The organism is Streptomyces sp. NPDC006879 (genome assembly GCF_042869595.1).
Taxonomy (GTDB): domain Bacteria; phylum Actinomycetota; class Actinomycetes; order Streptomycetales; family Streptomycetaceae; genus Streptomyces.
In genome coordinates this window covers 1-56,571 of record NZ_JBIAGC010000009.1, presented here as the reverse complement: position 1 = coordinate 56,571, position 56,571 = coordinate 1, and the positions used below count along the sequence as shown (strand labels likewise).

At 70.4% G+C, this 56,571-nt stretch carries 52 protein-coding genes and 1 pseudogene (1 of these 53 only partly in view); 32 read left to right on the top strand and 21 right to left on the bottom strand.

Going from position 1 to position 56,571, the window contains the following annotated elements:
* Positions 1-110, bottom strand: a pseudogene (gene sodX, locus ACFYMC_RS09880) (nickel-type superoxide dismutase maturation protease); its annotated part reaches 169 nt to the left of the window's first position; the annotation flags it as partial.
* A 195-nt stretch (positions 111-305) separates the two neighbouring features.
* Between sodX and sodN the strand changes: the two are divergent.
* On the top strand, positions 306-701 hold the full coding sequence (gene sodN / locus ACFYMC_RS09875; RefSeq protein WP_388521543.1) for a superoxide dismutase, Ni: 396 nt from the start codon (positions 306-308) through the stop codon (positions 699-701).
* A gap of 146 nt (positions 702-847) precedes the next feature.
* Here the strand turns inward: sodN and ACFYMC_RS09870 are convergent, their stop codons facing one another.
* From ACFYMC_RS09870 to ACFYMC_RS09860, 3 genes are all read right to left on the bottom strand, one after another.
* A complete protein-coding gene (locus ACFYMC_RS09870) occupies positions 848-1,825 on the bottom strand; it encodes a helix-turn-helix transcriptional regulator (protein WP_388521541.1) in 978 nt (325 codons plus the stop codon).
* A 1-nt stretch (position 1,826) separates the two neighbouring features.
* Entirely contained in the window at positions 1,827-2,717 is an 891-nt protein-coding gene (locus ACFYMC_RS09865; RefSeq protein ID WP_388521538.1) for a DUF4097 domain-containing protein, read from the bottom strand.
* Between the two features lie 462 nt (positions 2,718-3,179).
* Positions 3,180-3,362, bottom strand: coding sequence for a DUF6104 family protein (locus tag ACFYMC_RS09860; protein WP_018892073.1), 183 nt, complete (start codon positions 3,360-3,362; stop codon positions 3,180-3,182).
* Between the two features lie 285 nt (positions 3,363-3,647).
* Here ACFYMC_RS09860 and ACFYMC_RS09855 point away from each other — a divergent pair, with 285 nt between their 5' ends.
* Positions 3,648-4,853, top strand: coding sequence for an aKG-HExxH-type peptide beta-hydroxylase (locus ACFYMC_RS09855; protein WP_388521534.1), 1,206 nt, complete (start codon positions 3,648-3,650; stop codon positions 4,851-4,853).
* A 101-nt stretch (positions 4,854-4,954) separates the two neighbouring features.
* On the opposite strand, the gene ACFYMC_RS09850 is transcribed toward ACFYMC_RS09855, so the two are convergent.
* The 5 genes from ACFYMC_RS09850 to ACFYMC_RS09830 all read right to left on the bottom strand — a co-directional run bounded on the left by ACFYMC_RS09850 (position 4,955) and on the right by ACFYMC_RS09830 (position 12,094).
* Entirely contained in the window at positions 4,955-8,806 is a 3,852-nt protein-coding gene (locus tag ACFYMC_RS09850; RefSeq protein ID WP_388521531.1) for a multifunctional oxoglutarate decarboxylase/oxoglutarate dehydrogenase thiamine pyrophosphate-binding subunit/dihydrolipoyllysine-residue succinyltransferase subunit, read from the bottom strand.
* A gap of 281 nt (positions 8,807-9,087) precedes the next feature.
* Entirely contained in the window at positions 9,088-10,158 is a 1,071-nt protein-coding gene (locus ACFYMC_RS09845; protein WP_388521528.1) for an ATP-binding protein, read from the bottom strand.
* A complete protein-coding gene (locus tag ACFYMC_RS09840) occupies positions 10,155-10,892 on the bottom strand; it encodes a response regulator transcription factor (protein ID WP_388521525.1) in 738 nt (245 codons plus the stop codon). Before ACFYMC_RS09840 ends, ACFYMC_RS09845 begins: the two co-directional genes overlap by 4 nt.
* Before the next feature lie 120 nt (positions 10,893-11,012).
* A complete protein-coding gene (locus ACFYMC_RS09835; protein WP_388521522.1) occupies positions 11,013-11,690 on the bottom strand; it encodes a spermidine synthase in 678 nt (225 codons plus the stop codon).
* Between the two features lie 83 nt (positions 11,691-11,773).
* A complete protein-coding gene (locus ACFYMC_RS09830; protein ID WP_388521519.1) occupies positions 11,774-12,094 on the bottom strand; it encodes a hypothetical protein in 321 nt (106 codons plus the stop codon).
* Between the two features lies 1 nt (position 12,095).
* On the opposite strand from ACFYMC_RS09830, the gene ACFYMC_RS09825 reads away from it, so the two are divergent.
* Positions 12,096-13,727: a hypothetical protein gene (locus ACFYMC_RS09825; protein WP_388521516.1), complete on the top strand. Its 1,632-nt coding sequence runs from the start codon at positions 12,096-12,098 to the stop codon at positions 13,725-13,727.
* Between the two features lie 164 nt (positions 13,728-13,891).
* Here ACFYMC_RS09825 and ACFYMC_RS09820 read toward each other — a convergent pair whose 3' ends face one another.
* Complete coding sequence (locus ACFYMC_RS09820) at positions 13,892-14,461, bottom strand: hypothetical protein (protein WP_388521513.1); 570 nt, start codon at positions 14,459-14,461, stop codon at positions 13,892-13,894.
* Positions 14,462-14,698: 237 nt separating this feature from the next.
* Here ACFYMC_RS09820 and lon point away from each other — a divergent pair, with 237 nt between their 5' ends.
* Together lon and ACFYMC_RS09810 are read left to right on the top strand one after the other, a co-directional pair.
* Positions 14,699-17,101 (top strand): endopeptidase La, encoded by a 2,403-nt coding sequence (lon, locus tag ACFYMC_RS09815; RefSeq protein ID WP_388521510.1) that lies wholly within the window; start codon positions 14,699-14,701, stop codon positions 17,099-17,101.
* A 134-nt stretch (positions 17,102-17,235) separates the two neighbouring features.
* A complete protein-coding gene (locus ACFYMC_RS09810) occupies positions 17,236-17,691 on the top strand; it encodes a MarR family winged helix-turn-helix transcriptional regulator (protein WP_388521508.1) in 456 nt (151 codons plus the stop codon).
* A gap of 106 nt (positions 17,692-17,797) precedes the next feature.
* Here the strand turns inward: ACFYMC_RS09810 and ACFYMC_RS09805 are convergent, their stop codons facing one another.
* Entirely contained in the window at positions 17,798-18,577 is a 780-nt protein-coding gene (locus tag ACFYMC_RS09805; RefSeq protein ID WP_388521505.1) for a hypothetical protein, read from the bottom strand.
* Positions 18,578-18,953: 376 nt separating this feature from the next.
* Here ACFYMC_RS09805 and ACFYMC_RS09800 point away from each other — a divergent pair, with 376 nt between their 5' ends.
* From ACFYMC_RS09800 to ACFYMC_RS09780, 5 genes are all read left to right on the top strand, one after another.
* The gene (locus ACFYMC_RS09800; RefSeq protein ID WP_388521502.1) at positions 18,954-21,917 is read left to right on the top strand and encodes a nitrate- and nitrite sensing domain-containing protein; all 2,964 of its coding nucleotides are present in this window, start codon (positions 18,954-18,956) and stop codon (positions 21,915-21,917) included.
* Complete coding sequence (locus ACFYMC_RS09795) at positions 21,914-22,405, top strand: roadblock/LC7 domain-containing protein (RefSeq protein WP_388521499.1); 492 nt, start codon at positions 21,914-21,916, stop codon at positions 22,403-22,405. The genes ACFYMC_RS09800 and ACFYMC_RS09795 overlap by 4 nt, the downstream gene beginning before the upstream one ends.
* A gap of 95 nt (positions 22,406-22,500) precedes the next feature.
* Positions 22,501-22,851, top strand: coding sequence for a DUF742 domain-containing protein (locus ACFYMC_RS09790; RefSeq protein ID WP_388521830.1), 351 nt, complete (start codon positions 22,501-22,503; stop codon positions 22,849-22,851).
* Positions 22,832-23,476 (top strand): ATP/GTP-binding protein, encoded by a 645-nt coding sequence (locus ACFYMC_RS09785; protein WP_388521496.1) that lies wholly within the window; start codon positions 22,832-22,834, stop codon positions 23,474-23,476. Before ACFYMC_RS09790 ends, ACFYMC_RS09785 begins: the two co-directional genes overlap by 20 nt.
* Before the next feature lie 38 nt (positions 23,477-23,514).
* A complete protein-coding gene (locus ACFYMC_RS09780) occupies positions 23,515-24,774 on the top strand; it encodes a styrene monooxygenase/indole monooxygenase family protein (RefSeq protein WP_388521493.1) in 1,260 nt (419 codons plus the stop codon).
* Here ACFYMC_RS09780 and ACFYMC_RS09775 read toward each other — a convergent pair.
* The 4 genes from ACFYMC_RS09775 to ACFYMC_RS09760 all read right to left on the bottom strand — a co-directional run bounded on the left by ACFYMC_RS09775 (position 24,726) and on the right by ACFYMC_RS09760 (position 28,195).
* Positions 24,726-25,967, bottom strand: coding sequence for an NlpC/P60 family protein (locus ACFYMC_RS09775; protein ID WP_388521491.1), 1,242 nt, complete (start codon positions 25,965-25,967; stop codon positions 24,726-24,728). The genes ACFYMC_RS09780 and ACFYMC_RS09775 overlap by 49 nt on opposite strands.
* A gap of 220 nt (positions 25,968-26,187) precedes the next feature.
* On the bottom strand, positions 26,188-26,472 hold the full coding sequence (locus ACFYMC_RS09770; protein ID WP_388521488.1) for a hypothetical protein: 285 nt from the start codon (positions 26,470-26,472) through the stop codon (positions 26,188-26,190).
* 10 nt (positions 26,473-26,482) lie between these two features.
* A complete protein-coding gene (locus tag ACFYMC_RS09765; RefSeq protein ID WP_388521485.1) occupies positions 26,483-27,217 on the bottom strand; it encodes a TetR/AcrR family transcriptional regulator in 735 nt (244 codons plus the stop codon).
* A 42-nt stretch (positions 27,218-27,259) separates the two neighbouring features.
* Positions 27,260-28,195 carry a diiron oxygenase gene (locus tag ACFYMC_RS09760; protein ID WP_388521482.1) on the bottom strand — a complete coding sequence of 312 codons (936 nt, stop codon included), beginning with the start codon at positions 28,193-28,195 and terminating at the stop codon, positions 27,260-27,262.
* A gap of 141 nt (positions 28,196-28,336) precedes the next feature.
* Between ACFYMC_RS09760 and ACFYMC_RS09755 the strand changes: the two genes are divergently transcribed.
* The gene (locus ACFYMC_RS09755) at positions 28,337-29,461 is read left to right on the top strand and encodes a ferritin-like domain-containing protein (protein WP_388521479.1); all 1,125 of its coding nucleotides are present in this window, start codon (positions 28,337-28,339) and stop codon (positions 29,459-29,461) included.
* A 13-nt stretch (positions 29,462-29,474) separates the two neighbouring features.
* Here the strand turns inward: ACFYMC_RS09755 and ACFYMC_RS09750 are convergent, their stop codons facing one another.
* Both ACFYMC_RS09750 and ACFYMC_RS09745 read right to left on the bottom strand, forming a co-directional pair.
* Positions 29,475-30,932: a penicillin-binding transpeptidase domain-containing protein gene (locus ACFYMC_RS09750; RefSeq protein ID WP_388521477.1), complete on the bottom strand. Its 1,458-nt coding sequence runs from the start codon at positions 30,930-30,932 to the stop codon at positions 29,475-29,477.
* Positions 30,929-32,305, bottom strand: coding sequence for an FtsW/RodA/SpoVE family cell cycle protein (locus ACFYMC_RS09745; RefSeq protein ID WP_388521827.1), 1,377 nt, complete (start codon positions 32,303-32,305; stop codon positions 30,929-30,931). Before ACFYMC_RS09745 ends, ACFYMC_RS09750 begins: the two co-directional genes overlap by 4 nt.
* Positions 32,306-32,433: 128 nt before the next feature.
* Here ACFYMC_RS09745 and ACFYMC_RS09740 point away from each other — a divergent pair, with 128 nt between their 5' ends.
* The 5 genes from ACFYMC_RS09740 to ACFYMC_RS09720 all read left to right on the top strand — a co-directional run bounded on the left by ACFYMC_RS09740 (position 32,434) and on the right by ACFYMC_RS09720 (position 36,571).
* On the top strand, positions 32,434-32,940 hold the full coding sequence (locus ACFYMC_RS09740) for a DUF6325 family protein (RefSeq protein ID WP_388521474.1): 507 nt from the start codon (positions 32,434-32,436) through the stop codon (positions 32,938-32,940).
* Between the two features lie 3 nt (positions 32,941-32,943).
* Positions 32,944-33,372 (top strand): hypothetical protein, encoded by a 429-nt coding sequence (locus ACFYMC_RS09735; protein WP_388521471.1) that lies wholly within the window; start codon positions 32,944-32,946, stop codon positions 33,370-33,372.
* A gap of 260 nt (positions 33,373-33,632) precedes the next feature.
* Positions 33,633-34,340: a hypothetical protein gene (locus ACFYMC_RS09730; protein ID WP_388521468.1), complete on the top strand. Its 708-nt coding sequence runs from the start codon at positions 33,633-33,635 to the stop codon at positions 34,338-34,340.
* Complete coding sequence (locus tag ACFYMC_RS09725) at positions 34,340-35,632, top strand: ATP-binding protein (RefSeq protein ID WP_388521465.1); 1,293 nt, start codon at positions 34,340-34,342, stop codon at positions 35,630-35,632. Before ACFYMC_RS09730 ends, ACFYMC_RS09725 begins: the two co-directional genes overlap by 1 nt.
* Positions 35,633-35,758: 126 nt before the next feature.
* The gene (locus ACFYMC_RS09720; protein WP_388521462.1) at positions 35,759-36,571 is read left to right on the top strand and encodes a nuclease-related domain-containing protein; all 813 of its coding nucleotides are present in this window, start codon (positions 35,759-35,761) and stop codon (positions 36,569-36,571) included.
* 21 nt (positions 36,572-36,592) lie between these two features.
* Here ACFYMC_RS09720 and ACFYMC_RS09715 read toward each other — a convergent pair whose 3' ends face one another.
* Both ACFYMC_RS09715 and ligD read right to left on the bottom strand, forming a co-directional pair.
* Positions 36,593-37,504 carry an ATP-dependent DNA ligase gene (locus tag ACFYMC_RS09715; RefSeq protein WP_388521459.1) on the bottom strand — a complete coding sequence of 304 codons (912 nt, stop codon included), beginning with the start codon at positions 37,502-37,504 and terminating at the stop codon, positions 36,593-36,595.
* The gene (ligD, locus tag ACFYMC_RS09710) at positions 37,501-38,400 is read right to left on the bottom strand and encodes a non-homologous end-joining DNA ligase (RefSeq protein WP_388521456.1); all 900 of its coding nucleotides are present in this window, start codon (positions 38,398-38,400) and stop codon (positions 37,501-37,503) included. The genes ACFYMC_RS09715 and ligD overlap by 4 nt, the downstream gene beginning before the upstream one ends.
* Before the next feature lie 38 nt (positions 38,401-38,438).
* On the opposite strand from ligD, the gene ACFYMC_RS09705 reads away from it, so the two are divergent.
* Positions 38,439-39,593: a Ku protein gene (locus tag ACFYMC_RS09705; RefSeq protein ID WP_388521452.1), complete on the top strand. Its 1,155-nt coding sequence runs from the start codon at positions 38,439-38,441 to the stop codon at positions 39,591-39,593.
* 182 nt (positions 39,594-39,775) lie between these two features.
* Here the strand turns inward: ACFYMC_RS09705 and ACFYMC_RS09700 are convergent, their stop codons facing one another.
* Positions 39,776-40,360, bottom strand: a complete 585-nt coding sequence (locus ACFYMC_RS09700) for a TetR/AcrR family transcriptional regulator (protein ID WP_388521449.1) — start codon at positions 40,358-40,360, stop codon at positions 39,776-39,778.
* Positions 40,361-40,586: 226 nt separating this feature from the next.
* Here ACFYMC_RS09700 and ACFYMC_RS09695 point away from each other — a divergent pair, with 226 nt between their 5' ends.
* Both ACFYMC_RS09695 and ACFYMC_RS09690 read left to right on the top strand, forming a co-directional pair.
* Complete coding sequence (locus ACFYMC_RS09695; RefSeq protein WP_388521446.1) at positions 40,587-42,071, top strand: MFS transporter; 1,485 nt, start codon at positions 40,587-40,589, stop codon at positions 42,069-42,071.
* 58 nt (positions 42,072-42,129) lie between these two features.
* Positions 42,130-42,546 (top strand): pyridoxamine 5'-phosphate oxidase family protein, encoded by a 417-nt coding sequence (locus ACFYMC_RS09690; RefSeq protein WP_388521443.1) that lies wholly within the window; start codon positions 42,130-42,132, stop codon positions 42,544-42,546.
* Between the two features lie 86 nt (positions 42,547-42,632).
* Here the strand turns inward: ACFYMC_RS09690 and ACFYMC_RS09685 are convergent, their stop codons facing one another.
* A complete protein-coding gene (locus tag ACFYMC_RS09685; RefSeq protein ID WP_388521440.1) occupies positions 42,633-43,088 on the bottom strand; it encodes a nuclear transport factor 2 family protein in 456 nt (151 codons plus the stop codon).
* A 144-nt stretch (positions 43,089-43,232) separates the two neighbouring features.
* Between ACFYMC_RS09685 and ACFYMC_RS09680 the strand changes: the two genes are divergently transcribed.
* The 13 genes from ACFYMC_RS09680 to ACFYMC_RS09620 form a co-directional block, all read left to right on the top strand.
* The gene (locus tag ACFYMC_RS09680; RefSeq protein WP_388521437.1) at positions 43,233-44,702 is read left to right on the top strand and encodes an FAD-dependent monooxygenase; all 1,470 of its coding nucleotides are present in this window, start codon (positions 43,233-43,235) and stop codon (positions 44,700-44,702) included.
* A gap of 47 nt (positions 44,703-44,749) precedes the next feature.
* Complete coding sequence (locus ACFYMC_RS09675) at positions 44,750-45,448, top strand: antibiotic biosynthesis monooxygenase family protein (RefSeq protein ID WP_388521435.1); 699 nt, start codon at positions 44,750-44,752, stop codon at positions 45,446-45,448.
* A gap of 368 nt (positions 45,449-45,816) precedes the next feature.
* The gene (locus ACFYMC_RS09670; protein WP_388521432.1) at positions 45,817-46,146 is read left to right on the top strand and encodes a TcmI family type II polyketide cyclase; all 330 of its coding nucleotides are present in this window, start codon (positions 45,817-45,819) and stop codon (positions 46,144-46,146) included.
* Positions 46,143-47,414, top strand: a complete 1,272-nt coding sequence (locus ACFYMC_RS09665; protein WP_388521429.1) for a beta-ketoacyl-[acyl-carrier-protein] synthase family protein — start codon at positions 46,143-46,145, stop codon at positions 47,412-47,414. The genes ACFYMC_RS09670 and ACFYMC_RS09665 overlap by 4 nt, the downstream gene beginning before the upstream one ends.
* Positions 47,411-48,634, top strand: coding sequence for a ketosynthase chain-length factor (locus ACFYMC_RS09660; RefSeq protein WP_388521426.1), 1,224 nt, complete (start codon positions 47,411-47,413; stop codon positions 48,632-48,634). Before ACFYMC_RS09665 ends, ACFYMC_RS09660 begins: the two co-directional genes overlap by 4 nt.
* 101 nt (positions 48,635-48,735) lie before the next feature.
* On the top strand, positions 48,736-49,005 hold the full coding sequence (locus ACFYMC_RS09655; protein WP_388521423.1) for an acyl carrier protein: 270 nt from the start codon (positions 48,736-48,738) through the stop codon (positions 49,003-49,005).
* A gap of 14 nt (positions 49,006-49,019) precedes the next feature.
* Entirely contained in the window at positions 49,020-49,811 is a 792-nt protein-coding gene (fabG, locus tag ACFYMC_RS09650) for a 3-oxoacyl-ACP reductase FabG (RefSeq protein ID WP_388521420.1), read from the top strand.
* 18 nt (positions 49,812-49,829) lie between these two features.
* Positions 49,830-50,771, top strand: coding sequence for an aromatase/cyclase (locus ACFYMC_RS09645; protein WP_388521417.1), 942 nt, complete (start codon positions 49,830-49,832; stop codon positions 50,769-50,771).
* A gap of 3 nt (positions 50,772-50,774) precedes the next feature.
* Positions 50,775-52,256: an FAD-dependent monooxygenase gene (locus ACFYMC_RS09640; RefSeq protein ID WP_388521415.1), complete on the top strand. Its 1,482-nt coding sequence runs from the start codon at positions 50,775-50,777 to the stop codon at positions 52,254-52,256.
* Between the two features lie 77 nt (positions 52,257-52,333).
* Positions 52,334-53,872: an FAD-dependent monooxygenase gene (locus ACFYMC_RS09635; protein WP_388521413.1), complete on the top strand. Its 1,539-nt coding sequence runs from the start codon at positions 52,334-52,336 to the stop codon at positions 53,870-53,872.
* A gap of 157 nt (positions 53,873-54,029) precedes the next feature.
* The gene (locus ACFYMC_RS09630; RefSeq protein ID WP_388521824.1) at positions 54,030-54,893 is read left to right on the top strand and encodes an alpha/beta hydrolase; all 864 of its coding nucleotides are present in this window, start codon (positions 54,030-54,032) and stop codon (positions 54,891-54,893) included.
* Positions 54,890-56,191: an MFS transporter gene (locus tag ACFYMC_RS09625; protein WP_388521410.1), complete on the top strand. Its 1,302-nt coding sequence runs from the start codon at positions 54,890-54,892 to the stop codon at positions 56,189-56,191. The genes ACFYMC_RS09630 and ACFYMC_RS09625 overlap by 4 nt, the downstream gene beginning before the upstream one ends.
* Before the next feature lie 30 nt (positions 56,192-56,221).
* Positions 56,222-56,571 (top strand): carboxyl transferase domain-containing protein (locus ACFYMC_RS09620; protein ID WP_388521408.1); only part of this gene is annotated, 350 nt, incomplete at its 3' end.

Sequence of the window (56,571 nt, the reverse complement as noted above, 5' to 3'; positions counted from 1 at the left end):
GCCCCGTACTGCACCAACAGGCGGTCCCCGTGGTAGAGCGTGGGCACCATCGACGGCCCGGTCACCTCCACCACACTCAGCGGCACCCTGACCGCCCAACGCCCGCGCATTCCCGGCATCCTGGGCACCTCCTCATCGCCGTCCAGCCGCCACGCCGTGCAGACCCGAACGGTCCGTACGTTCGGTCGTTCGACCCATGGTCGCCCTGGACTTTTGTCCTAAGCCCCCGGGGGCACTCGCGAATTGCGCTTTCCCAGGGAGTAATCTCCCACCTGAGAAGACGATCACGAGGAGGACAAGCTCACATGCTTTCCCGGATTTTCGCGCCGAAGACCAAGGTCAGTGCGCACTGCGACCTTCCCTGTGGCGTGTACGACCCCGCCCAGGCCCGCATCGAGGCGGAGTCCGTCAAGGCCGTCCAGGAGAAGTACCAGGCCAATGAGGACCCGCACTTCCGTGCGCGCGCCGTGGCGATCAAGGAGCAGCGCGCGGAGCTCGCCAAGCACCACATCTCGGTGCTGTGGAGCGACTACTTCAAGCCCCCGCACTTCGAGAAGTACCCCGAACTGCACACCCTGGTCAACGACACCCTGAAGGCCCTGTCGGCCGCCAAGGCGTCCACCGACCCGGCGACCGGTCAGAAGGCCCTGGACCTCATCGCCGAGGTCGACCGGATCTTCTGGGAGACCAAGCAGGCTTGATCTCCTTCCGCTCCCCACGTCGAGTTCCGGCGTGCGCAGGGCGGGTGGTTCGCGTCCGGTGCCCGGCCGTCGCTGACGGCCGGGCACCGGTTCTTGGGTGCACCCCCGGCCGGTGCGCCTCGTGGGGCCGGCCTTCCCGGAAGGGCTCAGTCGGACTTGCCCAAGAGGGCTTTGAGCTCCTGGGCGGCCCGCGCGAGTCCGTGACGGGCCTCGGTCAGCTGCTCGGAACTGACGCCGTGGTCCCGGGCCGCGTCGCGGATCTCGTCGCGGAAGCGGTCGAGGAGCCGGTCCAGGTCCCGGGCCGCGTCGCCCGTCTCGGGGGTGTCGGCGGCCCAGCCGGAGGTGTTCGGCGCGCCGGCCTCGGGTCCGCGGGCGCGCTGCTCGCCGGAGGCGCCCGCGGGCTCTGCCTTGATGGACCAGGCGGCCCCGGCCTCCTTGGCGAAGGCGCTGAGCTGACTGGTGAGCTCCGTCAGCCCCTCGCGGACACTGCCCGGGCGTTCGCCCCGTCCGAACTGCGCCTGCACCTGTTCCTGTACCTGATGGGCGATGCGCTGCATCTCCTCCCGCGCGCGTTCTTGGGTCTCCTGGGCCTGGCGCCTGGCGTGCTGGGCGTCGGCGCGCGCCCGCCGGCTCTCGTCCTTGGCCCGCCGAGCCTGTTCCTTCCACTCCTGTGTGGCCCGGCGCAGTTCCTCCTTGGCCGTCTGCCAGGCCTGGTTCTCGGGCCCGGGTTCCTGTTGCTGGTTCGCGGAGACCGCGGCCCGCATCTCGCGTCGGAGGTCGCCGGCCGCGCCCCGTACGTCGGCGCGGATCTCCGCCGCCAACTCGGCGACCGAATCGCGGATCTCCACTTCCAGGTCTGCGAGTTCGGCGCTGCGGGAAGCGAGTTCGGCGCGGCCCGCGTCGGTGATCGAGTAGACCTTCCGGCCGCCCTCGGTGGTGTGGGTGACGAGCCCCTCGGCCTCCAGTTTGGACAGGCGGGGGTAGACGGTGCCGGCGGAGGGCGCGTAGAGGCCCTGGAAGCGCTCTTCCAGGAGGCGGATCACCTCGTACCCGTGGCGCGGGGCCTCGTCGAGCAGCTTCAGGAGGTAGAGGCGCAGGCGGCCGTGGGCGAAGACGGGCGGCATTTCAGAGCACCTTCTTGAAGTCGGTGGCGGGAGCGTTGGGGGCGGGGGGTGTGGTGAAGGGGTCCTCGGCCGCGGCGGGGCGCCGGAGCAGGGCGACCGAGCCGGAGAGCGTGCCGGCCCGGAGCCGGCCGGTGCCCGTGCCCAGGCTGCCGGCGAGGCGCTTGGCCCCCCACTGCCCGGTGACCTTCAAGTCGTCGAAGTCGTTGGCGATGCGCCCACTTGCGGTGCTCGCCTCCACGTGGGCGTCGGCGTCCGGTGCCAGCCGGACGGCCAGCTCACCCGAGACCGAGGTCAGGGAGATGTCGGCGGGACGGTCGGCCGGATCGGGGCCGAGGTCGAGCAACATGTCGCCGCTGACTGATTCGGCTCGTACGCGGGCCGTGCCGTCGATCACGGTCAGATCTCCGGAGACGGAGTGGAAGCGCAACTGACCGGTGAGGGACTGGGCTTCCAGATTGCCGGAGACGGTGTCGGCGCGGACCGTGCCGGTCAGGCCGACCAGGGTGAGGTCGCCGGTGACCGCACGTACCTCGGTGCTGCCGTCGATGCCGGAGACCACCGCGCCGGCCCCCACCACGCCCACTTCGACGCGGGTGCCGGCCGGTACGGCCAGGGAGACGGTGGCCGAGCGCCTGGCGCCCTTGCTCTTGCCTTCGAGCCAGTTCAGGAAGCCCTGCCAGGGCAGGTCCTCATAGGCGACCGTGAGAGTTCCGTTGCGTTGGGTGACGATCAGTGGCGGGCCGTCCAGATCACTCACTTCCAGACGGGCGGGCCCTTCGTGGACGCCGACCACGTTGACAGCGCCTTGGACGATCCGGACGCTCAGCGCCGTCACGGGCTCTTCGAAGGTGAGTGCGTGCGGTTCGGCGACCGTCCAGGTGGACTCGGTCATGGATCCAGGCCTCCCTCGCTCGGACGCAACACAACATATCGCGTCTCTGGGAAGACACGATATATCGTGGATGGTCTCGGTCAAGGAGCGGATGTCTCCCAGGGGAGTCCCTCCACGGCGAAGCATCCAGGCGCGTGCGACCGATGCCCTTCGCAGTGTGGTGCGGTGGGCGAGCTGCCGCACCCGCCCCCGCTCGGGAGCCCGCGGGGATCCTCGAAGACCGGTGGCGGTTCGCGGGCGCACCAGCGGGCGACTCCGCGAGGCGCGGCGGCTTCGCCGCCGCTCGACGGGTCGCTGGGGCGGGCCGACGACCGCTTGCGCACCGCCCGGGCCCGGCCCCCCTCCGGGACCAGGGCGCCTCCCGGCGCCCAGCGGGGGAAGGCCGGATGCGGGCCGGGACCCCGCTCCAGCCGTACTCGCACACAAAGGCCCCGCGGGGCCCCCGTGGAGCCGCGGTGGTGGCTACTCCTCGTCGTCCTCGTCGTCCAGCCGGGCCAGCCAGGTCGCCAGACGCTCGACCGGCACTTCGAAGTCCGGGTTCAGATCGACGAAGGTGCGCAACTGCTCGGCGAGCCACTCGAAGGTGATCTCCTCCTCGCCGCGCCGCTTCTCCAGCTCCTCGATACCGCGATCGGTGAAGTACAAGACCGACTCCGTGCTCGTGTGTGGGGACGTTCCACGCCAGGATATGCCGCCCCGCCAAGCCCCCGTCGGCAGCCGCCCGCCCCACGAGCACGGGCTCCGCAGGTCGGCCGATGCCTCACTCAACACCATCGCACTCCAAGTCCTTTGACCGCTTTCCGCCGTTAGTCGGCTGCTTCCGGCGGGCAGGGATGGGAACGTCCGTAGCGGGGAGGAACAGCTGATGGACGCGAGAGGCATACCCGCCGCGCCGGCAGCGATGCCGGGCACCGGCGGAGGCGGGCGATCGTGACTCCCTGGCCACAGCCCCCCGGCCACGAGCTGTTGCGAGCCATCGCCGGCGGTGAACCGGACGCGGCCGGTACCCGGTTGCTCCGGGCGACCCGGCACGCCAAACGCCGCAGACAGTTGGCAGCCCTCGCCGAGGCCTCTGACGGCGGCGAGCACGCCGACCACTGGGCACTCCTGGCGGAGGCCGAGGACCATCACCCCGAGGCCGTCCACGACGTGCTGCACTATCCGGCCGTCGGGGGATGGGCCGAAGAGACCCTGCGGCGTCTGCGCTCTCGTGACAACGGCCCCCCACCGGACTTCGACCGCCTCGGTGCGCTGGCCGTCGCCGCGGCCGTGCGCGGCGGGCTCTCCTTCAAGGCCGTGCTGCGACACGGGGGGCCCCTGTCGCTGCCCACTCTCGGGTCGCTGCGCGCCCCCCGCCCCGGTCCCACCACCCTCACCGAGCGCTCCTGGGACCCGGACGACCCGGAAACGCGGGTGCTCCACGAGTTGCCCGGTCGCCACGTCGCCCTCGACGACCTCGACCCGTACCGCGCTCCCGGCGCACCCGAGGGAGTCAACGCCGCCCGGCGCCTGACCCCGCGCGGGCACCGACGCTGGGACGCGCAGTGGTCCGCGGCCCGCAGCCTGCTGGAACGCTACGATCCCGAGCGCGCCGTGGAGAGTGCCCTCCTGTTACGCAGCCTGGTGCCGCTCGCCAGCACCTCCAGCGTGTCCGCGGCCACTTTGCCCACCGTCCCCGGGGCACTGTTCGCCCGCGGCCAGCAGCCGCTCGCCCTGGCGGCGACGGTGGTCCACGAGGTGCAGTACGGCAAGCTGGCCGCCCTCAAGGACACCGTCGCCCTGTACACCGTCGAACCCGCCGACCTCTACGTGCTGCCCTGGCGCGGCGCACAGCCGCGCCCGCTCGCAGAGCTCCTGCACGGCGCGTACGCGAGGCTGGCGCTCGCCGGGTTCTGGCAGCGCGCCGCGCTGTGCGGTGCCCGGGCAGCCTGGGCTCGGCACGCCCGCTGCCGGGCCCAGGTCTCCATCGCGCTCGGTGACCTGCTGGCAGCACCCCAGCTGACCGAAGACGGGCGGGAGTTCGTCACGTCCATGGCGGTGGCGGAAGCTGCCATGGACGCCCAGGCGCCGCCCGGAGACCAGGTCGCCCGGGCTCGCCGGACGCTGGAGCAGCAGCGACGGGACTGCCTGGGGTAAGGCGGCTCGCCGTATGCGCGGGACGCCGGAAGGCCCGGTCCCCTCAGCGTTCGCTGGGAACCGGGCCTTCCCGATCGTGCTTCGGATCCTCTTGACCGCCGTCAGGCGTCGAAGACCTCGCTGACGAGCTGCTGCTGCTCCGCCTGGTGGCGCTTGGCGGAGCCGACGGCCGGCGAGGAGGAGTGCGGGCGGGAGATGCGGCGCAGCCGCTCGCCCGCCGGGATGTCCGCACCCACCGCGAGGTCGAGGTGGTCGATCAGGTTGAGCGCGATGAACGGCCAGGCGCCCTGGTTGGCCGGCTCCTCCTGTGCCCACAGGTACTTCTCGGCGTTCGGGTACTTGGCGATCTCGGCCTGGAGCTCCGCACCCGGCAGCGGGTACAGACGCTCAAGGCGGATGATCGCGGTGTCCGAGGCGCCGCGCTTATCCCGCTCGGCGGCCAGGTCGTAGTAGACCTTGCCGGCCGTGAAGACGACCTTGCGGACGGCGCTCGGCTCCACCGAGTCGTCGCCGATCACCGGGCGGAAGCCGCCGGTGGTGAACTCCTCCGCCTTGGAAGCCGCGGCCTTCAGACGCAGCATCGACTTCGGGGTGAAGACGACCAGCGGCTTGTGGTGCGGGTTGTGGACCTGCCAGCGCAGCAGGTGGAAGTAGTTCGACGGCAGGGTCGGCATCGCGACCGTCATGTTGTTCTGCGCGCACAGCTGGAGGAACCGCTCCGGGCGGGCGGAGGAGTGGTCCGGGCCCTGGCCCTCGTAGCCGTGCGGCAGCAGCAGGGTGACACCGGAGGTCTGGCCCCACTTCTGCTCGGCCGAGGAGATGAACTCGTCCACGACGGTCTGGGCGCCGTTGACGAAGTCACCGAACTGAGCCTCCCAGAGCACCAGGGCGTCCGGGCGGGCCAGCGAGTAGCCGTACTCGAAGCCCATGGCCGCGTACTCGGAGAGCAGCGAGTCGTAGACGTTGTACCGGGCCTGGTCCTCGGAGAGGTACAGCAGCGGGGTGTAGTCCTCGCCGGTCTCCCGGTCGATGAGGACCGCGTGGCGCTGGCCGAAGGTGCCGCGGCGGGAGTCCTGGCCGGACAGCCGGACGGGCGTGCCCTCCATCAGCAGCGAACCGAAGGCGAGGGTCTCGCCCATACCCCAGTCGATGGTGCCCTCGTCGATCATCGACGCGCGGCGCTGGAGCTGCGGCAGAAGCCGCGGGTGGACCGTGACGTGGTCCGGGACGTTGACCTGGGACTCGGCGATCCGCTTGACGACCTCGGCCGACACCGCGGTGTCGATCGAGACGGGGAACTGTGCCTGCGCCTCGGGGACGTGGGTGGGCGCCGGCTGCGAGGACGCCTCGCGGACTTCCGCGAAGACCTTCTCCAGCTGCCCCTGGAAGTCCTGCAGGGCCTGCTCGGCTTCCTCCAGGGTGATGTCGCCGCGGCCGATGAGGGACTCGGTGTAGAGCTTGCGCACCGAGCGCTTCTTGTCGATCAGGTCGTACATCAGCGGCTGGGTGAAGGCCGGGTTGTCCGATTCGTTGTGGCCGCGGCGGCGGTAGCAGATGAGGTCGATGACCACGTCCTTGTTGAACGCCTGACGGAACTCGAAGGCGAGGCGCGCCACGCGGACCACGGCCTCCGGGTCGTCGCCGTTCACGTGGAAGATGGGCGCCTCGATCATGCGGGCCACGTCGGTGGAGTACATCGAGGACCGCGAGGACTCCGGGGCGGCCGTGAAGCCGACCTGGTTGTTGATCACGATGTGAACGGTGCCGCCGGTGCGGTAGCCGCGCAGCTGCGACATGTTCAACGTCTCGGCGACCACACCCTGACCGGCGAAGGCCGCGTCACCGTGCAGGGCCACCGGCAGCACCGTGAAGTCGGTGCCGGCCTTGTTGATGATGTCCTGCTTGGCGCGGGCGATGCCCTCCAGAACCGGGTCAACCGCCTCCAGGTGCGAGGGGTTCGCGGCCAGCGAGACCTTGATCTGCTCGCCGTCCAGACCGGTGAAGGTGCCCTCGGCGCCCAGGTGGTACTTGACGTCACCGGAGCCGTGCATGGACTTCGGGTCCAGGTTGCCCTCGAACTCGCGGAAGATCTGCGCGTACGACTTGCCGACGATGTTGGCGAGGACGTTCAGTCGGCCGCGGTGGGCCATTCCGATGACGACCTCGTCGAGGCGGGCCTCGGCGGCCGAGTCGATGACGGCGTCCAGCATCGGGATGACCGACTCGCCGCCCTCCAGGGAGAACCGCTTCTGGCCGACGTACTTCGTCTGCAGGAAGGTTTCGAAGGCCTCGGCGGCGTTCAGGCGGCGCAGGATCCGCAGCTGCTCCTCGCGCTCGGGCTTGGAGTGCGGACGCTCGATGCGGTCCTGGATCCACTTGCGCTGCTTGGGGTCCTGGATGTGCATGAACTCGATGCCGGTGGTGCGGCAGTACGAGTCGCGCAGCACTCCGAGGATGTCACGCAGTCGCATCATCGACTTGCCGGAGAAGCCGCCGACCGCGAACTCGCGCTCCAGGTCCCACAGGGTGAGCCCGTGCTCGGTGATGTCGAGGTCCGGGTGCTTGCGCTGCTTGTACTCCAGCGGGTCGGTGTCGGCCATCACGTGGCCGCGGACCCGGTAGGAGTGGATCAGCTCGAAGACCCGGGCGGCCTTGGTCACGTCGTCGTCGTGCGAGGCGTCGATGTCCCGGAGCCAGCGGACCGGCTCGTACGGGATGCGCAGCGACTCGAAGACGTCGTCGTAGAAGCCGCTCTCGCCGAGCAGCAGGTTCGCGACGATGCGCAGGAATTCGCCGGAGGCCGCGCCCTGGATGACCCGGTGGTCATAGGTCGAGGTCAGCGTCATCACCTTGGAGATGCCCAGCTTGTTCAGGGTGTCCTGGGAGGTGCCCTGGAACTCGGCCGGGTAGTCCATGGAGCCGACGCCCATGATGACGGACTGTCCGGGCATCAGCCGCGGCACGGAGTGGACGGTGCCGAGGCCGCCGGGGTTGGTCAGCGAGACCGTGACGCCCGTGAAGTCATCCATCGTCAGCTTGTTGTTGCGGGCCCGGCGGACGATGTCCTCGTAGGCCTGCCAGAAGCCGAAGAAGTCGAGGGTCTCGGCCTTCTTGATGGCGGCCACCACCAGCTGGCGGTCGCCGTTGGGCTTGACCAGGTCGATGGCCAGGCCGAAGTTGACGTGCTCCGGCTTGACCAGGGTCGGCTTGCCGTCCTTCTCCGCGAAGGAGTAGTTCATCGAGGGCATGGCCTTGAGGGCCTGCACCATCGCGTAGCCGATGAGGTGGGTGAAGGAGACCTTCCCGCCCCGGGCGCGCTTGAGGTGGTTGTTGATGACGATGCGGTTGTCGAAGAGCAGCTTCACCGGGACGGCGCGCACGGACGTGGCCGTGGGGACGTCGAGGGAGGCGTTCATGTTCTTCGCGACCGCGGCGGCCGGGCCGCGCAGGGTGACGAGCTCGGGCCCCGCGGGCGCCGTCGTGGCGGCGGGCTGGGCGGGGGCAGCGGGCTTCACAGGCGCGGCGGGGGCCTGGGAGGTGACAGTCACAGCAGAGGCACCAGACAGCGTGGCAGGAGCAGAGGCAGGAACAGCAACAGGGGGCTCGGTGCCCTCGACGGGCACGGCGGGGGCCGGGGCGGTACCGGCCTCACGGGTGACGGGCCGGAGCGCGGTGGGGCCGGCTGCCCCCGCGGCGGCCGACTCCGGGGCCGTGACGGCCGAGGTGGCTGCGGGCGTCTCCGGCTTCGGGTCCGCCTTCACCGCGCCTGCGGCGCCGGACTTGTAGTCGGCGAAGAAGTCCCACCAGGCACGATCGACGGAGTTCGGATCCTGGAGGTACTGCTGGTAGATCTCATCGACGAGCCACTCATTGGCGCCGAACCCGGCGGCGGGGTTCTTCCCGCCGTCTCGTTCGGGCGTGGTGCTCGGGTTACTCGGGGACTGTGGCGACACGGCGGCAACCGCCCTCTTCCGCTTCACAAGGTGATGGACAGCGGGAATAAAGGCTACGCCTCTATGGCCGGGAGATGCAGACCGGGCGGGACTTACGTCGTGCAAGTCACATTGAACCGCGGGTTTCGTCACATGAAATGGCGGGAAACAAGCGTGGTTCCTCGGCTGTGCGGGTAGGCGGTACCGCGGCGCGGCCCGCTCGGCCCGCACCCCCCGTGGGATCCCTGGCACGTGTGGCCGAGATCATGTTCCCTCCACTCGAACCCTACGCGATCCGAGCGTCAACCGAGAGCCTCTGGCCTGCCCGGAAGGGTGACCTGGATCCGGCAACCACGTGCTGATTCGGCCACTCCGATGCGGCCCCCGTGAAGATCCACCGCCCAGCGGGCGATCGCCAACCCCAATCCGGTGCCACCGTCACCCGAGGAGGCGCTGCCACGGTTGAAGCGTTCGAACACACGATGCCACTCCGACTGGGGGATACCCACGCCCTCGTCCAGCACTTCCAAGGACAGGCTCTCCGGTTCCGCGCCGCGCCGCGCCCGCACCGTGACACGACCGTGCGGCGGGCTGTGCTTGACCGCGTTGTCGATGAGGTTGGCCACCACCTGGTGCAGCCGTTCCGCGTCCGCGTAGGCGGTCAGCGTGGCCGGGAACACGTCCAGGTGCAGGTGGACGTCCTTGCGGGCGCGGTTGCCGGCGTCGGAGACCAGCCCCCGGCGGCCGGCCGCCAGCCCCGCCTCCTTCAGCACCTCCGACAGGTACGGCCAGACCTCGAAGGGCGCCGCGCGTAGCGACACCACGCCGTTGTCCAGCCGGGACAGGTCCAACAAGGTCTCCACCAGGCGGCCCAGCCGCTCCGTCTGCTTCAGCGCTATGCCCATCGTCTCCGGATCAGCCGCCGAAACCCCGTCCACCACGTTCTCCAGGACCGCCCGCAAGCCGGCGATGGGGGTGCGCAACTCGTGCGAGACGTTGGCCACCAGTTCGCGACGGTGCCGGTCAACGGCCTCCAGGTCCTCTGCCATGCGGTTGATCGTCACCGCGAGGTCACCCAGCTCATCCCGCCGATCGGCGCCACGCACCCGGCGCGTGTAGTCACCGTGTGAGATCGCCCGGGCGACCGTGGTCATCTCGTCCAGCGGCGAGGTCATGCTGTGCGCCACGAACTGGGTGATCAACATCGAGGCGATGATCGAGAAGACCGTGATGAACCGAAGCTCGGTCTCCGTGCGCAGGGCGACCATCAGCAGCCCGGTGGTGATGAACACCGAGACCACGACGAGCCCGCCCAGCTTCGTTTTGATCGAGAAGGAGAAGGGGCGCAGCCGCGCCCGCGGCGGCCGGTTCACGGCGTCGGCGTCTCCAGGGCGTAGCCCACTCCGTGCACGGTCCGGATCCACCCGGCCCCGATCTTCCTGCGCAGCGCCTTGATATGGCTGTCCACCGTCCTGGTCCCCGAGGCGTCGGCCCAGTCCCACACCTCCGCGAGCAGCGTCTCCCGGGACAGCACCGCCCTGGGGGTGCCCGCCAGGCAGAGCAACAGGTCGAACTCGGTGGGCGTCAGGTGCACGTCCTGCGCCCGCACCCGCACCCGGCGTTGGGCGTGGTCGATCTCCAACTCCCCCAGCCGCAGGGTGCCGCCGGCCGGGGCAGTGGCGGCCTGCGTGGCGCGCTCCACCCGGCGCAGCAGCACGTGCACCCGCGCGGCCAACTCCCGCATGGAGAACGGTTTGGTCATGTAGTCGTCCGCGCCGACGCCGAGTCCCACGAGCATGTCCGTCTCGTCGTCACGCGCCGTGAGCATCAGCACCGGAACCGGGCGGCGAGCCTGGGCCCGGCGACACACCTCCAGTCCGTCGAAGCCCGGCAGCATCACGTCCAGGACCAGCAGGTCCGGCAACCAGGACTCGGCCGCGGCCACCCCGGCCGGGCCGTCGGGGGCGGTCTGCACCAAGAACCCCTCGGCGCGTAGCCGCGCGGCGATGGCGTCCACGATGGTCGGATCGTCCTCGACGATCAGCACCCGACGCTGGGTGCCGGGGAGCCCCGGACCGCCGTTCCGCGTGGTGTGTGTCTGCTCCATCGCCCGCCCCTGGGAGTCGCCTGCAGCTACGCCCGCGGCGCAAACAAACGCCGTGCCGCGTCTTCGTGGAGCAGAGTAGAGGAGCGGCAGGCCGGCGGCCATGAGGGGGCGACGCTCCGCTCAGCCGGGCCGACGAGCCAGGTGGACCACGTCCGCAACCCCGCGCTCGACCGGCACCTCGATGCTGCGCACCGCACTGAAACCGGCGTCGCGCAACGCCTGCTCGAACCGGGGCGAGGGCTGCGCTGACCAGACGGCGAGCACCCCGCCGGGTGTCAGGCGCTCCAGGCAGCGGCCGAGGCCGGCGGGGGAGTACAGCGAACCGTTGCCTTCGGTGACCGTCCAGTCCGGGCCGTTGTCGATGTCCAAGCAGAGCGCGTCGTACTCCGTGGGCGAGTTCCACAGGTGGTCCACCAGGTCCGTGACGAGGACGTCCGAACGAGGATCGGCGAGGGCCGCACCGGTGATCGAGGCCAGCGGGCCGTGACGGTGCCAGTCCACGACGGCTTGCTCCCGCTCGACGACCACGATGCGGCCCCAACGGGCGCAGGCCGCGGCGCGGACCAGAGAGAAGCCCACGCCGAGGCCTCCGATGAGGAGCGCTGGTGCCGCCGCATGCGGGCCGAGCGCGGCGAGTGCGGCGTCGATCAGGAGCCGCTCGGAACGGCCGTCGGAGGTGTCCATCAGGAAGCAGCCGTTGGCGATGATCTCGTACTGCTCCCCGCGTTGCCGCAGCACCACTTCACCGAACGGCCCCTGGCGCCGCTCCACGGTGACCGAGCTGACCGATGCGGACATGCGCGCTCCCTCCCGTGCACCCGTCTTCGAGGTACCACACGCACCAACGAAGGCGGGGCGCCCGGGGTTCCGGCGAGCCGGCCTCAGCGACCGTCCCGATGGGGCACCGCCGCGATGATCCGCCGCAGCGCGGGCGCCGGCAGGGGGTCGGAGGTGACCACTCGGTGCCCCTCGTAGGTGATGGTGTAGGTGATGGCGTCGAAGACCGAGCTGCCCCCTCCGGTGCGCTGCGGCGGCAGCGACCGGAAGTCGGACTCCTCCAGCGCGGCCCGTAGTTCGGCAAGCCGGGCTGGTGAAAGGCGACCCGCCCCGGCGGGCTTTCCACCGGAACGCAGCGTGTAACTGCCGTCCTCGTTGACCACCACGCTCTCCTGAAGCCCCGCGAACCCCCCGCTCGTCGCCACGGTGACCAGGCTGCGGCCGGCCGGCACCGGGGAACCGGTGGCCGAGGGTGCCGGGGCGGCGGAAGTCGAGGGAAGAGGAGACGGATCGTGCGGTGCGGCTGTCGAGCCGTCTCCCGAGCACCCCGCGGTGATCACCGCCAGCACCAGGATCCCGGCGCCCCGCCTGCTCCTGACCACACCCCACCCCCGTCGTCGCCGGGCCGAACAACGAGTATGGAGCCACCGCCCCGCTCGCGTCACGACCCCGGAGGCCGTCATCAGAGGGATCCCGTCAGCACCCCTGCGGCTGCTGCCCGCCGCCCTCGCCCTCGCCCTCGGTCTGTGGGGCATAGACCGGGACCACAGCCTGTGGCGCGACGAATCCGTCACCTATCAGGTGGCGCACCGTCCCCTGGGCGCGATCTTGGAACTCCTCGGCAACGTGGACGCCGTCCACGGCCTCTACTACCTGCTGATGCATGCGGTCTTCGCCTTCGCCGACGGCCCCGCCGACTCCACCGGTGGGCTGCTCCTGCTGAGACTGCCGTCCGTCCTGGCCGTCGCGCTGGCAGCGACCGGTGTCAGCGAGATCGGTCGTCTCCTGGCCGGGCCGGCGACCGGAGGATGGGCCGGCGGGCTGTTCGCCGCGCTCCCACCGGTGCAGATGTACGCGCAGGATGGCCGCTCCTACGCCCTGGTGGCCGCGGCCGTGGTGTGGGCGACGTACCTGATGCTCCGACAGGCCTGGGCGGGATACACCCTCGTGCTCGGCCTCGCGTGCTGGCTTCACGAGTTCGCCGCGCTGGTGTTGCTCGCCCACGCAGTCACCCTGCGCCGCCCGCCCCCCGGGTGGTGGCGGGCAGCCGCTGGGGTGATGGCCCTGATCCTCCCGCTGGCCTACGTCAGTGCCCGGCAGGCCGGGCAGCAGTTGGGCTGGCTCGGTCGGCCCAGTTGGACCGACTGGCTGACCTACCTGGTGGTCGCGGCGCTCGGCCTGGTCCTGACCCATCTGGTCGAGGCGCCGCAGCTCGTCCGGCTCGCGCTTCCCCTGCTGCTGGTGCCCGCCGGTCTGCTGCTTCCCCTCTCCTTGCTCCACCCCTGGTATGTGGACCGGTATGTCCTGTACTCCCTGTCCGGGATCGCGTTGCTGGGGGGAGCGGCAGCGGCGCGGCTGCGCCATCGACGGGTGTCGGCCTCGCTGGCGGCCTGCTTGGCGTTCGCGGCGCTGCCCTGGTCCTTGTGGCTGCGCACCCCCGACAGCCGCAAGGACGACGTTGCGGCGGTGGCCGCCGCGGTCCGCGCCCAGGCCCGTCCCGGGGACGCCGTGCTGTACCTGCCCGCCCGTCGCCGAGAATGGCTGCTGTCCTTCCCGGACGTCAGGCAGGGGCTGGTCGACCCGGTCCTGGACCGCTCTCCCGCCGGCTCGAACTCCCTCCAGGGGGCAGAACTGGACGCCGAGGCGATTTCCGAGCGGTTGCGCTCCGTACCGCGGGTGCTGGCGCTGACCGACCCGCCCGACCAACCCCTGGACCCGTTCCCCTTCGAGGCGGCCAAACGGCAGGTCCTGGCAGCCGACTTCCGCGTGTGTTCCTCCACCGAGGTGCGCGGGGCCCAGGTGGTGCTCTACGCCCGCCCGGGCCGCTGCGCCGGGTGACCACCGAACGGTCTCCGCGAGCCGGGGGCGGCGTTTGTCCAGTTCGGCTGGAGGCTGCATCGTCGGCGGTCGTGACCCGAGAGGTGCAAGGTCCCTGTGCGACCGACGCTACGGTCATACAGGGTGACCTTGCACCTTCGATGCCGTGCCCCGTGGCCCGGTACTCAGTGGCCGCCGCGCGGCTCGAAGCAGCCGGTTTCCAGGAATCGGCCGTTGACCTTGACCTGGTAGTTGGTCGATTGCACGAAAGCGGTTACACAGGCGTCACGACCGACGTTGAGGGCGACGCTGGCACCTGGGTTGCTGCCGGGGTCGTGGGCCCGCACGAAGAGCGTTCCGCGCCCCTCTTCGCTGTCCGGTCCCTCATCGCGGTAGCCGAGCTTGAGTAGCTCCGTACGCACCCGCTCGGTATCCCAGGTCTTGGCCTTCCAGAGCCGCTTGAGGACGGGCTCGATGCGGGCGGCTGCCGCGCGGGCGGCCTCCTCGGAGGCGGGGGACATCTTCTTGGGGATCTTGAAGCCGTTGTTCTCCCGGTAGTGCGGGGCTCCGTCGTGCCCGTCGGGCTCCACGTTGCCTCGTGCGGGGCCGGTGGGCGAGGGCGACAGGGAGCCGCTGCGGCTCGGGGCGGAGTCGGCCGCTGTCGCCCCTGTGTGCTGCTGGCCGCAGGCGGTCAGCGACAGGGCGGTGCCCAGGAAGAGGCACGCGGCAACGTAGTTGGGTCTCGATATCCGCATGAGGAGGAGCCTGCCACTGAGTCGACGTGGGCAGCACCCGCTTACGAAACCGCAGCCGCACGCAGGATCCAACAGGAATGTGCAGCGTCAGGTGCAAGGCGAACTTGGAACGTGCAGGGTCCAGCCTCACACGACAGTGTTCACTGCTTCGCTCAGAGCGAAAGGCCCAGGGGGAACAATCCTCGACGCAGGTGCATTGAGCCGGTGTAGCTCAACTTGACTGCCGGAGGGAAGATCATGGCTTCGACGTCCGAAACGCTCACCCTGCCCGTCCTGCCGCTGGACGACGAGGTCGTCCTGCCCGGCATGGTGGTCCCCCTGGAGCTGTCCGATGCGGAAGTGCGGGCAGCGGTGGAGGCGGCACAGGCGGCGGTGACCGGGGCCGGCGGGAAACCGCAGGTGCTGCTGGTGCCCAGAGTGGACGGGACGTACGCGGCGACCGGCGTGCTCGCCGTCGTCGAGCAGGTCGGACGGCTGTCCGACGGCGACCCGGGTGCACTGGTGCGGGGCCGGGGGCGGGTGCGGATCGGAGCCGGCACCACCGGACCGGGCGCGGCGCTCTGGGTCGAGGGGGAGCGCGTCGACGAGGGGCTGCCGGGGGGTACCGCGCCGGGTGCCGTCGCCGAACTCGTCAAGGAGTACAAGGCGCTCGCCACCACCTGGCTCAAGAAGCGCGGAGCCTGGCAGGTGGTGGACCGGGTGCAGCAGATCGAGGACGTTTCGGCGCTCGCCGACAACTCCGGCTACTCACCCTTCCTGACCCTGGACCAGAAGATCGAACTGCTGGAGACCGCCGACCCGGTGGCCCGGCTGCGCCTGGCCATTCGGCTGCTCGGCGAGCATCTCGCCGAGCAGGACGTGGCCGAGTCCATCGCCAAGGACGTGCAGGAGGGTGTGGACAAGCAGCAGCGCGAGTTCCTGCTCCGCCGTCAGCTGGAGGCGGTGCGCAAGGAACTGCGTGAGTTGAACGGCGATGCCGAGGGCGAGGAGTCCGATGACTACCGGGCCCGGGTGGAAGCCGCCGACCTGCCGGAGAAGGTCCGGGAGGCCGCCCTGAAGGAAGTCGAGAAGCTGGAGCGTTCCAGCGACCAGTCCCCCGAGGGGTCCTGGATCCGCACCTGGCTCGACACGGTGCTGGAGCTGCCCTGGCGCGAGCACACCGAGGACCGCTACGACATCAGGGGGGCCCGGGCGGTGCTGGACGCCGAGCACGCGGGGCTGGACGACGTGAAGGACCGGATCACCGAGTACTTGGCGGTCCGCAAGCGCCGCGCCGACCGCGGGCTCGGGGTGGTCGGTGGCCGGCGCGGGGGTGCTGTGCTCGCGCTGATCGGCCCGCCAGGAGTCGGAAAGACTTCCCTGGGTGAATCCGTGGCGCACGCGATGGGGCGCAAGTTCGTACGGGTGGCCCTCGGCGGCGTGCGCGACGAGGCGGAGATCCGCGGCCACCGGCGCACCTACGTGGGCGCCCTGCCGGGCCGCATCGTGCGGGCCGTCAAGGAGGCCGGGTCGATGAACCCGGTGGTGCTGCTGGACGAGATCGACAAGGTTGGCTCCGATTTCCGCGGAGACCCGGCCGCAGCCCTGCTGGAAGTGCTCGACCCGGCTCAGAACCACACCTTCCGCGACCACTACCTGGAGGTCGAGCTGGACCTCAGCGATGTGGTCTTCCTCGCCACCGCCAACGTCCTGGAGGCCATCCCGGAGGCCCTGCTGGACCGCATGGAGCTCGTCCGGCTGGACGGTTACACCGAGGACGAGAAGGTGGTCATCGCCCGGGACCACCTGCTGCCCCGGCAGTTGGAGCGCTCGGGGCTGGCCTCGCAGGAGGTGCGGATCGAGGAGGGTGCGCTGCGCAGGCTGGCGGGCGAGTACACCCGTGAGGCGGGCGTGCGGACCCTGGAGCGGACGCTGGCGCGGCTGCTGCGCAAGATCGCCGCGCAACACGAACTGGGCGAGCGCAAGCTGCCGTTCACGGTCGGTCCCGAGGATCTGCGGGCACTGATCGGTCGCCCCCACCATGTTCCGGAGTCCGCGCAGGATCCGGCGGAACGCCGCACCGCGGTACCGGGCGTGGCCACCGGTCTGGCGGTGACGGGTGCCGGCGGTGACGTCCTGTTCGTGGAGGCTTCGCTAGCCGACCCGGAGACGGGCGCCGCGGGTCTGACCCTCACCGGTCAGCTCGGCGACGTGATGAAGGAGTCCGCGCAGATCGCCCTGAGCTTCCTGCGCTCGCACGGCGCCGAGCTGGAACTGCCGGTGGCCGACCTGAAGGACCGGGGTGTGCACATCCACTTCCCGGCGGGCGCGGTGCCCAAGGACGGGCCGAGTGCGGGGATCACCATGACCACCGCGCTGGCCTCCCTGCTCTCCGGGCGTCAGGTACGCACGGACGTGGCGATGACCGGCGAGGTCTCGTTGACCGGCCGGGTGCTGCCGATCGGCGGGGTCAAGCAGAAGCTGCTGGCCGCTCACCGGGCGGGCATCAGCACTGTGGTCATCCCGAAACGGAACGAGGCCGACCTCGACGATGTCCCGGCCGAGGTGCTGGAGAAGCTCCAGGTGCACCCGGTCACGGACGTCCGCCAGGTGCTGGAGCTGGCGTTGTCCCCGGCCGAGGCGCCGGCCATCGCTGCCTGAGGCCGCGGGCCCGCGTACCGCATCCGGCGTACGCGGGCCGGTCGGCCCCCGTCCCGGCAGTCCCGGTGCCGAGCACCCCGGCTGCGAAATACTGATTCCGTCACAGCGGTCGCCGACGGAAGAAGGCGCAGGGGATGGGAGTAGTCGTGCACGGGAGCGGAGACCAGGAGTTCCTCGCGCTGGAGCGGGAGCTGTCCGTCTTCCTCCGCCGGGCCCGCGCCTCCTCCGGGGAGATGGCCCGTGAGGTGCATCCGGATCTGGAAGCAGCCGCCTACAGTCTGTTGGCCCGGCTGGAGGAGGCGGGCCGGCAGCGGGCCACCGACCTCGCGGGCTACTTCGGAGTCGGCAAGGCCACCATGAGTCGTCAGCTGCACGCGCTGGAAGACCTGGGCCTGATCGCTCGGGAGCCTGATCCCGCCGACGGGCGGGCGTACCTGGTCGGACTCACCGAGGAGGGGCGGGAGCGGTTCTTGCGGGTGCGCAGCGCCCGCCGATCCCAGTACATGCGCAAGCTCGCCGACTGGGACCGGGTCGAGGTGGCGGAGCTCGCCAGGTTGCTCAACCAACTGAACCAGCACTACGTCGACTGACCGCCGCGCACTGGTCGCCCCGGTCCGCTTCAGTTCGGCGGTCGGCGCCGTGCGATCCACCGCGGCGACCCCCGCCCACCGCTCCTTCACGGCCGTCAAGGCGGTCTCACAGCTCCGCGTAGGCCGCCGTCGCGTCGTCGTGCACCTTCCCGCGCCGGGTGCGCCCGCACGGTTCGGCCCGCTCCAGCTCGCGGACCCGGGCCAGTAGGCCTTGGGGGCCCTCCGTCCGTAGTACGTCCATGCAGTCGACCCAGTCGCCGGCTGCGAAGGCGTCCCTCCAGCGGCTCGCGCCGTCCGTGAGTGCGGCCAGGGCCTGGACCTCGGCGCGGGGAACCTCGCCGGTCACGGCGCGCTCGGACACCGCCGGGTCCGCGGCTGCGGTGAAGAACCCGCCGTCCGCGTTGCGCAACGCGTCGGTGGCGGCGACGGAGCTGCGCACCCCGGGCGGCAGTCGGTCCAGACTGTCGTCCCGTACCGCGCGTACACCTCCCGCGGGGGTGCGCAGGAGGAGGACCGAATCGGACAGGACGAGGTACTCGACACGGCTGCGGTCCCACCGCGCCAGGACCACGGTCGCCTGTGGCGTGCGCACGTGAGAAAGGTCACAGGTTTGACGGTGGGAATCGGCCGTGTCGGAAATCGAGTCCGAAAGGATCTCGCCAAGCGTCAGATCCCGTCTCGAAGCCGACAGTTCGACCAATCTTCCGCCAAGTCGTGCCACGAACCAGGGCACGCCGTGGGAGCAGCCGGTGCCCGAGCGCGGTGGGGTCACACCGTCCAGGGCGACCAGTGCGCCACCGGACCCCGAGGCCGGCAGGCAGGCGCCGAGCCAGTCCTCATTGGGGTGTTCGGGATCGCCGGGGATCGTTGCGAGCGCCAGGTTCATGCGTCCATCCTGCGACCAGCGGGAGCTCGCGGCCCTCGACCCGCCCACCGTCCGGTGGCCCGCCCGCCCGCCGCCAGCGCCCGTCGGCAACGGCGGAATTCCATGGTCCGCCAGGATGCGGGCGGGCATCCTGCCAAAGCCCCCGGCGATGTTTCAACCGCTCGTCCAAGCGGTGGGCTCGCCGGAGCTACCGCCGAGTTGTTCGCCAACTCCTCCGTGATGTTCACTCGTTCGGGTGGCCAGGCGGGCCGATGCGCGTCGCCCTCCCAAACGCAGCTGGAATGGTCTGGAGCCATACGAGGGGTGGGGGCGTTTACTTGTTGACCGGCCGTCACCTCGGCCTCATGCGTAGACGAGTACAAGATTGCGAGCACCGGTGCGAAACAAGCGGTCTCGGGACAACGGCCACGGCACGGCAGCAGGAACAAGCGCGGGCTCGGTCGCGGCAGGGGCCGACACCGAGGGGCGCAGGGTCCGGGTGCGCAGCCGGCTGATCATCGCTGTCGCCGTCGTCGGACTCACTGTCATCGGCGCGGGTACCCCCGCCGTTCTCTCCGCCTCCGCGGACCTGCACGAGTCCCAGCGGCTGGTCACCCTTGCCGACCAGGGTCGCCAGACCGTCACGCTCGCGCACGCACTCGCCGACGAGCGTGACCAGGTGACGGCGTTCGTCGCCGCAGGTCGCCGGGCCAAGGAGAAGTCCGCCGTCCGGGAGCTCGGAGCCCGGGTGGATCGTCAGATCAGCGAGATCGCCTCGGAAGCCGGCCCCGACCTCAGGCGCGACCTCGACCGCGTGCCGGCCGTGCGCACCGCTGCCGTCGGGGGCAAGGAGTCAGCGCTCGCCGCCCACCGCGCCTACTCCGAGGTCATCGCGGCACTCCTCAGCCTCGCTGACGACCTCGCCGCCAAAACTCCCCCCCGGGCCGATGCCGCACTAGGTGTGAGCCGCGCTCTCGATCCGCTGGGCCAGGCCTCCGAACAGGCCTCGGCCACCCGTGGACTGCTGCTCGCCGCCCTGGCCGTCCCCAGCGGCGAGCAGCTCCCCGACGTCTACAACCCGGTCACCGGTCGCTACGAGGAAGCGGGGCCGAACCGTGAGGACCGTACCCGCGGCGAACTGACCGCGGCCGGGCAGCGCTCCCGGGTCCGGGAGCAGGCCGCCCTCGCCGACTTCGAGCAGTCCGCGCCCCCCGAGTTGCAGGAGAACCTGGACGCCACCGTCACCGGTCCGGAGGTGAAGGCGGCCGAGGGATTCCTCGGCAAGCTCACCGACTCCGCCGAACTGTCGGACTCCGACCGGGAACTCGACGTGGAAGCGGTGGCCGCGGCCTTGACGGCACGCATCGACCGGCTGCGTTCCGTGGAGTCCAGCCTCAGCGCGGAGCGGGCCACCGCCCTGTCCCAGCTGCGTGACGAGGACGTCACGGCGCTGGAGATCCTGGTCGTCCTCATCGGTGTCTGCCTGCTCCTGGCGGTGGGCGTCGCCACCGCGGTGGCGCGCACGCTGACCCGGCCGCTGGCGGTCCTGCGACTTGGGGCGGGCCGACTGGCCCAGGATCCTGGCGCCGAGCCGGTGCGGTTCACCGGACGCAACGACGAGTTCGCTGACGTCGTACGGCACCTCAACACCCTCAACGCCCATGCCGGCCAGATGCACGGCCGGATCGACGGGCTGGACGCCGACCGTCGCGCACTGGTCGAGCGCAACGAGGAGCTGATGGTTCAGCTCGCTCAGCGCGCCGAGGAACTGGACGCCCTCCGAAGCAGCCTGGACGCGCACCGCAAGGTGCTGGGCACCACCTCCGTCAGCCTGTCGCTGCGCACCCTGGGGCTCGTCGAGCGCCAACTTGCGGTCATCGAGCAGATGGAGGCCAAGGAGCAGGACCCGGACCGACTGGCGACCCTCTTCAAGCTCGACCACCTGGCGACGGTCATGCGTCGCCACAACGAGAACCTGCTCGTGCTCTCCGGCACCGAACACGGCTCCGGCCATGCCGGGCCCGTGCCGCTCGTCGACGTGATGCGGGCCGCGATCAGCGAGATCGAACGCTATGAGCGGGTGGAGTTGCAGTCCCTGCCCCCGCACAGCCAGGTCGCCGGCCACGCCGCCGATGACGTCTCCCACATCGTGGCCGAGCTCCTGGAGAACGCCACCACGTTCTCGCCACCGGATGCCCGGGTCCGACTGTCCGGATGGATGCTCGACGGCGGGGAGATCGTCCTGTCGGTGACCGACGAGGGCATCGGCGTCACCCCCGACCGCCTGCAGGAGCTCAACGAACGGCTCGCCGACCCGGACTCCTTCGAACACGAGGAAGACGCCGGGCAGCAGGCACGCGGCCTCGGCCTGTACGTCGCCGCCCGCCTCGCCGCCCGGCACGGTGCGCGCGCCGAGCTGCGCGCCCACCACCCGAGCGGCATCGCCGCCTCGGTGGTCGTACCGGCGGCCCTGCTGCCGACCGTGCCGCCGGCCGTGCCGGAGCATGCCGTCGCTGCCCCCGGGGCCCCGGAGCTGCACCTGCCGGGCTCGATAGCGGAGGCCAACTCCAATGCGCTGCCGCCCCGGCAGCGGCCCGATGCCGATCCCGTCATCGAGCTCGCAGAGCGGGCGCTGGCCGAGGCGGGGGCGACCGCGGACCCTCGGACCGCGCCGACCGAGGCCCCCCAGGTGCAGCCGGTCGCGCACTCATCCGAGCCGCCGGCCGCGGCCGGGGACGCCGCCGGGGCCACGGATTCGGTGCCCGTCGGGTACGGGCCGTCGGACCACGCACCGACGGCGGCCAGTGCCGCGGACGTGGTGGTCGAGCCCCGGGACGGCGCGGGAATCGAGCCCGACGCCTGGTTGATTGCCGCGCCCGAAGCAGTGCCCGAACCCGCATCACAGGCCCCGTCCGAGGTGCCCGCGACGGACGCAGACGTGCCGACCTGGCACAGCGCCGAGCACACCCACTCGGCCGCGCAGGACATGGTCGAGGCGGCTCCGGCCCACGGTGAGCAGGAGAACGACGAGCGCACGCTGGATCTGCCCCGACCCGTCGTGACCGAAAAGGGCCTGCCCAAGCGGACCCCCCGGGTGGTCGCCCAGGCTGCCGAGCCGGTCCACTCCGGCGGCTCGCGGGTGGACGCGGAGGAACTCCGGCGCCGCCTGGGCGGTTTCTACCAGGGGTCCCGCGACGGGCGCCGGGTCGTGGACGCGGAACTCGCTGACCGCGCCGCCGACACCAACGCCGGACCTCAGGCGGCGGAGCACGCCCGCGCCGCCGGTACGCACACACACGGACACGCCCCCGCCCGGGCGTGGGGGGACGAGGGGGACACCGTCGAGGAGGCACGCACGTGACCGCGCCCAGTACGTACGGACTGAGCACCCAGGCCCGCAACTTGCAGTGGCTGCTGACCGACCTGGTGGGGGAGGTGCCCGGCCTGCTGTCCGTCGCCGTCGTTTCGTCCGACGGGCTGCTGCTGCTCTCCTCCGACCCGGCGCGGCAGCGCGAGCAGGCCGAACCCAGAACCCAGAAGGGCCCCCGCGGAGCCAGCGCGGACCTCGCCACCATCGTGTCCGGCCTCGGCAGCCTGACCATCGGCGCGGCCCAGCTGATGGACGCCGGTTCGGTGAAGCAGACCATGGTGTCCATGGAGAACGGCAGCGTGTTCGTCACCTCGATCAGTGACGGCTCCCTGTTGGGCGTACACGCCACTGCGGACTGCGACATGAGCGTGGTCGCCTACCACATGGCCTTGTTCGTGGGACGGGCCGGACATGTCCTGACCCCGGAAGTCCGCAGCGAGCTGCGCCAGTCACGTCAGTCGATGGAGAGAGCCACGTGAGGACCGGTACGCCGGGGAGCACGTCCCCCGGAAGCAAGGCACCCGGCAGTACCAGCCCCGGTAGTTCCCTCGCCGCAGCCGGTCCGGTCGGCAGGTTGCCGGTCCGCGGAGCGGACCGCCGTCCCGCGCGGGTCCGCCCGTACTCACTCACCGGCGGTCGCACCCGCTTCGGCCACGTCCTTCTCGTCGAGAGCTTCGTCGCCGCCCTCGACGCCGCACCGGCACCCTCCGGACCCGAGATGCGGGCCATCGTTGAGGTGTGCCGCCGGATGCGCACGGTCGCCGAGATAGCAGCGCTGCTGAAGCTGCCGCTCGGCGTGGTTCGGGTACTCCTCAGCGACCTCGCCGACCAGGGAAAGATCCGCGTGTACGGGACGGGACACGGCACCGGCCGCCCCGATCGCGCGCTGCTCGAAAGGGTGCTGAATGGACTCCGCCGTCTCTGACGCCACGGACATGCTCGTGACGGACCGCCCTGCCGAAACGGAGGAGAACCTACAGGCCTGGCAGACCGACCGCACCCGTGCGCCCATAGCCGTCAAGGTCTTGGTGGCGGGCGGCTTCGGGGTGGGCAAGTCCACCTTCGTCGGTTCGGTTTCGGAGATCACGCCCTTGCGTACCGAGGCGTTGATGACCGAGGCCAGCGAGTCGACGGACGATCTGACCGCGACCCCGCAGAAGAACACCACCACCGTGGCCATGGACTTCGGGCGGATCACCCTTGAGGACGACCTGGTCCTCTACGTCTACGGCACCCCCGGTCAAAAGCGCTTCTGGTTCATGTGGGACGACCTGGTGCGGGGGGCGCTCGGTGGCGTCGTCATGGCCGACACCCGGCGCTTGCCCGACTGTTTTCCGGCCCTGGACTACTTCGAGAGCTGCGGTCTGCCCTATCTGGTCGCGGTCAACCACTTCGAGGGCACGCCGTCCTACGAACCCGACGACGTCCGTGAGGCGTTGACGATACCGCCGCACGTGCCGGTCGTGATCATGGATGCCCGCCGGCGGGTCACGGTGGTGGAATCGCTGCTCGGGCTCGTGCGCCACGCCCTCGACGAGACACCTGAATAGCCCCTCGTTACCCCCACTCGCGTGAAACGGATGTCGCCATGCGGAAGATACTCATCGTTGGGGCCGGCCAGTCCGGACTCCAACTCGCCCTCGGACTCCAGTCGAAGGGGTACGAGGTCACCTTGATGTCCAACCGCACGGCAGACGAGATCCGCTCGGGCCGGGTCATGTCCACCCAGTGCATGTTCCACACCGCCCTCCAGCACGAGCGTGACCTCGAACTCGCCTTCTGGGAGGGCCAGGCGCCGCGCATCGAAGGCCTCGGCGTCTCCGTCGCCGCCCCCGACTCCTCCCGCGCCGTCGACTGGGTGGGCAAGCTCAAGGGGTACGCGCAGTCCGTGGACCAGCGGATGAAGATGTCCGGTTGGCTCGACACCTTCGTCCAGCGCGGCGGGCAGTTGGTCATCCACGGCGCCAGCGTCTCCGACCTGGACTTCTTCGCCCGCACCTATGACCTGGTGCTGGTCGCGGCCGGCAAGGGCGAGCTGGTCTCCATGTTCGGCCGGGACGCCTCACGCTCCCCGTACGACACCCCCCAGCGTTCGCTGGCGGTCTCCTACGTCCACGGGCTGGGGCCGCGCCCGGAGCACCCCGACTTCGACGCGGTCCGCTGCAACCTGGTCCCGGGCGTGGGCGAACTCTTCGTGATGCCGACCCTGACCCTTTCGGGGCGTGCCGACATCCTGTTCTGGGAGGGCGTTCCCGGCGGACCGCTGGATGTGTTCCAGGGGGTCAAGGACCCCGCCGAGCATCTGGCACTGACCCTGGAACTGATGGAGAAGTTCACGCCCTGGGAGTACGCGCGCGCCACCAAGGTCGAGCTGACCGACGCCGGCGGCACCCTGGCGGGCCGTTACCCGCCGGTGGTGCGCAATCCCATCGGACGGCTCCCCGGCGGCGGCCTCGTCCTCGGTGTGGCGGACGTGGTGGTGGCCAACGACCCGATCACCGGGCAGGGTTCCAACACGGCCGCCAAGTGCGCCGCCTCCTACCTGTCCTCCATCCTCCTGCACGGTGACAAGCCGTTCGACGAGGCATGGATGCGGGCCACCTTCGACCGCTTCTGGTTCGCCACCGGCAAGCCGGTCACCCAGTGGACCAACGCGATGCTGGGTGTCCCTCCCGAGCACGTCCTGAACCTGATCGGCGCGGCCGGTCAGCTCCAGCCGGTAGCCGACCGGTTCGCCGGAGGCTTCGACGACCCCGCCGACTTCGAGGACTACTTCTACGACCCGCAGGAGGCCGAGGCCTATCTGGCCGAGGTCACTGCCTCGCTCGGCGCCGAAGCCGAGGCGTAGCCGGAATCGCTCCCCGCCGTCGCCGCCTCGGTTAGTGACGGCGGGGCGTATCTGGTCAGTGGGGCGCCGGTGGGATCCGGCCGGACCGCTCCGAGCAGTGGGTTCGCGGCGATGGGGGAGACCTTGACCCGCGCGCCCGGACGCGGGGCGTGCACGACCATACCGCCGCCGAGGTAGAGCGCCACGTGGGTGGCTTCGGGGAAGTACAGCACCAGGTCCCCGGGGCGCAGTTCCTCCAACGGGACCCGTTCCAGCCTCGCCCACTGCTCCTGGCTGGTGCGCGGGATGGCCCGCCCGGCATGTGCCCAGGCCTGAGAGGTGAGCCCCGAGCAGTCGAAGGAGCCGGGCCCTTCCGCGCCCCAGACGTAGGGCTTGCCGAGCTGTTCCACCGCGTAGTCGACTGCCTCCCCACCGGCCGCGCTGGGGGTCCTGGTGGCCGCGGCGCCCGGGGCGCCGAGCCGCCCGGAGTCGAGGAGGGCGCGCTGGGCCTGATCGGCGTCGGCTTCCTCGCGGGTGGCGAGCCGGGCGAGTTGGTCGGCGGTCAGCGAGGCCAACAACTCCTCCACCCGACGCAGCCGGGCCTGGGCTTCGTCCCGGCGTCGTTGTCGTTCCTCGGTGAGCTGCTGACGCGTGTCGAGCGCCTTTCGGGCTTCGGTGGCCAGATGGTCCGCCCGCTTCTCGGCAGCGGTGAGTCTGGCCAAGGCCGCCGCTCGGCGGCTTGCCTCACGCCGCATCATCTGGCGCTCTTCCCCGGCCCTTTGCAGGTCCCCGGTCAGCAGGAAGCGCACGTAGGGGGAGAAGGCGCTGGTGCCGCCCTGGTACTGGGCGCGGGCCAACCGGCCGGCGGTGTCCCGGCCGGCGCTGAGTGCGTTGCGGGCGGTCACCAGATCGGTGCTGAGCCGCTCTTCCTCTTCTTGGCGCGCGCGTAGCTCCGTTTCGGCCGCGTTGAACGCCTCTGCGGCCTCCTCGGCTTGCCGGTAGCGCGTCTTCAGCTCGCCGAGCAGCTCCGTCACCGAGGAGTCGGCGGGAGCGGCCTGGGCCCCCGTGGCGGGTTCCGCCGCGGGGTCGGCGGGCACCGGACTGCGTGCGGTTTTGTTGGGGTCGGCCGCCGCGAGCGGAAGCGGGGTCGCTGCCAGCAGGGCGAGGCTCGCCGTCGCGGCCACGCAGGCCGATCGGAGTGTCCTTCCTGACATGTGCTCACCTCCAGAACCGGGATGGTGGCATGCGAAGTATGACAATTGGGCCACGCCGGGTCGGGAGGGGCGTCGCTCTCACCCGGGTGGGGGAGGCCTCCGGGGCCGTCCCGTCGTCTCCACCGGCCACGCGTCGCCACCGCGGCTCCCGGCCGCAGCGCTGGCGACGCGCCCCGACCGGGGGTCGTGTGTGGATCCGCCGGAGTCTTCGGGACGGCACTCAGGAAGCGGGGGACGTCGGCCCTGGTTTGTTCCAGGGCCACTTCGGGCCGCTGCGGGGCGCGCCTTGCGGGTCGTAGGTGTAAACCCAGCCCTTGGGTAGGCGTAGCCGTTTGGAGAACCCGGCTGGAACGCGGCGGTAGACGTGGCGGACGGGGGCGCCTCCGTCAGGCTCGGGCACCGGCACCACGTACACCTTCGGCGGGTGCCCGGTGGGGCCGAGGAGGACCGAAAGGACCTCCCCGTCCAGGGGGCCGCCGATGAACTGCATGTTCTCGCTTCTCACCCGGACAGTGTCACAGCAGGTGGGTCGCGTCGGACAGGACGGGCCCCAGCCGGCGCGCCAGTGTCCCCACCGGCCCCCGATCGCTCTCCAGTGCCAGCGCCCTACGGGCCGCTTCGGCTGTTTGGGGGTCGGTCGCCGCGGTGGCGGCGAGGAGCGCGAGGAAGTGGTCAACGAGCCAGTCCCGGAGTTCTTCCACTGCGGGCTGCTTGCCTTCGTCCAGCCAGATCAGTGAGGCCGCCTCGACTGCGGCGATCCAGGTGCGGACCATCATCCGCAGGCGCGCGCGGGGTTGCTCCACCTGGAGGTGCATCAGGACCTGACCGGCCGCCCGGCGCCGGACCTCGTCCACGGTCGCGGTGGTCCGGGAGGTCTCCGCCACGCTGCCCCCCTGGAGCAGGGCGCTGAAGCCGGTGCCGTGTCCGTCGACGAAGGCCAGGTAGCGGTCCAGTGCGCGGGAAAGTCGCCTCGTCAGCGGTCCCTGCTGGGGTTCGGCGAAGCACAGCAGTAGTTCGTCGGCCGCCGAGCGCAGGGCGGCTTCGTAGAGCTGCTGCTTCCCGCCGGGGAAGTAGCGGTAGACCAGCGGCCGGGAGACCCCGGCCGCTTCGGCCACGTCGTCCAGGGAGACGTCCTTGGGTGCACGGACCGCGAAGAGCGCGAGGGCCGCGTCGAGCAGCTGGGTGCGGCGTTCCTCCACGCTCATGCGGCGGTACGCGCGGGCGGTGGCCGCCGCTTCGGTGCGGGTCATACCGGCAGCGTATCGGCCGGCGGTCGGGTGTGGGCCGGGCGCTCAGGCCAGCAGGCCCGAGCTCTTCCACAGTCGTCGGCCGACTCCGCGCAGCACCCCGATGTCGTCGAGGAAGTCGGTGAGACGCTTGGCGCCGCTCTGCATCACCTCGCGCCGGTGCCCGCTCGCCCTGACCTGTGCCACGGCCTCGCGCCGGTCCAGGCCGACGTTCTCGTACACCTGGGGGTTGACGAAGGCGACGGAGAAGACCCGGGCGGCTTCACCGCAGCTGATCCGGGTGAGTTCCTGTTCCCAGCGCGGCGCCGTCACCATCTGGCGGCGCAGTTCCTCGCGGGCGTAGCGGACGTGGCGCGCCTCCTCGATCACGTGGATGCGGGTGACTCCGCGGACCAGCGGCTGGACCCGCTCGTCGGGGAAGGTGAGGCGTTGCATCCAGTCGAGGATCTCCTCGCCCAGCAGGGTGCACGCGAAGGAGCCCGGAGTGGTGGAGACGGTCTTCAGTATGCGGGCGAGGTTGTGGTTGAGCTTGGAGACCGGGTAGGCGGGGGCGCCGCCGTGTTCGATCATCCGGGCGAACATCATCGAGTGCCGGCACTCGTCGGCTATCTCGGTGAGTGCGTAGCGCACGTGCTGACTGGTCAACGACTTGTCGTAGATGTGACGGACCAGCAACTGCATCAGGATGATCTCGAACCAGATGCCGAGGGAGGCCAGGGAGGCCGCCTCGTGACGGGCCAGCTGCATCTGCTGCTCTTCGGACATCTTCCGCCAGAGCGGGGTGTCGTAGAGGGAGACCAGCTCCGGCGGCCAATACCATTTCCCGTCCTCGGCGGGGGCTGCCCAGTCGAGCTCCTGATCGGGGTCGAAGGAGTGTTTGGCGGAGGACTCCAACAGCCGCTCGGCGACCTGTTCGCGGTCCTTGAGCAGGCCGAGCGCGTCCCTGAGCATCGCGTCGCGATGGGTCGTCACGGTGGTCATGGCTCTTATAAGACTCCTTGTCAGTAAGGTCGTCAATCCCCTGCGCGTGACTTGTTGACCCGATGTCTACCAACGTGTGAACCTGCCGACAGTCCGCGAACTCTCCACATCCGTAAGGAAATCCACTGCGAGGGGGCGTCAATGTCGACGCACGAGCTCTACACCGGTGATCCGGAAGACAGTCACTGGAGCGTGCCCGCCTCGGGCGCGGCCCGCTTCAGCTGGGAGTACGACGACGGCCGCGAGAGGCTCCTTGCCCTCTACCAGAAGGGCAAGGACAAGCAGTGGGACGGAGCCAAGCGCATCGACTGGGACCTCCAGGTGGACCCCTATGACGCGCTCGGCACGCCGGACGAGGCCATGACCCTCTACGGGACCCGTCACTGGGCCAAGCTCACCGACCGAGACAAGGGCGAACTCCGGCGGCACTACACCTCCTGGCAGTTCAGCCAGTTCCTCCACGGTGAGCAGGGCGCCATGGTGTGCGCGGCGCGCATCGTGGAATCCGTACCGGACCTCGACGCCAAGTTCTATTCGGCCACCCAGACCATGGACGAGGCCCGGCACGCGGAGATCTACTCGCGCTTCCTGCACGAGAAGATCGGCATGCTCTACCCGATCAACGACAACCTCCAGGGGCTGCTCGGCGACACCCTGCGCGACTCCCGCTGGGACATGCCCTACCTGGGAATGCAGGTCCTCATCGAAGGGCTCGCACTGGCCGCCTTCGGGATGATCCGCGATAGCACCAACAAGCCGCTGCCCCAGCAGATCCTCGCCTACGTCATGCAGGACGAGGCCCGGCACGTGGCCTTCGGGCGGATGGCCCTGCGCGACTACTACAAGCAGTTGACCGACGCCGAACTGCGCGAGCGGGAGGAGTTCGTCATCGAGGGCTGCTACCTGATGAGGGACCGGCTGCGCGGGGTGGAGGTACTGGAGAACTTCGGCATCGGTCGCGAGGAGGCCGCCCGGATCTCGGAGGACTCCGAGTTCCTGCACCTCTTCCGCAAGTTGCTCTTCAGCCGGATCGTGCCCTGTGTCAAGGACATCGGACTGTGGGGCGAACGCCTTCAGAAGGCCTACCTGGACATGGGCGTGTTCGACATGGGTGACTCGAACCTGGACCTGCTGATGTCGCAGGACGAGGAGATCGCCGAGCGGCTGGACGCGGAGCGCTTCGCCGCCGAGGAGGGCGAGCGGGTGGCCGAGGTGACCGAGGCCATCGCCCAGGGTGCCGCGGGAACCCCGGGCGACGGGACCTGAGGCGCGGCGAACGTCAGCCGGACAGTGCGGCCTCCAGTACCGCCCGGGCGATCGGTGCCGCGCTGTCGTTGCCGCTGATGTCGGCCCGCACGGCCCGGGAGTCCTCAACGACCACCGCCACCGCCGCCGCCGGCACCGCGGAGTCCTCGGCCTGCGCCCAGGCGATGAACCACGCGTAGGGCGTGCCGGTGTTGCCCACGCCGTGCTGGGCGGTGCCCGTCTTGCCGCCCACCACGGCTCCGGGGATGGCCGCGTTGCGTCCGGTGCCCTCCTCGACCACCTTCACCATCAGTCGTTGCAGACGCAGTGCGGTGGAAGGCTTCATGGCCTGGTGCAGGGTGCGCTGACGGCCGTGCCGCAGGGTATGTCCGAGCGCGTCGGTGGTGCGGTCCACCAGATACGGGTACTTCAGGGTGCCCCCGTTGGCCACCGCGGCGGCGACCATCGCCATCTGGAGCGGGGTCGCCTTGGTGTTGAACTGTCCGATCGAGGAGAGTGCCAGCTGATCGCGGCTCATGTCGGTGTCGAAGTTGCTCCGTGTCACCCAGGAGGGCACCCGCAGTCCGTCGTCGTTGAACCCGAACCGTTCGGCGGCCTCGGTCATGCCCTTGAGTCCGATGGCCACCCCGATGTCCGCCATCACCGTATTGCAGGACCACTCGATGGCCTCCGCCATGGAGGCGTGCCCGCAGCCCTTGGCCGCGTTGGGCAGCCGAGTCCGGGTGCCGGGCAGGAGGTACGGGTCCGGGGTGCGGGTCGGGGCGTCGACATCCGTGACCACGCCGGCGTCCAGGGCCGCCGCGGCGGTCACGATCTTGAAGGTGGAGCCGGGCGGGTAGCTCTCGCGGATCGCCCGGTTCAGCATCGGACGGGTGGGGTCGGCGTTCAGCCGCTCCCAGGCCTCGGTCACGGTGCGGCCGTTGCCGGAGAGCACCCCCGGATCGTAGGAGGGGCTGCTGACCAACGCCAGGATGCGTCCGGTCGCCGGTTCGATCGCGGCCACCGCCCCGCGCTTGCCGTCCAACCCCGCGTAGGCGGCCTCTTGCATGGCGGCCCGGATGGTGGTCGCGGCGCCGCCGCCTGCTGGTCTGGTCCGTGCGAGCTCGTGCCAGAAGGGGAGGGTGCGCAGGCCGGGGTCCTCGCCGGCCAGTAGCGCGTCCTCGGCGCGTTCCACGAAACTGGTGCCGTACTTCTGCGAGGCGAACCCGGTCACGGGTGCGTAGAGCGGCCCGTTGAGGTACGTGCGCTCGTAGCGCAACTGTTCCTTGGTGTCCCGGGAGCCGGTCACCGGGCGGGCGTCCACCAAGATGGCGCCGCGCGGTTGGGCGTAACGGGCGATGGCCGCCCGGCGGTTGGCCGGATTCGAGGCGAGTTCGTCGGCCCGTGACAACTGGAGCCGTGCGGTGTGGACGAGGAGGGTGGCCAGGAGGACCACGCAGGCCACGGCGGCCCAGCGGATGTAACGGATCACGAGGAGCCGCCTTCTGAGGGGTGCTCGGGCGGCACCTGGGGCTGGGGACGGCGGGCGCAGTCACTGATCCGAACCAGCAGGGCGATGATGACCCAGTTGGTGACCACGGAGGAGCCGCCCTGGGCGAGGAAGGGCATCGCCATCCCGGTGAGCGGGATCAGACCGGTCACGCCACCGGCGATCACGAACACCTGGAGGGCGAGGACGGCCGCGAGTCCGGCGGCCAACAGGCGGCCGAACCGGTCCCGCAGCGCCAGGCCGGCGTGGAAGCCGCGAACGGCCAGCAGTGCGTACAGCACCAGGAGGGCGCTCAGCCCGGCGAGCCCCAGTTCTTCGCCCGCCGTGGCCAGGATGAAGTCGGACTTGGCGGCGAAGCCGATGAGTGTGGAGTCGCCCCGGCCGAGCCCGGAGCCGAGCAACTCGCCGGCGCCGAAGGCGAAGAGGGACTGGGCCAGCTGGCCCGGACCGAGACCGGCTTCGATGGAGGCGAACGGGTTCAGCCATTCCGTCACCCGGCTGTTGACATGGGGCTCAAGGGAGGCGACGGCGTAGAGGCCGGCGCCGGTGAGTGCCAGGCCGATGGCGATCCAGGTGTGCCGGCCGGTCGCCACGTACAGCATGGTGAGGAACAGTCCGAAGAAGAGCAGTGAGGTGCCGAGGTCCCGTTCCAGGACCAGTACGCCGACGCTCAGGAGCCAGATCGTCAGGACCGGCCCCAGGGCACGGCCCGTGGGCAGCTGGAACCGCCAGATGCGCCGACCGGTGTAGGTGAGTGCGTTGTGGTTGGCGGCGAGGTAGGCGGCGAAGAAGACAGCCAGCAGGATCTTCGCGAACTCGCCCGGTTGGAAGGAGAGTCCGGCCAGTCTGATCCAGATGTGGGCCCCGTTGACGGGGGGGAACAGGATCGGGACGGTCATCAGGAGCAGGGCCGTGACCATCGAGACGTAGGCGTAGCGCTGGAGCACGCGGTGGTCGCGCAGCAGCAGCACGGCCGCGATGAACAGGGCGGCCCCGAGCGCCGACCACACGAGTTGGCCGGGCGCGCCGGGGGTCTGCGGGGTTTCCTGGTCGAGACGGTGGATCAGTACCAGGCCGAGGCCGTTGAGGAGGACCGCCACGGGCAGGAGGAGCGGATCGGCGTACGGGGCGAAGAAGCGGACCGCGAGGTGGGCGGCGAGTGCGAGGGCGCCTAAGCCGGCGGTGTAGCGGGCGGTGTCGGCGGGGGCGGAGCCGTGGGTGACCAGGCCGACGTAGAGGTAGCCGAAGACCGGGATGAGGACGGCGGCCGTCAGCAGGAGCAGCTCCACGCCCCGGCGCTTGGGCAGATGCAGCGCGGGTGGTGGGGCGTCGGCCGCCGCCGTCTTCGCCGTCATCGCCGTCACCCCCGCAACGTAGCAAGCGGCTGGGCGCTATCTCACTATATGTCGTAGTGTGCCGAAGAATCGTACGTTTGGATGCTGGGTGGCGTGGACGGCGGCGGGGCCGTGGTGAGGAGCGGGAAATGGGTCCGGTGGAGTACCTGGTCCTGGCCTTCCCGGAGGAGCAGCTGAGGGTCCAGGCGGTGACGGCCGTCCTCGGGTTGCGCAAGACCGGGAACGTGCGGCTGATCGACGCGCTGGTGATGACCAAGACCGCGGCCGGTGAGGTGCTGGCCGCCGAGCTGGACGAGTTCCACGAGCTGCGCGGCCTGGTCGCAGGCCGTGAGGCCGCGCCCCTGCTCGGGCCCGAGGACGTCACGGAGACCGCGGAGCTGCTCTCGCGCGGCAGCTGTGCCCTGCTGCTCCTCCTTGAACACGTATGGGCCGAGGACGCCGCAGTGGCGGTCCGGGCGGCCGGCGGCAGGGTGGCCGCCTCGGTGCGGATCCCCGCCGACCGCCTGGAACAGGTGCGGGTGGCCCGGGGCATCCCCCTCCCGCCGGACCCGCACGCACCCACTCCCGAACCCGAGCCGGAGTTCCCGCTGGAGGGCACGGCCGGCTTCGATGGCGACCGCTCCGAGGAGGACTGAGGCATGTTCATCCGTCCCGTCCGTTCCACCGCCCGCCCGGTCGCCCGCCCGCCCGGCTCGCCGCTGCTGCGGGGCTTGTTGCGCACGGGTGTGTACGTCTGGGGCGGCGGGGGTGAGCATCGCGCCCCGGCGGACCCCAGCGACGCTCCCGCACCCCCGGTGGCGCCGGTGGTGACCGCAACCTCCGAGCCCTGGCCCACCTGGCCGCCCCGGGGTGCTGGATCGCGGCCCGCGGGCCACCTGGAGGCCTGGCCGATCGACCCGGCCGCCCCCGGGCATACCCGGCCGGTGGCCCCGCCGATCTCCGCGTCGGGCTCCGGCGCAGGGCTCGCCGGTGAGCTGGAGCGCCTCGCGGCCCTGTCGCGTGCCGGACTGCTGACCCCGCAGGAGTTCTCCGCCGCCAAGGCGCGTGTCCTGAGGGGGCAGGGGTGAGGTGCCGGCTGTCCGGCCGTCGCTCTGAGGGCTGTCCGCGCCATGGTGCTTGTGTGGATTCGACGGGTTTGTAACAGCGGCCCGCGGAAGTTCCGGTTCGCCGGTGGCCCGAGGCAGCCTGTCTTCGGGGGGTGGGGGCGCCCCCTGGGGTCGGGGGGGAGTCGACCTCTCATCATCAACTGGACAAAGCGGACTTCCCTCCGAATAGGGTGGACCGGTTGGACCACTGCCGGACACCCGTACGCCTTGGAAGGAGGGCCGTGAGTCTTCGCCGCGCCGGTGTCGCCAGCGCCCTCCTGGCGGCCTCTGTCCTCTCCACCGGCTGCGGCGCCGACGCCGGCAGCCTGCACAGCGCCGGACCCACCCCCACCGCCAACGGTCCGGTGGTCCTGTGGCCGGGCCGCCCCGGTGCTTCGGTTCCGCCGGCGGAGCCCGGCGGCGCGCCGCCCGAGTACGTCCAGGGCATCCCGCCGGTGAAGAACAACGACGTCCACACGGTCGATCCGGTCGCCGTAGTCCAGGCCGAGGTCGACGCCGACCCGGACGTCCGTACCGGCCCCGACGGGATGTCCCAGCAGACGGCCCGGGCCGTCGCAGCCTGCAACAGCGACAGGCCGCACTGCCCCGTCCTCCAGGCCTACTACCGGGACCTGACCGGAGACGGCCGCGACGAGCTGATCGTCGGGATCGACCTGGGCGAGGACATGCTCGCCATCCGTGTCTACTGCGCGGACGAAGGAGGCCGTCTCAACCGCATCATGGCCACCAGCGACCAGGTCATCAGCGTGGAGCTGGCCGGCCGTGACGTCATCCTGCGCGTCCCCAGCGGCAACCCCGGATACGAACTCCAATACGCCTGGTCCTGGGACGAACGAGAACACACCATGCTGCCGACCCGTGAGCAGGTCGTGCGAGTTCCGGACGGGCAGGGCGCCGGCGCGCCACCGTCACCAGGGCGGGTGCGCTGATGCGCGGACCACGGCTGCCGGCCTGGACGGCGACCCTCACCTGGAAGTGCGCCTGCTTCATCGTGGTCATGTGCTGCGCGCTGGCGGCCATGCTCGGCGCCCTCGTGCACGTGGAGGTCACCCGGCAGACCGTGCACAGTGCCCGGGAGAAGGCCCTGGACAGACTCGCCGAGGCCACCCGGGCCTACGAGGCAGGCGAGGGCCTGCCGGCCGGAACCGGCATCGATCCCGCTGAGCTCCCCGCCTCGCTGCGGGCGCTGGCCGTCAGCGGCCACCGCGGCACCATGGTCGCCAGACTCGACGGCCGGCCCACCATGTGGGCCGCCGCCCCCGCTGACGGCCGGGCCCTGGCGACCTCCGTGGACTACACCCAAAGCGCCCGCACCATCAGCGGCCTCGACAAGGCGATCATCGGCTCGTCGGTCCTCGCTCTCGGCGTCACCCTGATCATCGGTGCCTTCGGCGTCACCAGGGTGACTCGCCGACTGCACCAGACCGCTTCCGTCGCCCGACGCATCAGCCAGGGGGACCTCGACGCGCGGGTCGGGGACCCCCGCACCCGTGACCTCCGGCGCAGCCTGGACGAGGTCGCCACGGTCGCCGGTGCCCTCGACACCATGGCCTCCACCCTGCAGCGCAAGCTGCTGAGCGAGCAGCGCTTCACCGCCGACGTGGCCCACGAGCTGCGCACTCCGCTCACCGGCCTCCAGGCCGCCGCCGAGCTGCTTCCCGAGGGCCGCCCCGCCGAACTGGTGCGGGACCGGGTGCGGACCATGCGCCAACTCACCGAGGACCTGTTGGAGATCTCCCGCCTGGACGCCGGGGGCGAGCAGATCCAGTCCGACGTGCAGCAGCTGGCCCCGCTGGCGCAGCGTGTGGTGAGGGCCTACGCCAGCGCCACCGAGCTCGCGGTCAGGCGTGACGCCTTCGTCGAGACGGACCGGCGGCGGCTGGAACGCGTCCTGGGCAACCTCCTGGGCAATGCGCACAAACACGGCCGACCACCCGTGGTCCTCACCGTGGACGGGCCGCGGTTGACGGTGCGCGACCACGGCAGCGGCTATCCCGACTACCTGGTGATGGACGGTCCCCAACGGTTCCGCACCGAGCCCCGGTCCGGTGGTACCGGCCACGGCCTGGGTCTGACCATCGCCCGCGGTCAGGCCCAGGTGCTCGGTGCCGAGCTGACCTTCAGCAACGCCCCCGACGGTGGGGCCGTCGCCGTGCTGACACTGCCGGGTGAGTGGCAGCAACCACCTGGGTCCGCGACGCGGCTCGAAAGGGGCACCTGAGGGGCGGGCCGGCGGAGCCCGCACGCCGCCCGGTGTTGCCTTGCGCGGTCCCCGCCGCCCGGCGCTGGAGGGGGCCTTGCCCCGTCGCGCCGTGGCTGCTCCCATGGGCTGAGGGGGTGAGGCCGGATGCGGGGACTTCGGGTGGTGCCGGCGCGCACGAACGGACGTGACCGGTTGTACGTGATCACCACGGACGGGAGGAGCACGGCCTGGTACGACCGTGACACCGGTCGGATCAGCCTGCTGTCCGAAGAGGACGCGGGGGCGGTGCTGGCGGCGCTCGGCCCCTTCCTCTCCGGCTCGTACACCCTGGGCCCTCCCCCAGTGCCGACCGCGGCGGAGGTGGCCAGGTTGAGTCTGCCCCCGGATGACGACCTGGCTCCCAACCGTCCCGGTGAGGCACTCTTGGGTGCTTCGCAGTACGGCGGAGCGCATCGTTCCCGTCGGCGCGGCAAGACCCAGAGCCTTCGGCTCGCCCTGCTCGCGCAGCAGCGCATCGGCGCCGAACTCGACGCACTGGAGGGAGCGGGCTGGCGGGTGCTGCACTGCGTGCCGCTGCCCGGGGCCGTCCACATCGACCATCTGCTCATCGGGCCCGGTGGGGTGTTGACCGTCCGTAGCGTCCACGCCCGCCGCCAACGGGCGGCGGTGGGTGACCTCCTGCTGAGCGTTGGTCGCGCAGAGCCCCGGCCCGAGCCGCGTTGGGCCCGCCGGGAGGCCTTGCGCGCCTCGCACGCGCTGGCCGCGGCGGTGGTGCCGGTACTGGCCCTGTGCGAGGCCTCCCGGGTCGAGGTCGCCCGCACCTTACGGGACGTGCGGGTGGTGCGCGCGGGTGAGACCGGCGCTGCGTTCGGCGCCTTGGGCGCGGTACTCAAACCGGACGATGTCGATGCACTCCACGCCCGGGCACGGGACCGGCGTACCTGGTTACGGGTCTGATGGCTGGAGGTTGCCGCCCGGTCAGTCGGAGCGCAGCCGCAGGACCTCGGGTGGCGGATGTCGGGCGCTGGCCGCCCGGACCTCCGCCCGCCAGGTAGGGGTCACCGCGTGGTAGGGGACCGTGCCCCGGCCCGCCGCCGTGACGGTCGGCGGTTCAGCCTCCGCGGTCCCGGCGGTGGCGAGCGGGGGCAGAACCTGCGTGGCCGTGAGGCGCAGCGGGGCGGCGAGCGGGCGGGAAACCACCGGATCCCCTTCCCCGGGCAGGACGAGTACCAGTGCGTGGGGGCGGCGCGGAGAGCCGGTGTAGCCGATGACGAGGGCATCACGGGTGTCGGTGTGCCGGAGCTTCCACCAGGCCCGTCGCCCGCCCGGGTAGGCCTGGTCCAGCCGCTTGATCACCAGCCCCTCGATGCCCTGGGCCGAGAGGGTTTCGTACCAGGTGAGCGCTTCGGGTGGGTCGGTGGTCATCGGTACGGGTTGGAGGGGTGGGCCCAGCGGCAGTAGCAGGTCCACCAGGAGGGTGCGGCGCTCCTCGTAGGGTCGGCTCCGCAGGTCGGAGCCGGAGAGGCACAGCAGGTCGAAGGCCGCGTAGGAGACCGGCAGTGCGCGGGCCAGGGCGGGCGCCCTGCCGGCGGTGGCCGCGGCCCTGCGCTGTACCAGGGCGAACTCGGTGCGGCCGTCGTGCCAGACCACCACCTCGCCGTCCAGGACGGTGTCGGCGGGCAGGTGCTCGGACGCCGTGACGAGGTCCGGGAAGGCCGGGGTGATCAGTCGTCCGGATCGGGTCTGCAGGATCACGCCCCGTGTGGTGCGGACGATCACGACGCGGTGGCCGTCGAACTTGGGCTCGTAGGCGAGGCCGTGTCCGTGCGGGAGCCGGGTCACCGGCGAAGCCAGGGCGACCGGGACGGGGAGCGGGATGGGGGTGGTCATGGGCGTGGCGGCTTCGGCAGTGCCACACCGCGGTCACGGTCGATCAGGTCCGCCCAGAGGTCGCCGTCCCGCCCGAGGCGCGCAGTCACGTCGGCGGCGAGGAAGAGCAGATCGTCCGGTGATTGGCAGGAAGCCACCTCTCCCCAGCTCACGGGGGCGGAGACCGCGGGCCGGGAGCGGGCGCGCAGGGTGTAGGGAGCCGCGGTGGTCTTGGCTGCCGCGTTCTGGCTGAAGTCGACGAACACCTTGCCCGGACGCAGGGCCTTCGCCATGCGGTGCAGGGCCAGATCGGGGTGTTCCGCTTCGAGTTCCCGGGCGAGCGCCTTCGCGTAGGCGGTGGCCCGGTCGCTGGGTGTGGGCTCGATGGGAGCTGCCAGGTGCAGACCCTTGGAACCGGAGGTCTTGGCGTACACGGCCAGGCCGTCGGCGCGTAGCCGGTCGCGTAGCCAGCCGGCGACGCGACAGCATTCGACGACGGTTGCCGGTGGGCCGGGATCGAGGTCGAGGATCAGCCGATCGGCCAGCCCCGGCCGTTGGCTCCGCCACTGCGGGGTGTGGAACTCCACGACGAGGTTCGCTGCCCACATCAAGGAGGCCGTGTCCGCGATCGTCACCTGCTCGGCCCACTGGTCGGCGGAGCGTGGGACGCGGACGGTGGTGACCCAGGAGGGGGCGCCAGGTGGCGGGCTCTTGGTGAAGAAGGTCTGGCCGGACGGCCCGTCCGGGTAGCGCAGGAAGGAGACGGGCCGGTCGTGAAGGTGCGGGAGCATGCTGCTGGCCACCGTGGCGTAGTAGTGCAGTACCTCGCCCTTGGTGTATCCGGACTCCGGATAGAGGACCTTCTCCAGGTTGCTGAGCGCCAGTCGACGTCCCTCCACCCGTGTGATCGGCGTCATAGGATGAGGATCCCATGAAGGGATGAAAGGGAGAAGACGTGCGATCCATCTGGAACGGGGCGATCTCCTTCGGTTTGGTTAGCATTCCGATCAAACTGGTGAACGCCACCGAGAACCATTCGATCTCCTTCCGACAGATCCACACCGAGGACGGCGGGCGCATCCGCTACCGCAAGGTCTGTGAACTCGACGGTGCGGAGGTGACCACCGCCGAGATCGGCAAGGCGTACGAGGAAGCGGACGGATCGGTCATCCCGATCACCGACGAGGACCTCGCGACCCTGCCGCTGCCCACCGCGAAGACGATCGAGATCGTCGCCTTCGTACCGGCCGCCGAGATCGACCCGCTGCAGATGGACACGGCGTACTACCTGTCCGCCAACGGGGTGCCGGCCGCCAAGCCCTACACCCTGCTGCGCGAGGCCCTCAAACGGAGCCGGAAAGTGGCGATCGCCAAGTTCGCCCTGCGGGGTCGGGAGCGACTGGGGATGCTGCGGGTGGTCGGGGACGTCATCGCCATGCACGGGCTGCTGTGGCCGGACGAGATCCGCAGCGCCCAGGAGGTGGCTCCACAGACGGCCGTGACGGTCCGCGAAGCCGAGCTGGATCTGGCTGATGCCCTCATGGACACCCTGGGCTCGGTGGACCTCGACGACCTGCACGACGACTACCGCACTGCGGTCGAGGAGATGATCGCGGCCAAGGCGTCAGGTCAGGAGCCGCAGGCACCGGCCTCGGAGCCGTCGGGCCAGGTCATCGACCTCATGGCGGCCTTGGAGAACAGCGTCCGGGCGGCGCAGCGCTCGCGCGGCGAGTCACCCCGGGACACGGAGCAGGGTGCCGAGCAGGAGCGGTCGGCGGCGAAGGTGACCCAGTTGCGGTCCCGGTCGGGTGCCACGGAGCCCAAGGCGGTGGGCGGCAAGAAATCGACTTCCACGCGGACGCCGGCCAAGAACACCGCCGCGGCGCGCAAGTCGGCGGGACGCTCGCCGGCCGGCGGGGCAGGCGCCAAATCCAACACCACGAAATCAGCCGCGAAATCGACCGAGCGGAGCGGGAAAGCGACGCCGAAAACAACACGGAAGGCGGCGGCGAAATCCGCGGACAAGTCAACCACCGGGGCGCGTGGTGGAACGGCGAAAAAGGCGGCGGCGAAGAAGGCGGTGGGTGGGCGCAAACGCACCTCGGCCTAAGGGATTTGCTGGCTGTCCCGTGGCATGGGCACCGGCCGGCCGTATCTGGTGGGTGCAGGGCGCGCCGCGTCCGGGGCGTAGCGGACGAGGCGAACTCCCGGCCGTCGCGGCCCCGGTGTGGATGGGGGCTGCCGCTCGGCGTGGAGCCGGGCGACGCGTTCCGCGGTAACCCTGTGGGGCTCTTACGGGGTGCTCAGGCCGAGCAACATGATGTCGAGGTAACGGTCCCAGTCTCCGGCCCGGCGTTGGATGACGGCGGTGAGCCCGCTGGTCAGGCAGAGGACGTCGGTGCCGGTGACCTCCGGCCGGATGTCGCCGCTGGCGCGAGCCCGATCGGTGAGTTCGACGATCTCCGCTTCGAGATCGGCCCGCAGATCGCTTCGGGGGCCGGCGGAACCGAGGGTCCCCTCGACGACCACACTGGCGAAGCCCCGGTCCCGGACCTCCACTTCGGCGATTCGGGTCAGCAACATCCTTAGGGCGCGCACGGGTTCGGGGACCTCTGCGCATACCGTGCGGTAGTACGTGAGGATCTCGCCGTAGCGTTGCTGGGAGGCCGCCTCCACCATGGCTTCCTTGGTGGGGAAGTGACGGTAGAGCGTGCCGATGCCGACCTCGGCGAGGCGTGCGACCTCGTCCATGGACACATGGGCGCCGCGTTCCGCGAAGAGTTCTCGGGCGGCGTTCAGTACGCGGGCCCGGTTGCGCTCGGCGTCGGCTCGGAGCCGCCGGGGGGCGCCCTCATTTACCGGCGTGGACGTAGGCATGCGGAACCTCCTTCCGTTTCACTTTACTATGCCCGTTCGTTACTCCCCGATCCAGCCTCGATACGGCGGCGGATGTTTCGTCAACTGCTTTGCGTCACACGCCAGTCGGGTCATCGCGCAGTGGCTTCGCGGCGCCTCAATCACGGTTGACACGGGCACCCTTCGTCCCCTGTACTTACCCTACCGGAAGCGGAGTCCCGTTCCGCTTTGTCGTGAGGAGTGCGATATGGCTGCCCCAGGCACAACCGCTAGCAGCTCAGGATCGTTAAGTTCAGATACCCGTGCGCCGGCCGGCTCCGGGGCGATCCTGGCCTTCGTCTGCATCGCCCAGTTCATGGTCTTCACCGATGTGTCGATCGTGAACCTGGCACTGCCCTCCATCAAGGAGGGCCTCGGCATGACCGACATCAAGTTGGAGTACGTCGTCACGGCCTACGCGACCGCGCTCGGTGGCTTCCTGCTGCTCGGCGGACGGCTCGCCGACGCCTTCGGCCGCCGCAGGTTGCTCCAGACCGGTCTGACCCTCTTCGCCCTGGCCTCGCTCGGCTCGGGCCTCGCGGAGAACGGCAACATGCTCATCGCCTTCCGCGCCCTCCAGGGCATGGGATCCGCGATGATCGCACCCGCCGCCCTCTCCATCCTGACCAACACCTTCCCCGAGGGGCCCGAGCGCAACAAGGCCCTCGGTGTCTGGGGATCACTGACCGGCATCGCCTCCATCGTCGGCGTCATCGCCGGTGGTGTCCTCGCCGATGGGCCCGGTTGGGAATGGATCTTCTTCATCAACATCCCGATCGGCCTCGGCGCCGCCCTGCTCGCTCCGCGCATCGTGCCGGAGAGCCGTGGCGACCGCAGCGGTTCCTTCGACACCGCGGGAGCCTTCACCCTCACCAGCGCACTGCTCCTGCTGATCTTCACCCTGGGTGAGGCCACCCACGTGGGTTGGGGGAGCGCCCGCACCGTCATCAGCCTGATCGCGGTCGCCGCGCTGCTGGCCACCTTCCTGACCATCGAGTCCAAGACCCGCTCCCCGATGATGCCGCTGCGGATCTTCCGCAACAAGACGCTCAGCACCGCCAACCTGGCCGCCGTCCTGGTCTTCGGCATGATGGGAGCGCTGTTCTTCTTCGCGAGCCTGTTCATGCAGCAGGTCTTCGGGTACTCCCCGATGAAGGCCGGCTTCGCCTACGTGCCGCTCGCCGTGTTCGTCGCGGTGGGCGCCACCGTCGCCTCGATCATGATCACCAAGATGGCGCCCAAGCCCGTGCTGATGGCGGGTCTGGCCACCATGGTCGTCGGACTGCTGCTGCTGTGGCGCGCCCCGGTGGGCGGCAGCTACGCCGTCGACCTGCTGCCCGCCTTCCTCATCGTCGGACTCGGCTCCGGCATGGTCTTCGTGACCCTGCAGATCGCCGCGTTCGCCGGGGTCTCCGAGGACGAGGCCGGCGTCGGCGCGGGTCTGATCAACACCAGCCAGGAGGCCGGTGGTGCTCTCGGTATCGCGGTCGTCGCCACCATCGCCTACAGCGGACTGGCGGCCAAGCTCTTCGCGGCCAAGGGAGACGTGGCGACGGTGCGTGACACCTACGCCGACGCCATGCACAACGCCTTCCTCGCCGCGGCCCTGTTCGGAGTGGCCGCGCTGGTCCTGGCCATCATCCTGATGCCGAGCAAGAAGGCCGAGCCCTCCGCCCCGGCACCCGTCCACTGAGATCGCTACGGTCCGGCGGCCTTCCGGTCGCCGGGAGGTGCGAGAGACGGAGGTCGCCATGTCGAAGTCCAAGCAACGAACCAAGGCACCGGTGGTGTCGTCCACGGCCGAGGCATTCCTCGCCGAACCCCATGTGGGAACGCTGACCACGCTCCGGCCGGACGGCTCCCCGCACGTGGTGGCCGTGCGCTTCACCTGGGACGGGGACGCGGGGGTGGTCCGGGTCATGACGGTCGCCTCCTCGCGCAAGGCCCGCAACCTGCTCGCGACCCCCGGCAGTCGCGCCGCGATCTGCCAGGTGGCGGGCTTCAGCTGGGTGACCCTCGAAGGTGCCGGCCGGGTGTCCGAGGAACCCGAAAGGGTGGCCGAGGGGGTGCGCCGCTACGCCCAGAGGTACTGGTCGGCGCCCCCCAATCCGCCCGGACGGGTCGTCATCGAGATCGCCGTGGACAAGGTGATGGTGCTCAACACCTGACCGCACCGGACGCGATGCGTCCGGTGCGCCGCACGGAACGGCGGCGCCGGGGGGGACCCCGGCGCCGCCGCTCCCTTTGCCCTCGCTCAAGACGCCGGCGGCGGGCTGCCCGTGGCCCAGGACATCCGGAAGCTCAGGGCGCTCAACCGCCAGCCCTCCGCGGTGCGCCGAGCCGCGCCCGTGACGAAGGTGCCCGCGGCGAAGACCGGACCGCCGGGCAGACCCCGGTTGGCGGGCAGGTGTACGTGAGTGGAGATCAGATTGGCCCGCAGGGTCGCCCGGTCCCCTTCGCCGTCCTCCCCGTCGAGGACCACCAGGGCGGGGGAGTTGAGGTGCTGGGTGCTCTCGAAGGCGGCCATGGAGCGGCCGTGCCACTCGGCGATCCCGGCCAGGCCCTGGTGCCGGGCGTTGGGGAACTCGATCACCACGTCCTCGGTGAACAGGCTCCGGGCCCACTCCTCGTCGAGCTTGTCGTCGTCGAGATTGATCAGGTATCGGTCGAGGAGTTCCGCGACTTCGGCGGATGACTGGTTTTTGGTCATGAGCAGAGGATGTCCGGGGCCAACGCTGTCCCCAACCCCGCCTGTCAGAGTCATGACGTAATTGTCAAAGGCCTGTACTGACGGCTATTTACGCTCCGCGGAGCCCCTCGCGATACTGGGAAAACACCAGGCGGAAGAGGGCAGATGGATAACTTTGATGCGGACGTCATTATCGTTGGTGCCGGCCCTACGGGACTCATGCTCGCAGGTGAACTCGGTCTGAACGGCATATCCGTGATCGTTCTAGAACGACTCGTGGAGCCGATGCGGCAGTCACGTGCGCTGGGATTCTCGGCCCGCACCATAGAGGAATTCGCCCAGCGCGGCCTCCTCGCCCGCCTGGGCGATGTGGACGTCATACCGGTCGGACACTTCGGCGGCGTACCCCTCGACTACCGGGTGCTGGCCGGCGGTTCCTACGGGGCGCGCGGCGTCCCCCAGTCCCGCACCGAGGCCATGCTCGCCGGCTGGGCCGCTGAGCAGGGCGTCGAAGTGCGCCGCGGGATCGAGCTCGTCGGCTCGGTCAGCGATCACGATGGCGTGACCCTGACCCTGCGCGCTGCCGCCGACAACACCACCTCCACGCTGCGCGGACGCTACCTCGTGGGGTGTGACGGCAGCCGCAGCACCGTCCGGCAACTCGCCGGCATCGACTTCCCCGGTACTGATGCGGCCATCGAACTGCGCTTCGCCGATGTTGCGGGGGTGCCGCTGCGCCCTCGGTTCAGCGGCGAGCGCGTTCCCGAGGGCATGATCATGGTCCTGCCGATCGGCCCCGAGCGCAGCCGGGTGATCTACTTCGACCGCACCGAGCCGTTGCGCCGCAGTTCCGAACCGATCACCTTCACCGAAGTGGCCGACACCTTCCAGCGTTTGACCGGCGAGGACATCCACGGCGCCACCCCGCTGTGGGTGAGCTCCGCCACCGACGTGAGCCGGCAGGCCGCCGAGTACCGCAAGGGCCGGGTCTTCCTGGCCGGCGACGCCGCCCACATCCACCTGCCCATCGGAGCCCAGGGGATGAGCGCAGGCGTGCAGGACGCGGTCAACCTGGGCTGGAAACTGGCCCTGGAGATCAAGGGCCAGGCCTCCGCCGGCCTGTTGGACACCTACCACAGCGAACGCCACCCGGTGGGCGCACGGATCCTCGCCAACACCTTGGCCCAACGCATCCTCTACCTCGGTGGCGAAGAGATCCGCCCGATGCTGGAGGTCTTCGAGGAACTCACCACCCACGAGAGCGTGCAGCGCCATCTCGTGGGCATGGTGACCGGCCTCGACATCCGCCACGACGTCGGTGCGGGAGACCACCCGCTGCTCGGTCGCCGGATCGAGGACCGCGAAGTCATCGTCGGGGGAGAGAAGAGCACCACCTTCGCACTGCTGCACCCCGGCCGCGGAGTGCTGCTGGACCTCAGCGGCGATCCGACCCTGCGGGAAGGCGCCGCGGGCTGGAGCGACCGGGTCGACCTCGTCACCGCGGACCGCCATGACCTCGGCTCCGACACCGCCGCCGTGCTGGTGCGCCCCGACGGGTACGTCGCCTGGACCTCAGCCGGCGGCGACCAGGGCCTCGCACAGGCGCTCACCAGGTGGTTCGGCCGGTCCAACTGAGCTTTCACCCACCCAAGCCCCCCGACCTCAAAGGAAGCGAAGAGAGAATGCCCAAGATCTCGACCGAAGACGCGCACCTGACCGTCCTCAACCTGTTCACCACGGACAAGCCCGAGAACCAGGACAAGCTCATCGCGGAGATGCGCAAGATCGTCGACGCGGCTGCCTACGAGGGCTGGATGTCCTCCACCGTCCACGCCGGTCAGGAGTTCCACGGCACCGCGAACTTCATCCAGTGGCGGAGCGGGGAGGACCTGGAGGCGCGCTACGCGGGGGAGGAGTTCAACCACCGCACCATGCCCGTCTTCTCCGAGATCACCACCTCGATCCGACTCCTGCAGAACGAGATCGCGCACACCCAGCGCCACCCCAAGCTCGGTGGCGTCACCGAGATCGGGCCGCACCGCGACGACTACACGGTCATCGAGGTCTTCAAGGTCGCGGAGGACAACCAAAAGGCCCTGGTGGAGGCGCTGGGCACGGGCCAGGACTGGCTGCTCGACGTGCCCGGCTACCGCTCCCACAGCACCTTGCGCGGGCTGCGGGCCCGCGGCCTGGAGGGTTCCTTCGCCGTCACCTACGCGCAGTGGGACAGCAAGGAGGCCTACGACGCCTTCCGCAACGCACCGGAGGGCGAGAAGTCGCAGGCCCGCAAGAGTTCGGAGGCGGACATCCAGGCGCTGGCCACCTCCAGCGACTGGAACGGCTACAAGGTCGTCCACACCCGCGCTGCCGGCGGTCAGTGAGGATCGCCCACGTCGTCAACCATGCGCCCGGCTCCTCCATCAGGGGCCGGGCGTCGGTGTTTTGACCGGCGGCCCGTGGTGGTCCCCGGGCCAGGTCGGGCTCCGGGGCGAGGCCATCCGGCCCGCAGCGCCATCGGTAACTGACCGGTTCTTTACACGCGTTCCTCTTGCGCCCGGAATTACTTGGCAATTGTCTGCCGATTCCCTGACCTACCTGCGAGAGCTCCGCGCAATCCGCACGAACGTGCAAGAAGGCCTGAACCATCCTCTCTTGAAGGAGATACGCGCGCGCAAGACCCTAGTAGGCAACAAGAGGCAATGACGCCGGGATCGCCGCATCGTCCGCCACTGCTGAGGAGCGAAGCCGTATGCACAGCACCCTGATCGTCGCCCGGATGGAACCAGGTTCGAGCGTCGATGTCGCCAAGCTGTTCGCCGAATTCGATGCCACGGAGATGCCCCACCTGATGGGCACCCGGCGTCGCCAGCTCTTCTCCTATCGGGGCCTGTACTTCCACTTGCAGGACTTCGATGCGGACAATGGTGGAGAGTTGATCGAGCGCGCGAAGACCGATCCCCGTTTCATCGGGATCAGCAATGACCTCAAGCCGTTCATCGAGGCCTACGACCCGGCCACCTGGCGTTCGCCCGCCGATGCCATGGCGGCCCGGTTCTACAGCTGGGAGGCCTCGGCGTGACCTCGCGACGCGTTGTCATCACCGGTCTGGAAGTACTGGCCCCCGGCGGCGTGGGCACCAAGAACTTCTGGAGTCTGCTCAGCGAAGGACGGACCGCCACCCGTGGCATCACGTTCTTCGATCCGGCGCCCTTCCGCTCCCGGGTCGCCGCGGAAATCGACTTCTGCCCGTACGCCAACGGACTGACCCCGCAGGAGGTCCGGCGGATGGACCGGGCGGCGCAGTTCGCGGTGGTCGCCGCGCGCGGCGCGGTCGCCGACAGCGGCATCAACCTCGACGAGTTCGACCCGTACCGCATCGGCGTCACCGTCGGCAGCGCGGTCGGCGCGACCATGGGCCTGGACGAGGAGTACCGGGTGGTCAGCGACGGCGGCAAACTCGACCTGGTCGACCACCGCTACGCGGCCCCGCACCTCTACAACCACCTGGTGCCGAGCTCCTTCGCCGCGGAGGTCGCCTGGTCGGTCGGCGCCGAAGGCCCTTCCACGGTCGTCTCCACCGGTTGCACCTCCGGCATCGACTCCATCGGCTACGCGATCGAGCTGATCCGTGAGGGTTCCACGGACCTGATGGTGGCCGGTTCCTCCGACGCCCCCATCTCCCCCATCACCATGGCCTGCTTCGACGCCATCAAGGCCACCACGCCCCGATACGACGAACCGGCGAGCGCCTCCCGTCCCTTCGACGGCACCCGCAACGGTTTCGTCCTCGGCGAGGGCGCCGCCTTCTTCGTCCTGGAAGAGTTGGACAGCGCGCGCGCCCGTGACGCGCACATCTACGCGGAGATCGCCGGGTACGCCACCCGCAGCAACGCGTACCACATGACCGGACTGCGCCCGGACGGGGCGGAGATGGCCGAGGCGATCAGGCTCGCCCTCAACGAGGCCCGGATGAACGTCGAGCAGATCGACTACATCAACGCCCACGGTTCCGGGACCAAGCAGAACGACCGGCACGAGACCGCCGCGTTCAAGAAGAGCCTCGGCCGGCACGCGTACCGCACGCCGGTCAGTTCCATCAAGTCGATGGTCGGCCACTCGCTGGGGGCCATCGGGTCCATCGAGATCGCCGCCTCCGCCCTGGCCATGGAGTACAACGTGGTGCCGCCGACGGCCAACCTGCACACCCCCGACCCGGAGTGCGACCTCGACTACGTGCCGCTGACCGCGCGCGACCAGTTGACCGACGCGGTCCTGACGGTGGGCAGCGGCTTCGGTGGATTCCAGAGCGCCATGGTGCTGGCGCGCCCCGAGAGGAGCCTGGCATGAGCGCGTCGGCAGCGCCGGTGGTGGCCACCGGACTGGGTATCGCGGCCCCCAACGGCCTCGGCGCACAGGACTGGTGGACGGCCACCTGCAAGGGGCAGAGCGGCATCGACCGGATCACCCGCTTCGACCCCTCCGGCTACCCCAGCAAACTCGCCGGCGAGATACCCGGGTTCGTCGCCGAGGAACACCTGCCCAGCCGTCTCATCCCGCAGACCGACCGGATGACGCGGATCGCCCTCGCCGCCACCGACTGGGCACTCTCCGACGCCGGCATCCGCCCCGACGACCTTCCCGAGTTCGACATGGGTGTGGTCACCGCGAGCGCCTCCGGCGGGTTCGAGTTCGGGCAGGGCGAGCTTCAGAAGCTGTGGAGCCAGGGCAGCCAGCACGTGTCGGCCTACCAGTCCTTCGCGTGGTTCTACGCCGTCAACAGCGGTCAGATCTCCATCCGCAACGGGATGAAGGGCCCCAGCGGGGTCGTTGTCTCCGATCAGGCGGGTGGCCTCGACGCCGTCGCCCAGGGCCGCCGGCTGATCCGCAAGGGCACCAACCTGATCGTCTCCGGCGCCGTGGACGCCTCCATCTGCCCCTGGGGCTGGGTGGCCCAACTCGCCAGTGACCGGCTCTCCACCAGCGAGGACCCGACACGCGCCTACCTGCCCTTCGACCCGTCAGCGGACGGCTTCGTCCCGGGCGAAGGAGGGGCGATCATCATCCTGGAGTCCGCCGACGCGGCCCGCGAACGGGGAGCGAAGATCTACGGGGAGATCGCCGGATACGGTTCCACGATCGACCCGCGCAGGGGATCCGGTCGCCCGCCAGGTCTGCGCAAGGCCATCGAGCTCGCCCTTGCCGACGCGGATGTCCGGCCCGAGGAGATCGACGTGGTCTTCGCCGACGCAGCCGGCATCCCGGAGTTGGACCGGACCGAGGCCGAAGCGCTCGGCGCTGTCTTCGGCCCGCGCGCGGTCCCGGTCACCGCCCCCAAGACGATGACCGGGCGGCTGTACTCGGGCGCGGCCCCGCTCGATCTCGCCGCCGCCTTCCACGCGATCGCCGAGGGCGTCATCCCGCCCACGGTGAACGTCGAACCCTCCTTCGAGTACGACCTCGACCTCGTCCTGGCCGAGCCCCGCACCGCCGACGTGCACACCGCGCTGGTCGTCGCCCGCGGCCACGGCGGATTCAACTCCGCCGTCGTGGTGCGGGCCGCGGCATAACCGGACCGCCCCGCGTGGCCGGGCCACCGGGAGTGCGCACCACCCGACCGTACCTATGCGGCCTGCCGCCCCGGCACGCCCATCCGACGAAGGGATTCCCCATGTCCACCCAGGCTTTCGGTATTGACGATCTCAAGCGCATCCTCCTGGAGGCGGCCGGCGCCGACGAGGGCGTCGACCTCGACGGCGACATTCTGGACACCGAGTTCCTGGCGCTCGGCTACGAGTCCCTGGCGCTGCTGGAGACCGGTGGCCGCATCGAGCGCGAGTACGGCATCACCCTCGACGACGACGCCCTGACGGACGCGGCCACACCACGCGCCCTCCTCGACGTGGTCAACGCCCAGCTGACCGCGTCCGCGAGCGTCTGAGAAGGAGCCCGGAGATGACCACACAGGTGCAGAACACCAAGGTCGCCCTGGTCTCGGGCGGCACCAGCGGCATCGGCCTGGCCTCCGCCCGGCTGCTGGCCTCCACCGGCCACCGCGTCTTCATCGGGGCGCGCAGCGCCGAAAACGTCTCCGCGACCGTCAAGGAGCTGCAGGGTGAGGGGCTCGACGTGGACGGTGCCGTCCTCGACGTGCGCGACCCCTCCTCGATCACCACCTTCGTGCAGGCGGCGGTCGACCGCTTCGGGACCGTGGACGTCCTGGTCAACAACGCGGGCCGGTCCGGCGGCGGGGTGACCGCGGACATCGAGGACGAGCTGTGGTGCGACGTCATCGACACCAACCTCAACAGCGTCTTCCGGCTCACCAAGGAAGTGCTCAACACCGGCGGAATGCGCCACAAGGACCGCGGGCGGATCATCAACATCGCCTCCACCGCCGGCAAGCAGGGCGTCGTCCTGGGTGCGCCCTACTCCGCCTCCAAGCACGGCGTGGTGGGCTTCACCAAGGCCCTCGGCAACGAGCTGGCACCCACCGGCATCACGGTCAACGCGGTCTGCCCCGGATACGTCGAGACACCGATGGCCCAGCGGGTCCGCCAGGGGTACGCCGCCGCCTACGACACCTCCGAGGACGCGATCCTGGAGAAGTTCCAGTCCAAGATCCCGCTCGGCCGCTACTCCACCCCCGAGGAGGTCGCCGGGCTGGTCGGCTACCTGGCTTCGGACACCGCCGCCTCCATCACCGCGCAGGCACTCAACGTCTGCGGCGGCCTCGGCAACTTCTGATCCGGAAGGAACCCCTCCATGACCACCCGTGAGGTCGAGCACGAGATCACCGTGGCCGCGCCCGCCGAAGCCGTCTACCGGCTGTTGGCCGAGGTGACCAACTGGCCACGGATCTTCCCGCCCACGATCTTCGTGGACCGGGTCGGCACCCGCGCCAACCACGAACGGATCCGGATCTGGGCCACCGCCAACGGTGAGCCCAAGAACTGGACTTCGCACCGCGAGCTGGACCCCGAGGGGCTGCGGATCGTCTTCCGCCAGGAAGTCACCACCCCGCCGGTCGCCGCCATGGGCGGGACCTGGATCATCGAGCCGCTCAGCGCCTCGAAGTCGCGGGTCCGCCTGCTGCACGACTACCGGGCCGTCGACGACGACCCGCAGGGGCTGGCCTGGATCGACGAGGCGGTCGACCGCAACAGCCGCTCCGAGCTCGCCGCCCTCAAGGAGAACGTGGAAGCCGCCCACGCCGCCGAGGAGGTCACCTTCTCCTTCACCGACACCATCATGATCAACGGGTCCGCCAAGGACGTGTTCGACTTCATCAACGAGGCCGACCGCTGGTCCGAGCGACTGCCGCACGTGGCCACCGTCCGTCTCGAAGAGGACGCCCCTGGCCTCCAGACGCTGGAGATGGACACCCGTGCCAAGGACGGCTCGGTACACACCACCAAGTCGTACCGGGTCACCTTCCCGCACCACAAGATCGCCTACAAGCAGGTCACCCTGCCGGCACTGATGGTCCTGCACACCGGCTACTGGACCTTCGAGGAGACCCCCGAGGGAACCGCGGCCTCCTCCCAGCACACGGTCACCCTCAACACGGCCAACATCGCGCGGATCCTCGGTCCGGACGCCACCGTCGCCGACGCCCGCACCTACGTACACACCGCCCTGAGCACCAACAGCCGGGCCACCTTGTCCCACGCCAAGACCTACGCCGAGCACAAGAGCGGCGGCTGACCCATGGCCGCGGACCGGCTGGACACCCAGGTCATCGTCGTCGGTGCCGGGCCCGTGGGGCTCCTCCTCGCCGGGGAGCTGCGGCTGGGCGGCGCCGAAGTGGTCGTACTCGAACAGCGGGCCGCGCCCACGACCGAGTCGCGGGCCTCCACCCTGCACGCCCGCACCATGGAGGTCTTCGACAGCCGGGGACTCCTCGACGCCCTCGGCACCCCGCCGCAGGAGCCCCGGGGGCACTTCGGTGGCCTTCCGCTCGACCTCACCCTGCCCAGCCGGTACCCGGGACAGTGGAAGGTGCCGCAGTTCCGCACTGAGGAACTGCTGCAAGAGTGGGCGCTCTCCCTCGGCGCGGACCTCCGACGCGGACACGAACTGCTCGCTCTGGACGGCGCGACCGGCGCCCACGGCCACGTCGAGGCCCATGTCCAGGGCCCCGGGGGCGCAGCCCTGACCGTCCGGGGCCGCTACCTGGTGGCCTGCGACGGAGAAGAGAGCACCGTGCGCCGACTCACCGGTGCCGTCTTCCCCGGCCAGAGCGCTGAACGCGAACTGCTGCGGGCCGACGTCGACGGCATCGACATCCCCAACCGGCGCTTCGAACGGTTGGAGCACGGACTGGCCATAGCTCACCGGCGCGCCGAGGACGGCGTGACCCGGGTCATGGTCCACGAATTCGGGACCACCGCCCAACCGAGGGTCGGGCAGCCGGAGTTCCCCGAGATCTGCGGAATCTGGAAGCGAGTCACCGGCGAGGACATCAGCGGGGGCACCCCGCTGTGGGTCAACTCCTTCGGGGACGCCAACCGCCAGCTCTTCCAGTACCGCAGCGGCCGGATCCTGTTCGCCGGCGACGCCGCCCACCAGCAGATGCCGGTCGGCGGGCAGGCTCTCAACCTCGGTCTCCAGGACGCCTTCAACCTCGGCTGGAAGCTCGCCCTGGTCAGCACCGGCAGGGCCCCGGAGGACCTGCTCGACACGTACCACCAGGAACGGCACGCCATCGGCAAACAGGTGCTCGGCAACATCAAGGCCCAGGCCCTGCTCCTCCTCGGCGGCCCCGAGGTCGAACCGCTGAGGGCCGTCCTATCCGCCCTGATCGGGCACGAAGCGGTACGCCAGCACCTCGCCGGCATGATCAGCGGCCTCGACGTCCGCTATCCACCGGACTCCGACCCGGCCCCCGCCCCGGTCGGCGCCCGTCTGCCGCACGTCGAACTGACCACCGCCGCCGGCCCGACCACCACCACCTCCCTGCTCCGCGGTGGGCGCGGCCTCCTGCTCCAACTGCACGGTTCCGCAACGGCGGGGGAGATCGTGGCCGGCTGGGCGGACCGGGTCGTCGCCGTGGTGGCGAGGCCCGAGCCGGGGCGCGGACTTGAGTCAGGCTCCGTCCTCGTTCGACCGGACGGCCATATCGCTTGGGCGAGGTCCGGGTCCATCGGGTTGCGGGAGGCCCTGGAGCGCTGGTTCGGCCCGTCGGACTGACGGTCCCACCGGCGGCGCACCATCTCCTCCCACTGCCCCGCACGCACGCCCGCAAGTAATCCGAGGAAGGGAAGACCATGTCCGTCAACTCGCCCGGTACCGGCAGGACCCCCGGTACCGACGCCACCGTCACGAACGCCGACGTCATCGTCGTCGGCGCCGGACCGACCGGGCTGATGCTCGCCGGAGAGCTCAGCCTCGGCGGAGCCCGCGTCGTCGTCCTGGAGCGGCTGGCTCGCCCCACCATGCAGTCCCGAGGCCTGGGATTCACCGCGCGGACCATGGAGGAGTTCGACCAGCGCGGGCTGCTGCCCCGCTGGGGCGGCCTGGAGACGATGGCCATGGGCCACTTCGGCGGGGTGCAGTTCGACTACACCGTGCTGCCCGGGGCCCACTTCGGCGCCCGTGGGGTACTCCAGTGGCGGACCGAGGAAGTGCTGGAGGAGTGGGCCACCGAACTCGGCGCCCGGGTGCTGCGCGGCTGGGATGTCACCGCCCTCGACGACGCGCCAGCCGGCGACCGGGTGGAGGTCACCGTGGCCACCCCGGAGGGCGAACGCCGTTTGGACGCCTCGTACGTGGTGGGGTGTGACGGCTCGCGCAGCTTCGTGCGCAAGGCGGCGGGGTTCGACTTCCCCGGCACCGCTGCCAGCCGCAAGATGTACGTCGCCGACGTCACCGGGTGTGGTCTGCGGCCCCGGTACCTCGGTGAGCGTCTTCCCCGCGGCATGGTGATGGTCGGGACGCTCGGCGACGGCGTGGACCGGATCATCGTCTGCCCGCACGGCACCCCGGTCAGCGACCGGGACCAGGAAGTCAGCTTCGCGGAAGTGGCCGAAGCGTGGGAGTCCATCACCGGCGAGGACATCCGGCACGGCAGCGCGGTGTGGGCGAGTTCCTTCACCGACGCCGCCCGGCAGGCCTCCGAGTACCGCCGCGGTCGGGTGCTGCTCGCCGGCGACGCCGCGCACATCCACCTTCCCGCCGGCGGCCAGGGACTGAGCACCGGCGTGCAGGACGCCGTGAACCTCGGATGGAAACTGGCGGCCGTGGTCCGCGGTGGCGCCCCCGACGGCCTCCTCGACTCGTACCACGCCGAACGCCACCCGGTGGGCCGCCGATTGCTGATGAACACCCGCGCCCAAGGCATGGTCTTCCTGGGCGGCGAGGCGTCCGACCCGCTGCGTGAACTGTTCACCGAGCTGATCGAGTACGAGGACGTCAAGCGCCACCTCGCCGGCGTCGTCAGTCATTTGGACATCCGCTACGACCTGGGCGTAGAGCACCCGCTGGTGGGCCGCCGGATCGCGGACCGCCGACTGGTCGGGGCCGGCGGAGAGACAAGCACCACCGAACTGCTGCACGCCGGACGGGGGGTGCTCCTCGACCTCGGCGATGACGCGGCGGTACGGGGGGCCGCCGCCGGTCGACTGGACCGGGTGACGCTCGCGACCGTCACTCCCAAACCGGCCGACGGGGTCGACGAACTGGCCGGCGTCAGCGCCGTCCTGGTACGGCCCGACGGTTACGTGGCCTGGGCCGCGGACGGCACGGCGGGCCTCGACGAGGCCCTCGACCGGTGGTTCGGCGCACCCGCGGCGGCCACCGGCACGTGATGGAGCAAAGCCGCGCCGGCCCGTCCGGGGCCGGCGCGGTACGGAGGGAGCAGGGATGGACACGACGCTGACCAGAGCGCGCACCTCGACGGCGGGCGATCCGGGCACGGCCGATCGAACGGTGCGGCCCGCGCCGCCCGCCCCGGTCTCCCGCGGGGTGCGCAGGATCACGCTCGACGCGGCCGGGGTCACCCTGTCCGCCCTGCTGAGCGAACCAGAACACGTCCCGCCACGGGCCACCGTGGTCGCTGTCCACGGTGGTGGGATGAGCGCCGGCTACTTCGACGGCCAAGCGCGTCCCGAGCAGTCCCTGCTCACCTTGGGCGCCGAGCTGGGCTACACGGTGCTCGCCGTCGACCGCCCCGGCTACGGGCTGTCCGCCGGGCAACTCCCCGACGGGATGACGCTCGCCGAGCAGACCGTGGCGGTACGGGCTGCCCTGGCCGACTTCGCCTCCGGCCACGACATCGGTGCCGGCTTCCTCCTGCTCGCCCACTCCTTCGGCGGCAAACTCGCGCTGTGCGTGGGCGCCCACCTGTCGGGTCCGGACGAGCGGCTGCTCGGCCTGGACATCTCCGGCTGTGGCCACCGGTACGCGATATCGCCGGCGCTCGTCCCGCAAAAGCGCCGCAACACCTCCCGGCACTGGGGCCCTTTGCGGCTGTACCCGCCGGACACCTTCCGCAGCAGCGGCCCGCTGGTGGCTCCCATGCCGACCAGGGAAGCCGAAGAACTGGACCGTTGGCCGCTGCTGTTCCAGACCGTGGCACCGAGAGTGCGGGTTCCGGTCCGGTTGACCTTCGCCGAATACGAGCGGTGGTGGAACCAGGGCGACGAGGACCTCGCGGACCTGTCCGCGAGGCTCACGGCGGCGCCCCGGGTGGTGGTGGACCGACAGATGGATGCCGGCCACAACATCAGCCTCGGCTGGGCGGCCCGCTCCTACCACCTGCGCAGCTTGGCGTTCCTTGAGGACTGCGTCAGCTGGTCCGGGAGGCGAAGCGCGGCTGCCCACTCATGACCGGTACCCTCGCGCGCACGCTCCGCAAGAACTTCGCGCACACCTTCAGATCGCTCTCGGTCCGCAACTTCCGGCTGTTCGCCGCCGGTCAGGTCGTCTCCGTCGCCGGCACCTGGATGATGGTGATCGCCCAGGACTGGCTGGTCCTCGACCTGGCCGACAACTCGGGTACCGCCCTGGGGCTGGTGACCGCGCTGCAGTTCACGCCGCTGATGCTGTTCACCCTGTACGGAGGACGCCTCGCCGACCGCTACGACAAACGCCTGCTGCTGACCATCGCCAACATCTGTTCCGGGGCCCTGGCCCTGGTCCTGGCACTGCTGGCGTTCCTCGGTCTCGTGGAGCTGTGGCACATCTGGCTGTGCGCCTTCGGGCTGGGCCTGGTCAACTCCGTCGAGGTGCCCACCCGGATGGCCTTCGTCAGCGAGCTCGTGGGCTCCGAGCTGCTGCCGAACGCCTCCGCCCTGTCCGCCGCCTACTTCAACGTGGCCCGCGTCATCGGCCCCGCCCTGGCCGGACTGCTCATCACCGCCTTCGGTACCGGCTGGGTGATGTTGATCAACGCCCTCAGCTACGCCGGAACCGTCATCGGTCTGCGCAGGATGCGGCCCGAGGAGATGCAGCGGGCCCCGCGCTCGGCCGGTGCCGCCAGGGTCCTGGACGGGCTGCGCTACATCGGAGGCCGGCCGGACCTCACGTTGATGATCGCTCTGATCGGTCTCATCGGCTTGTTCGGACTGAACTTCCAACTGACCCTGCCGCTGCTCGCCAAGACGGTCTTCCATGCCGATGCCGCCGCCTTCGGCCTGCTCACCACCGGATTCGCCGCGGGCTCCCTGCTCGCGGCCTTCTTGACCACCGCCCGTCGCGGCCGTCCCTCAAGCCGCCTGGTCATAGTCTCCGCCCTCGGATTCGGCGCCCTGGAGACGGCCACCGGCTGGGCGCCGAACTTCACCACCGCGGTGGCCGTGCTGTTCTGCACCGGCTTCGCGACGATCTTCTTCGCGCAGGCAGCCAACCACCGTATCCAACTCGGCAGCGACCCTCAGTTCCGTGGCCGGGTACTGGCCCTCTACACCCTCATCCTGCAGGGCACCACACCACTGGGCGCCCTGCTCATCGGCTGGCTCACCGAGCACCACGGCGCTCGGTCCGGCCTCGTCCTCGGTGGTCTGGTCTCGCTTGCGGCGGCGCTCGCCGTAGGGGCCTTCGACCACCGCATCCGCTCCCGGCGAGCGCGGACCCCCGTCCCCGCCGCGCCCGCCCCGATCCCGTACCGCGACTCATCGAGAACGTGAACCACCACACCACAAGGGGAAGGCCACACCATGCCGACCGCGCAGATCACGGCCGCAGTCAACGACCGACTGGACGAACTGGGCCAGAAGAAGGAACAGGCCCGGCTCGGACCGGACCCCAAGGCCACTGAACGCCAGCACGCCAAAGGAAAGTTGACCGCTCGGGAGCGAATCGAACTCCTCCTGGACAAGGGGAGTTTCACCGAAGTGGAACCGCTGCGTCGGCACCGGGCCACCGGTTTCGGCCTGGAGGCCAAGAAGCCCTACACCGATGGTGTCGTCACGGGCTGGGGTCTGGTCGAGGGCCGTACGGTCTTCGTCTACGCCCACGACTTCCGCATCTTCGGCGGCGCGTTGGGCGAAGCCCACGCCTCGAAGAT

Coding starts and splice junctions, on each gene's coding strand:
- ACFYMC_RS09820 (WP_388521513.1), bottom strand. CDS start 14,461: ATGCGGATATCGAGACCCAACTACGTTGCCGCGTGCCTCTTCCTGGGC.
- ACFYMC_RS09785 (WP_388521496.1), top strand. CDS start 22,832: ATGGACTCCGCCGTCTCTGACGCCACGGACATGCTCGTGACGGACCGC.
- ACFYMC_RS09625 (WP_388521410.1), top strand. CDS start 54,890: ATGACCGGTACCCTCGCGCGCACGCTCCGCAAGAACTTCGCGCACACC.
- fabG (WP_388521420.1), top strand. CDS start 49,020: ATGACCACACAGGTGCAGAACACCAAGGTCGCCCTGGTCTCGGGCGGC.
- ACFYMC_RS09660 (WP_388521426.1), top strand. CDS start 47,411: ATGAGCGCGTCGGCAGCGCCGGTGGTGGCCACCGGACTGGGTATCGCG.
- ACFYMC_RS09695 (WP_388521446.1), top strand. CDS start 40,587: ATGGCTGCCCCAGGCACAACCGCTAGCAGCTCAGGATCGTTAAGTTCA.
- ACFYMC_RS09870 (WP_388521541.1), bottom strand. CDS start 1,825: ATGCCGCCCGTCTTCGCCCACGGCCGCCTGCGCCTCTACCTCCTGAAG.
- ACFYMC_RS09640 (WP_388521415.1), top strand. CDS start 50,775: ATGGCCGCGGACCGGCTGGACACCCAGGTCATCGTCGTCGGTGCCGGG.
- ACFYMC_RS09745 (WP_388521827.1), bottom strand. CDS start 32,305: ATGACGGCGAAGACGGCGGCGGCCGACGCCCCACCACCCGCGCTGCAT.
- ACFYMC_RS09765 (WP_388521485.1), bottom strand. CDS start 27,217: ATGACCCGCACCGAAGCGGCGGCCACCGCCCGCGCGTACCGCCGCATG.
- ACFYMC_RS09720 (WP_388521462.1), top strand. CDS start 35,759: ATGCGGGGACTTCGGGTGGTGCCGGCGCGCACGAACGGACGTGACCGG.
- sodN (WP_388521543.1), top strand. CDS start 306: ATGCTTTCCCGGATTTTCGCGCCGAAGACCAAGGTCAGTGCGCACTGC.
- ACFYMC_RS09690 (WP_388521443.1), top strand. CDS start 42,130: ATGTCGAAGTCCAAGCAACGAACCAAGGCACCGGTGGTGTCGTCCACG.
- ACFYMC_RS09675 (WP_388521435.1), top strand. CDS start 44,750: ATGCCCAAGATCTCGACCGAAGACGCGCACCTGACCGTCCTCAACCTG.
- ACFYMC_RS09740 (WP_388521474.1), top strand. CDS start 32,434: ATGGGTCCGGTGGAGTACCTGGTCCTGGCCTTCCCGGAGGAGCAGCTG.
- ACFYMC_RS09635 (WP_388521413.1), top strand. CDS start 52,334: ATGTCCGTCAACTCGCCCGGTACCGGCAGGACCCCCGGTACCGACGCC.
- ACFYMC_RS09780 (WP_388521493.1), top strand. CDS start 23,515: ATGCGGAAGATACTCATCGTTGGGGCCGGCCAGTCCGGACTCCAACTC.
- ACFYMC_RS09685 (WP_388521440.1), bottom strand. CDS start 43,088: ATGACCAAAAACCAGTCATCCGCCGAAGTCGCGGAACTCCTCGACCGA.
- lon (WP_388521510.1), top strand. CDS start 14,699: ATGGCTTCGACGTCCGAAACGCTCACCCTGCCCGTCCTGCCGCTGGAC.
- ACFYMC_RS09670 (WP_388521432.1), top strand. CDS start 45,817: ATGCACAGCACCCTGATCGTCGCCCGGATGGAACCAGGTTCGAGCGTC.
- ACFYMC_RS09840 (WP_388521525.1), bottom strand. CDS start 10,892: ATGGAGCAGACACACACCACGCGGAACGGCGGTCCGGGGCTCCCCGGC.
- ligD (WP_388521456.1), bottom strand. CDS start 38,400: ATGACGCCGATCACACGGGTGGAGGGACGTCGACTGGCGCTCAGCAAC.
- ACFYMC_RS09715 (WP_388521459.1), bottom strand. CDS start 37,504: ATGACCACCCCCATCCCGCTCCCCGTCCCGGTCGCCCTGGCTTCGCCG.
- ACFYMC_RS09700 (WP_388521449.1), bottom strand. CDS start 40,360: ATGCCTACGTCCACGCCGGTAAATGAGGGCGCCCCCCGGCGGCTCCGA.
- ACFYMC_RS09735 (WP_388521471.1), top strand. CDS start 32,944: ATGTTCATCCGTCCCGTCCGTTCCACCGCCCGCCCGGTCGCCCGCCCG.
- ACFYMC_RS09725 (WP_388521465.1), top strand. CDS start 34,340: ATGCGCGGACCACGGCTGCCGGCCTGGACGGCGACCCTCACCTGGAAG.
- ACFYMC_RS09865 (WP_388521538.1), bottom strand. CDS start 2,717: ATGACCGAGTCCACCTGGACGGTCGCCGAACCGCACGCACTCACCTTC.
- ACFYMC_RS09805 (WP_388521505.1), bottom strand. CDS start 18,577: ATGAACCTGGCGCTCGCAACGATCCCCGGCGATCCCGAACACCCCAAT.
- ACFYMC_RS09645 (WP_388521417.1), top strand. CDS start 49,830: ATGACCACCCGTGAGGTCGAGCACGAGATCACCGTGGCCGCGCCCGCC.
- ACFYMC_RS09760 (WP_388521482.1), bottom strand. CDS start 28,195: ATGACCACCGTGACGACCCATCGCGACGCGATGCTCAGGGACGCGCTC.
- ACFYMC_RS09810 (WP_388521508.1), top strand. CDS start 17,236: ATGGGAGTAGTCGTGCACGGGAGCGGAGACCAGGAGTTCCTCGCGCTG.
- ACFYMC_RS09755 (WP_388521479.1), top strand. CDS start 28,337: ATGTCGACGCACGAGCTCTACACCGGTGATCCGGAAGACAGTCACTGG.
- ACFYMC_RS09655 (WP_388521423.1), top strand. CDS start 48,736: ATGTCCACCCAGGCTTTCGGTATTGACGATCTCAAGCGCATCCTCCTG.
- ACFYMC_RS09680 (WP_388521437.1), top strand. CDS start 43,233: ATGGATAACTTTGATGCGGACGTCATTATCGTTGGTGCCGGCCCTACG.
- ACFYMC_RS09835 (WP_388521522.1), bottom strand. CDS start 11,690: ATGTCCGCATCGGTCAGCTCGGTCACCGTGGAGCGGCGCCAGGGGCCG.
- ACFYMC_RS09775 (WP_388521491.1), bottom strand. CDS start 25,967: ATGTCAGGAAGGACACTCCGATCGGCCTGCGTGGCCGCGACGGCGAGC.